At 71.3% G+C, this 57671-nt stretch carries 49 protein-coding genes (1 of these 49 running past the window's edge); 24 read left to right on the top strand and 25 right to left on the bottom strand.

Annotation, left to right across the window (positions count from 1 at the left end; genetic code table 11):
- The 4 genes from ABEE00_RS34420 to ABEE00_RS34405 form a co-directional block, all read left to right on the top strand.
- A protein-coding gene (locus ABEE00_RS34420) for a beta-ketoacyl synthase N-terminal-like domain-containing protein (RefSeq protein WP_345749736.1) crosses the window boundary here: on the top strand, nucleotides 1-972 show its 3' portion. The gene continues 3294 nt to the left of window position 1, outside the view; the window shows 972 of its 4266 coding nt (coding positions 3295-4266); the start codon falls outside the window, past its left edge; the stop codon is at nucleotides 970-972.
- Nucleotides 938-1975, top strand: coding sequence for an alpha/beta hydrolase (locus tag ABEE00_RS34415; protein WP_345749735.1), 1038 nt, complete (start codon nucleotides 938-940; stop codon nucleotides 1973-1975). Before ABEE00_RS34420 ends, ABEE00_RS34415 begins: the two co-directional genes overlap by 35 nt.
- A gap of 241 nt (nucleotides 1976-2216) precedes the next feature.
- Entirely contained in the window at nucleotides 2217-2615 is a 399-nt protein-coding gene (locus tag ABEE00_RS34410) for a DUF2267 domain-containing protein (RefSeq protein ID WP_345749734.1), read from the top strand.
- Nucleotides 2616-2719: 104 nt separating this feature from the next.
- On the top strand, nucleotides 2720-3781 hold the full coding sequence (locus ABEE00_RS34405; protein ID WP_345749733.1) for a M23 family metallopeptidase: 1062 nt from the start codon (nucleotides 2720-2722) through the stop codon (nucleotides 3779-3781).
- Nucleotides 3782-3820: 39 nt separating this feature from the next.
- On the opposite strand, the gene ABEE00_RS34400 is transcribed toward ABEE00_RS34405, so the two are convergent.
- From ABEE00_RS34400 to ABEE00_RS34390, 3 genes are all read right to left on the bottom strand, one after another.
- On the bottom strand, nucleotides 3821-5803 hold the full coding sequence (locus ABEE00_RS34400; RefSeq protein WP_345749732.1) for an FUSC family protein: 1983 nt from the start codon (nucleotides 5801-5803) through the stop codon (nucleotides 3821-3823).
- 200 nt (nucleotides 5804-6003) lie between these two features.
- A complete protein-coding gene (locus tag ABEE00_RS34395; RefSeq protein WP_345749731.1) occupies nucleotides 6004-7536 on the bottom strand; it encodes an MFS transporter in 1533 nt (510 codons plus the stop codon).
- A gap of 113 nt (nucleotides 7537-7649) precedes the next feature.
- Nucleotides 7650-8438, bottom strand: a complete 789-nt coding sequence (locus tag ABEE00_RS34390; RefSeq protein WP_345749730.1) for a FadR/GntR family transcriptional regulator — start codon at nucleotides 8436-8438, stop codon at nucleotides 7650-7652.
- Between the two features lie 154 nt (nucleotides 8439-8592).
- On the opposite strand from ABEE00_RS34390, the gene ABEE00_RS34385 reads away from it, so the two are divergent.
- The 9 genes from ABEE00_RS34385 (at nucleotide 8593) to paaK (ending at nucleotide 19888) form a co-directional block, all read left to right on the top strand.
- Complete coding sequence (locus tag ABEE00_RS34385; protein ID WP_345749729.1) at nucleotides 8593-9831, top strand: M20 family metallopeptidase; 1239 nt, start codon at nucleotides 8593-8595, stop codon at nucleotides 9829-9831.
- Nucleotides 9828-11297: an aldehyde dehydrogenase family protein gene (locus ABEE00_RS34380; RefSeq protein ID WP_345749728.1), complete on the top strand. Its 1470-nt coding sequence runs from the start codon at nucleotides 9828-9830 to the stop codon at nucleotides 11295-11297. The genes ABEE00_RS34385 and ABEE00_RS34380 overlap by 4 nt, the downstream gene beginning before the upstream one ends.
- Nucleotides 11298-11338: 41 nt before the next feature.
- Complete coding sequence (locus ABEE00_RS34375; protein WP_345749727.1) at nucleotides 11339-12160, top strand: SDR family NAD(P)-dependent oxidoreductase; 822 nt, start codon at nucleotides 11339-11341, stop codon at nucleotides 12158-12160.
- A 78-nt stretch (nucleotides 12161-12238) separates the two neighbouring features.
- Nucleotides 12239-12619: a DUF3311 domain-containing protein gene (locus ABEE00_RS34370; RefSeq protein ID WP_345749726.1), complete on the top strand. Its 381-nt coding sequence runs from the start codon at nucleotides 12239-12241 to the stop codon at nucleotides 12617-12619.
- A complete protein-coding gene (locus ABEE00_RS34365; RefSeq protein WP_345749725.1) occupies nucleotides 12616-14145 on the top strand; it encodes a sodium:solute symporter family protein in 1530 nt (509 codons plus the stop codon). Before ABEE00_RS34370 ends, ABEE00_RS34365 begins: the two co-directional genes overlap by 4 nt.
- On the top strand, nucleotides 14142-16532 hold the full coding sequence (locus tag ABEE00_RS34360) for a penicillin acylase family protein (protein WP_345749724.1): 2391 nt from the start codon (nucleotides 14142-14144) through the stop codon (nucleotides 16530-16532). The genes ABEE00_RS34365 and ABEE00_RS34360 overlap by 4 nt, the downstream gene beginning before the upstream one ends.
- The gene (locus tag ABEE00_RS34355) at nucleotides 16525-17265 is read left to right on the top strand and encodes an MgtC/SapB family protein (protein WP_345749723.1); all 741 of its coding nucleotides are present in this window, start codon (nucleotides 16525-16527) and stop codon (nucleotides 17263-17265) included. The genes ABEE00_RS34360 and ABEE00_RS34355 overlap by 8 nt, the downstream gene beginning before the upstream one ends.
- 356 nt (nucleotides 17266-17621) lie before the next feature.
- Nucleotides 17622-18437: a (2Fe-2S)-binding protein gene (locus ABEE00_RS34350; protein WP_345749722.1), complete on the top strand. Its 816-nt coding sequence runs from the start codon at nucleotides 17622-17624 to the stop codon at nucleotides 18435-18437.
- A 116-nt stretch (nucleotides 18438-18553) separates the two neighbouring features.
- Nucleotides 18554-19888 (top strand): phenylacetate--CoA ligase PaaK, encoded by a 1335-nt coding sequence (gene paaK / locus ABEE00_RS34345; RefSeq protein WP_345749721.1) that lies wholly within the window; start codon nucleotides 18554-18556, stop codon nucleotides 19886-19888.
- Between the two features lie 343 nt (nucleotides 19889-20231).
- Here paaK and ABEE00_RS34340 read toward each other — a convergent pair whose 3' ends face one another.
- On the bottom strand, nucleotides 20232-20873 hold the full coding sequence (locus ABEE00_RS34340) for a response regulator transcription factor (RefSeq protein WP_345749742.1): 642 nt from the start codon (nucleotides 20871-20873) through the stop codon (nucleotides 20232-20234).
- A complete protein-coding gene (locus ABEE00_RS34335) occupies nucleotides 20870-22633 on the bottom strand; it encodes a sensor histidine kinase (RefSeq protein ID WP_345749720.1) in 1764 nt (587 codons plus the stop codon). The genes ABEE00_RS34340 and ABEE00_RS34335 overlap by 4 nt, the downstream gene beginning before the upstream one ends.
- Nucleotides 22634-22927: 294 nt before the next feature.
- Between ABEE00_RS34335 and ABEE00_RS34330 the strand changes: the two genes are divergently transcribed.
- A complete protein-coding gene (locus ABEE00_RS34330; protein WP_345749719.1) occupies nucleotides 22928-23998 on the top strand; it encodes a PP2C family protein-serine/threonine phosphatase in 1071 nt (356 codons plus the stop codon).
- 200 nt (nucleotides 23999-24198) lie between these two features.
- Here ABEE00_RS34330 and ABEE00_RS34325 read toward each other — a convergent pair whose 3' ends face one another.
- The gene (locus ABEE00_RS34325) at nucleotides 24199-24618 is read right to left on the bottom strand and encodes a hypothetical protein (protein WP_345749718.1); all 420 of its coding nucleotides are present in this window, start codon (nucleotides 24616-24618) and stop codon (nucleotides 24199-24201) included.
- Nucleotides 24619-24983: 365 nt separating this feature from the next.
- Between ABEE00_RS34325 and ABEE00_RS34320 the strand changes: the two genes are divergently transcribed.
- Nucleotides 24984-25181: a hypothetical protein gene (locus tag ABEE00_RS34320; protein WP_345749717.1), complete on the top strand. Its 198-nt coding sequence runs from the start codon at nucleotides 24984-24986 to the stop codon at nucleotides 25179-25181.
- Between the two features lie 54 nt (nucleotides 25182-25235).
- On the opposite strand, the gene ABEE00_RS34315 is transcribed toward ABEE00_RS34320, so the two are convergent.
- The 9 genes from ABEE00_RS34315 to ABEE00_RS34275 form a co-directional block, all read right to left on the bottom strand.
- On the bottom strand, nucleotides 25236-28259 hold the full coding sequence (locus tag ABEE00_RS34315; RefSeq protein ID WP_451918740.1) for an NHLP bacteriocin export ABC transporter permease/ATPase subunit: 3024 nt from the start codon (nucleotides 28257-28259) through the stop codon (nucleotides 25236-25238).
- A 1-nt stretch (nucleotide 28260) separates the two neighbouring features.
- Nucleotides 28261-30387 carry an NHLP family bacteriocin export ABC transporter peptidase/permease/ATPase subunit gene (locus ABEE00_RS34310; RefSeq protein ID WP_345749740.1) on the bottom strand — a complete coding sequence of 709 codons (2127 nt, stop codon included), beginning with the start codon at nucleotides 30385-30387 and terminating at the stop codon, nucleotides 28261-28263.
- A 371-nt stretch (nucleotides 30388-30758) separates the two neighbouring features.
- Nucleotides 30759-31556: an HlyD family efflux transporter periplasmic adaptor subunit gene (locus ABEE00_RS34305; RefSeq protein WP_345749716.1), complete on the bottom strand. Its 798-nt coding sequence runs from the start codon at nucleotides 31554-31556 to the stop codon at nucleotides 30759-30761.
- A 240-nt stretch (nucleotides 31557-31796) separates the two neighbouring features.
- Nucleotides 31797-32000 (bottom strand): type A2 lantipeptide, encoded by a 204-nt coding sequence (locus ABEE00_RS34300; protein WP_345749715.1) that lies wholly within the window; start codon nucleotides 31998-32000, stop codon nucleotides 31797-31799.
- Between the two features lie 675 nt (nucleotides 32001-32675).
- Nucleotides 32676-33899, bottom strand: a complete 1224-nt coding sequence (locus ABEE00_RS34295; RefSeq protein WP_345749714.1) for a M20 metallopeptidase family protein — start codon at nucleotides 33897-33899, stop codon at nucleotides 32676-32678.
- A 142-nt stretch (nucleotides 33900-34041) separates the two neighbouring features.
- Nucleotides 34042-35889: a bifunctional sugar phosphate isomerase/epimerase/4-hydroxyphenylpyruvate dioxygenase family protein gene (locus ABEE00_RS34290; protein WP_345749739.1), complete on the bottom strand. Its 1848-nt coding sequence runs from the start codon at nucleotides 35887-35889 to the stop codon at nucleotides 34042-34044.
- An 84-nt stretch (nucleotides 35890-35973) separates the two neighbouring features.
- A complete protein-coding gene (locus tag ABEE00_RS34285) occupies nucleotides 35974-36921 on the bottom strand; it encodes a shikimate dehydrogenase (protein WP_345749713.1) in 948 nt (315 codons plus the stop codon).
- Complete coding sequence (locus ABEE00_RS34280) at nucleotides 36918-38273, bottom strand: MFS transporter (protein WP_345749712.1); 1356 nt, start codon at nucleotides 38271-38273, stop codon at nucleotides 36918-36920. Before ABEE00_RS34280 ends, ABEE00_RS34285 begins: the two co-directional genes overlap by 4 nt.
- 459 nt (nucleotides 38274-38732) lie before the next feature.
- Nucleotides 38733-39380: a TetR/AcrR family transcriptional regulator gene (locus tag ABEE00_RS34275; RefSeq protein ID WP_345749711.1), complete on the bottom strand. Its 648-nt coding sequence runs from the start codon at nucleotides 39378-39380 to the stop codon at nucleotides 38733-38735.
- A 185-nt stretch (nucleotides 39381-39565) separates the two neighbouring features.
- Here ABEE00_RS34275 and ABEE00_RS34270 point away from each other — a divergent pair, with 185 nt between their 5' ends.
- From ABEE00_RS34270 to ABEE00_RS34260, 3 genes are all read left to right on the top strand, one after another.
- Nucleotides 39566-40786 carry an RNA-guided endonuclease InsQ/TnpB family protein gene (locus ABEE00_RS34270; protein ID WP_345749710.1) on the top strand — a complete coding sequence of 407 codons (1221 nt, stop codon included), beginning with the start codon at nucleotides 39566-39568 and terminating at the stop codon, nucleotides 40784-40786.
- A 41-nt stretch (nucleotides 40787-40827) separates the two neighbouring features.
- Entirely contained in the window at nucleotides 40828-42486 is a 1659-nt protein-coding gene (locus ABEE00_RS34265) for an AMP-binding protein (RefSeq protein ID WP_345749709.1), read from the top strand.
- A gap of 161 nt (nucleotides 42487-42647) precedes the next feature.
- Entirely contained in the window at nucleotides 42648-42980 is a 333-nt protein-coding gene (locus tag ABEE00_RS34260; protein WP_345749708.1) for an antibiotic biosynthesis monooxygenase family protein, read from the top strand.
- 12 nt (nucleotides 42981-42992) lie between these two features.
- Here ABEE00_RS34260 and ABEE00_RS34255 read toward each other — a convergent pair whose 3' ends face one another.
- Nucleotides 42993-43865 (bottom strand): GNAT family N-acetyltransferase, encoded by an 873-nt coding sequence (locus ABEE00_RS34255; RefSeq protein WP_345749707.1) that lies wholly within the window; start codon nucleotides 43863-43865, stop codon nucleotides 42993-42995.
- A gap of 181 nt (nucleotides 43866-44046) precedes the next feature.
- Between ABEE00_RS34255 and ABEE00_RS34250 the strand changes: the two genes are divergently transcribed.
- Together ABEE00_RS34250 and ABEE00_RS34245 are read left to right on the top strand one after the other, a co-directional pair.
- A complete protein-coding gene (locus ABEE00_RS34250; protein WP_345749706.1) occupies nucleotides 44047-44490 on the top strand; it encodes an SUKH-3 domain-containing protein in 444 nt (147 codons plus the stop codon).
- Nucleotides 44491-44558: 68 nt separating this feature from the next.
- A complete protein-coding gene (locus ABEE00_RS34245; RefSeq protein WP_345749705.1) occupies nucleotides 44559-44837 on the top strand; it encodes a hypothetical protein in 279 nt (92 codons plus the stop codon).
- Nucleotides 44838-44953: 116 nt separating this feature from the next.
- On the opposite strand, the gene ABEE00_RS34240 is transcribed toward ABEE00_RS34245, so the two are convergent.
- From ABEE00_RS34240 to ABEE00_RS34215, 6 genes are all read right to left on the bottom strand, one after another.
- Nucleotides 44954-45811 carry a hypothetical protein gene (locus ABEE00_RS34240; protein ID WP_345749704.1) on the bottom strand — a complete coding sequence of 286 codons (858 nt, stop codon included), beginning with the start codon at nucleotides 45809-45811 and terminating at the stop codon, nucleotides 44954-44956.
- 266 nt (nucleotides 45812-46077) lie between these two features.
- Complete coding sequence (locus tag ABEE00_RS34235) at nucleotides 46078-46713, bottom strand: hypothetical protein (RefSeq protein ID WP_345749703.1); 636 nt, start codon at nucleotides 46711-46713, stop codon at nucleotides 46078-46080.
- A gap of 147 nt (nucleotides 46714-46860) precedes the next feature.
- Nucleotides 46861-49020, bottom strand: coding sequence for an ABC transporter permease family protein (locus tag ABEE00_RS34230; RefSeq protein WP_345749702.1), 2160 nt, complete (start codon nucleotides 49018-49020; stop codon nucleotides 46861-46863).
- Nucleotides 49017-49700 (bottom strand): ABC transporter ATP-binding protein, encoded by a 684-nt coding sequence (locus ABEE00_RS34225; RefSeq protein WP_345749701.1) that lies wholly within the window; start codon nucleotides 49698-49700, stop codon nucleotides 49017-49019. Before ABEE00_RS34225 ends, ABEE00_RS34230 begins: the two co-directional genes overlap by 4 nt.
- A gap of 154 nt (nucleotides 49701-49854) precedes the next feature.
- Entirely contained in the window at nucleotides 49855-50217 is a 363-nt protein-coding gene (locus ABEE00_RS34220; RefSeq protein WP_345749700.1) for a hypothetical protein, read from the bottom strand.
- Between the two features lie 1033 nt (nucleotides 50218-51250).
- The gene (locus tag ABEE00_RS34215; RefSeq protein ID WP_345749699.1) at nucleotides 51251-51784 is read right to left on the bottom strand and encodes a hypothetical protein; all 534 of its coding nucleotides are present in this window, start codon (nucleotides 51782-51784) and stop codon (nucleotides 51251-51253) included.
- Nucleotides 51785-51792: 8 nt separating this feature from the next.
- Between ABEE00_RS34215 and ABEE00_RS35920 the strand changes: the two genes are divergently transcribed.
- Complete coding sequence (locus ABEE00_RS35920) at nucleotides 51793-52203, top strand: recombinase family protein (protein ID WP_451918742.1); 411 nt, start codon at nucleotides 51793-51795, stop codon at nucleotides 52201-52203.
- Nucleotides 52113-52613, top strand: coding sequence for a hypothetical protein (locus ABEE00_RS34210; protein ID WP_345749698.1), 501 nt, complete (start codon nucleotides 52113-52115; stop codon nucleotides 52611-52613). Before ABEE00_RS35920 ends, ABEE00_RS34210 begins: the two co-directional genes overlap by 91 nt.
- A gap of 310 nt (nucleotides 52614-52923) precedes the next feature.
- Here ABEE00_RS34210 and ABEE00_RS34205 read toward each other — a convergent pair whose 3' ends face one another.
- The 3 genes from ABEE00_RS34205 to ABEE00_RS35915 form a co-directional block, all read right to left on the bottom strand.
- Entirely contained in the window at nucleotides 52924-54084 is a 1161-nt protein-coding gene (locus ABEE00_RS34205; protein ID WP_345749697.1) for a hypothetical protein, read from the bottom strand.
- A gap of 35 nt (nucleotides 54085-54119) precedes the next feature.
- Nucleotides 54120-54647: a hypothetical protein gene (locus tag ABEE00_RS34200; protein WP_345749696.1), complete on the bottom strand. Its 528-nt coding sequence runs from the start codon at nucleotides 54645-54647 to the stop codon at nucleotides 54120-54122.
- A gap of 202 nt (nucleotides 54648-54849) precedes the next feature.
- Entirely contained in the window at nucleotides 54850-55509 is a 660-nt protein-coding gene (locus ABEE00_RS35915) for a GIY-YIG nuclease family protein (protein WP_451918741.1), read from the bottom strand.
- Between the two features lie 448 nt (nucleotides 55510-55957).
- On the opposite strand from ABEE00_RS35915, the gene ABEE00_RS34195 reads away from it, so the two are divergent.
- Both ABEE00_RS34195 and ABEE00_RS34190 read left to right on the top strand, forming a co-directional pair.
- Nucleotides 55958-56731, top strand: a complete 774-nt coding sequence (locus ABEE00_RS34195; protein ID WP_345749695.1) for a recombinase family protein — start codon at nucleotides 55958-55960, stop codon at nucleotides 56729-56731.
- Nucleotides 56716-57165 carry a recombinase family protein gene (locus ABEE00_RS34190; protein ID WP_345749694.1) on the top strand — a complete coding sequence of 150 codons (450 nt, stop codon included), beginning with the start codon at nucleotides 56716-56718 and terminating at the stop codon, nucleotides 57163-57165. The genes ABEE00_RS34195 and ABEE00_RS34190 overlap by 16 nt, the downstream gene beginning before the upstream one ends.
- The last annotated feature ends 506 nt before the right edge of the window (nucleotides 57166-57671 follow it).

Below are 57671 nucleotides of genomic sequence, written 5' to 3'. Positions count from 1 at the left end.
TTGGAGGGGGTCGCGGAGTGGGTGGAAGGGGGCGGGGGCGGCTCCGAGGCCGACCCCGGGGTGCGCTCCGGGGTGGGTGCCGAGGTGGGGCCGGGTGTGCGGCGGCCCCTGACCGATCCCGGAGCGGACTCCGGGGCGCGTTCCGGGGCGGCGCGCTCCGGGGGCGGTCCCGTACGGGTTCTCGCTGAGGGCGGGGCGGGGGCGCCGTTGTTTCTCGCGCATCCCGCGGGAGGCGGGCCCGCGGTGTATTCCGCGTTGGCTGAGCGGCTTGGTGCCGGGCGTACGTGTTATGGGCTGGAGCGGGTGGATGAGCCCTCCTCCGTTGCCGAACGGGCCCGTGTCTGTGCTCGGTTGGTGCGGGAGACCTGCCCCGACGGGCCCTGGGTGCTGGGCGGGTGGTCGTACGGGGGGCTCCTCGCGCAGGAGGCCGCGCGGGTGCTCGTCGCCGAGGGCGGGCGGGTGAGCGCGTTGCTGCTGATCGACAGCGTGCTGCCGCTGCCCGCGCCGGAGCTGCCGCCCCGCGAGGAGGCGCGCCGGAGGTTCGCCGCCTTCGCCGCGTACGTGGAGGACACCTACGGGGTGCCGCTGCCGCTCCCGTACGGGGAGCTGGCGCTGCTCGACGACGCCGGGCAGGTCGAGTTGGTGGTCAAGGCGCTGGAACAGGCCGTCGGACCGCCTCACTCCGCGCTGGAGCACCAGCGCACCTCGTACCTGGATCTGCGCAGTGGCGAACGGCACACGCCGGGCCCGTACGCGGGCCGCACCCTGCTCGTACGGGCCACCGAGGCCGCGCCGCACACCGTGCGGGACGCGCGCTACGAGCGCGAGGACGAGGCGCTGGGCTGGGACGCGTACTGCTCCGACCTCGCCGTTGTGCCGGTTCACGGGCACCACCTCTCCCTCCTGGACCCGCCGGCGGTGGACCTGCTGGCGCGTCATGTGGGCGGGTTCCTTGCCGAAAGCGAAGAGTGAAGTGAAGGGCGGTCCGATGGGTGCTGAGCCGGGGTCCGGACGGCCCTCGCGGCGTGCGGTGTTGGGCGCGCTGGGCGGTGGGGCGGCTGTGGCGGGCGGCGCCTTTGTGGTGCCCGCCGCGTGGGGCGGCGGCGCGGGTGGTGTGGTGCCCGGTGCGGGTGGGGCGCGGGTCGTGTCGGAGCGGCGTACCGGTTCGCGCACCGTCGAGCTGCGCATCGACTCGCCTGCGGCGGGCCGCACGCTGCCGGTGCGGGTGCTGCTCCCTCCGGGGTGGCGGCGCGGTGCGGGGCGTACGTGGCCCGTGCTGCATCTGCTGCAGGGCGCGCACGACACGTACACGTCGTGGACGCGGGAGACGGACGTCGCGTCCTTCCTCCGCGACAAGGACGTGATCGCCGTGCTGCCCGAGTCCGGCAGGACCGGGATTCCCACGGCGTGGTGGCACGGCGGGCGGGGCGGCGAGGATTACGAGACCTTTCATGTGCGGGAGGTGGGGGCGGTGTTGCGGGCGCGGTTCGGCGCCTCGGCGCTGCGTGCGGTCGCGGGGGTTTCGACCGGTGGTTACGGGGCGCTCGCGCTGGCGGCGCGGCATCCTGATTCTTTCGTCGCGGCGGCTTCTTACAGCGGGATTCCGCATACCTTGCTGCCCGGCGTTCCCGGGCTTGTGTACGCGATCGTCGCGCGGGAGCTGGCTGCGCCGTCGGCGCTGTGGGGGAGCCCTGTGTTCCAGCGCTCCAACTGGCGGGCGCGTGATCCCTTTTCGCTGGTGGAGCGGCTTCGCGGGAAGGGGGTGTACGTGTCCTGCGGTTCGGGCGGCCTGCCCGAGGAACAGATCCTGGAGAGCTCCGTGTGGCCCTCCAATGCCGCCTTCGCAGAGGAATTGCGTCTGCGCCGCGTGCCCGCGCGGATCCACCTCTACCGAGGCGGCGCCCATTCCTGGCCGTATTGGGAGAGGGAATTCCACGCGTCCTGGCCGCTGCTGGCGAGAGCGTTGCGCTTGTGACCGCCGACCCCTTGCGCGTGTGGTTGCTTTCCGCTGCGGCGGGATGTGTGTGGGTGGTTGCGCCCGACTTTTGAGTGACGGCCCGCCCTACGACGCTCCGCGCCTCCGGTCGGGCCTCGCTCTGGTCTGCGGCGTCCGCGGGTTGCGTACGAGCAGTCGCTTCTCGGGCGGGGGCGGTGCCCATGAGAGGGTGCCGAGGTGGGCAGACTGGCGAGGAACGTCGTGACGAGGGAGCGACCCCGTGGATGAGACCCTGGAGGCGCTGCTCGCCGAGGTGACCGAACGCGGCGGCTACCCCACTCCGCAAGAGGCCGCCCGCGCCACGCAGGCCGTACTCGAAACCCTCGGCGCCCACCTCGCGGACACCGACCGCACCCGTCTCGCCCTGTTCCTCCCCCCGCTCGTCGCCCCGCTGCTGCTGGACGCCCCGGCCCCGGACGAGGGCGGCCCGCTCACCCCCGAGCGCCTGCTCGCCGCGCTCGCCGCACGCGACGGCGGCCGCCCCGAGACCGCGCGCCGCGACGCCGACGCCGTGCTCGGCGCGGTCGCGGCCCGCGCCGACGAGGCCCTGATCCGCCGCATCCTGGAACACCTGCCACCGGGACACGCCCCGCTGTTCGGCCGCCCCGAACCCCGCTGAGCCCCCGCGCGCCGCACCGAAGCCGCGTACGGAGGACGGGTCACGCGCCGCCCGACAGCGCGTCGTGAAGCGGTCGTGCGCCCCGCGCCCCGCACGATCTGCTCATGGGACATTTCGCTCGTTCCGGCTTCGCCGCCCTCGCCTGCGCGCTGGCGCTGACCGGCGGGCCGGCGGCCGCGGCGCAGCCGCCGCACCCGCAGCCCGTCGCGGGGCTCGGCGCCCGCGCCGACGCGCTCTACCGCGAGGCCGCGAAGGCCACGGCCCGCTACGAGAAGGCGCGGCACGACGTCAGGCGGCAGCGCGCCGCCGCGCACCGCCTCCATGCGCGGGTGCGGCAGGGTGAGCGGCGGCTCGGCGTGCTGCACCGGCAGGTCGGCGTGGTGGCCAGGAGCCAGTACCGCAACGGGGTGTGGTCGCCGGGCGCGCGGCTCCTCAACTCCCGTACCCCGTACGCCTTTCTGCGCAGGCTCGACGTGCAGCGGCAGGGCGACCACGCGTTCAGCGGCCTGCTCGACGCGGCCCGCTCCGCGCAGCGCGGCCTCGAACGCGACCGCGCACGGGCGCAGTCCACGCTCCGCGCGCTGGAGCGGAGCTCGGCCCGGAGTACGGCGGCCAAGCGCGCCGTCGAGGCGAAGCTCGCGCGGGTGCAGCGCGAACTGCGGGCGCAGCAGACGCAGTCCGTGCAGGTCCGGCGCACGCAGACCGGCTGTGCGAAGGCGGACCCGCCGCCCCCGCCGCGCGCGGGCGGGCCGCGCTGGGTGACCCCGGTGGACAAGGACGACGATGCGTACGAGCTGTCGGCCGGTTACGCCTCCTCCGGGTCCCACTGGTCCAACTGGCACACCGGGCAGGACTTCGCCGTCCCCGAGGGGACACCCGTACGGGCCGTGGGGGACGGGACCGTGTACTCGGCCGGCTGCGGCGACGGCTTCGGCAACCAGATCGTCGTCCGGCACGACAACGGCTACTACTCGCAGTACGCGCACCTCTCGCTGCTCCAGGCGGAGCCGGGAAGCCGGGTGCGGGCCGGACAGCAGATCGGGCTCTCCGGCGACACCGGCAACTCCACGGGCCCGCACCTGCACCTGGAGATCAGGGCCACCCCGCAGCTCGGCTCGGGGATCGACCCGGTGCCGTGGCTGCGGGAGCGCGGCGTGACCCTGTGACCCCCTGGGGCCCCTAAGGGCGGGGGCGCGTCCAGGGGCTCAGGCCGCCCGCGTCAGCACCCCGGTGTGGTGCAGCCGGTGCACCACGGAGTCCAGCACCCCGCTGTGCGCGAGCCGGTCGCGGCCGTTCCTGCCGTCCATGTCGGACGCGGCCTGGGCCAGTTGCCCGGCCAGCTCCTCGACCTCCCGCACGGAGGGGCGGGGGCCGCCGTGCTCCAGGCGCACCGCGCACGCGGTCGCCGCGTCCACCACGCGCTCAGCCGTGGCCAGCAGCGCCAGCCAGTCGCGGGTCTGGCCGCGCCGCGAGGGGAACTCGGCCGCGGCCTTCGCGGCCAGCGCCCGCACCTCGCCGAGCGCACGGTAGGCGGCCCGGCGCAGCGCGCGCCGCTCGTCGTCGGCCTCGCTGCCGCGCGGGGCGGTCAGCACGTGCCGCACGTAGTCCTCGGTACGCCGCAGCCCCACCGCGAAGCGGTTGCCCACGTGCGCGCCGGGCGCCACGAGCTGCGGCAGGTGGCCGACGAGCAGCACGATCGCGCAGGCGATGGCGGTGTGGGTCAGCCGGTCCGGCGCCGCCTGGGTGTCGCCGCCCGTCCACACGAAGGACAGCACCATCACGGTGATCACCGAGGTCTGGAGCGCGAAGTGCCGGGTGGCCACCGGCACGGCCGAGCCCGCCGCCCCCGCGAGCAGCGCGGGCCACCAGGGGCCGCCCACCGCCTGGCCGAGAGTGGCGAGCCCGGCGAAGACCAGCACGCCCAGCGCCGTACCGGCGAAGCGGTTGACGGTGCGCGAGAACAGCGGGCCCATGTCCGGCTTGACCAGGAACGCCGCCGTCGCGGGCAGCCAGAACCAGTGCTCGGTCCCCAGCAGCAGCGCCACCACCGCGCTCGCCGTCACGCAGACCGCGACCCGGATCCCGTACGAGCGCCCGGCGGCGCCGAACAGCGCGCGGCGGTAGCGGGCCCTGTTGCCCCGCGCGGTGCGCGGCGCGTGCGGATCGGTGTCGCCGGCGGAGCCCGCGGGTTCCGTGCGGGAGAAGGCCACGGCCGCCTTGAGCAGCGCGCGGTCGAAGGAGCTGCGCGCCGGGCTGTCGGAGGCAGGCGAGGGCAGCCGCCCCGGGCGTTCGCCGCTGCGCACCGCGTCGGCCAGCCGCCGCGGCCCGGCGATCACCCGTTCCGGGAGCGCGCGGCCCTCCCACAGCAGCGCCACGCTCGACTCGCACAGAGCGGTCGCTGACGCGAACTGCTGGGCCAGCAGCACCTCGGCGGGCGTGCCACGGCGCAGCCGGAACAGGCGGTGCAGCCGCAGCGCCTCGTCGGCGCGGTCCAGCGCGCCCGTCAGCGCGCGGCGCGCGGTCTCGGCGCGCGGTCCGCCGGCCGCCTCCAGCGCGTCGGCCAGCGCGTCGAACACCCCGGCGACCGCGGCCCGTTCGCCGTGCAGCGCGCCGCCCAGCGCGCCGCCCAACTGCCGCGGCGTACGCAGGACGAGGCGGAGCAGCAGAAGCCACCCGGCTCCGGCGAGGAAGCAGAGCGCCTTGAATCCGGGGTTGCCGGGCATCGGCATCCCGGCGCCGACGGTCGTGGTCACGATGAGCTGCATGCCCGCGCTGGACCACACCTGGCCCGAGATGCTGACGGTGCCGCCGATCATCGCGACCGCGAACAGCAGCGGGAGCGTCCACCACGCGGAGGGCACGACGCTCTCCAGCAGCGAGCCAGACAGCAGCCCGACGGCGCCCATCAGCGCGGGCAGTCCGATGTGCGCGATGCCCGTACGACGAGTCCCCGGACGGTCGTTGACTCCTGCCAGCATCGCGCCCATGCCGGCCATGACCCCCGCGCCCGCGTGCCCGGTCACCACGGCGAGCGCCAGCAGCGGCCCTGCCGCGAGCGCGCCGCGCAGCACGGCCGCCCAGGGCACCGGAGCGCGCTGCCACCTGAAGGGGTGGACCAGCCACGGCGGCACGGAGGAGCGGGCGGAGCTGAGGGAATCGGCGGTACGGCGGGCTGCGGTGCGGAGCACGGGCCTCCTCGTGGCGTTCTACGAAGGGTCCGGCGGACGGCAGTGGCCGACGGCGTGATCACCACCGTACCCGGCCACCCGTGCAAATCGGGCAAACAGCAGGTTGCCCGCCCGTGACATCCCCCGCAGCACGGGCCTCCCCGTCCTGTTACCTGCGCGTACGGTGCGTACCGACCGGCGACAGGGGGCGGCCCTACGGCTCAGTCGTGCTGCTTCAGCAGCACCCACGCCTGCACGGCGGCGAAGGCCAGCAGCGCGGCGCCCACCGCGCCCGTGATCTGGATGCCCCCGGTGTAGGCGCCGCGCGCCGCGTCCGCCAGCGTGTGGCCCGCCTCTCCGCCGACGCGGGACGCGGTGGCCAGCGCGTTGCCGATGGTCTCCTTGGCGGACTCCATCGCGGGTCCCGGGATGCCGGGCACGTCGTCGAGGTGCGCCCGGTACGCGGAGGACAGCACCGAACCCAGCACCGCGATACCCAGCGCGCCGCCCAGCTCGATGGCCGTCTCGGAGACGGCCGAGGCGGCGCCCGCGCGCTCCGGCGGGACCGTGGAGAGCACGATGCTGTTGGTGAGCGTCATCGTCGTCCCCACGCCGAGGCTGACGAAGCAGAACGCCACGGTCACCACCGTCGCGCCGTCCCCCAGCCGCAGCGCGCAGAGCATCGAGTACCCGAGCGCCGCTATCGCCAGGCCGCCGCAGATCAGGCGCTGCACGCCGACCCGCTGCGCCGCGGCAGCCGCGAGGAAGCCCGCGGTGATGTCCATCGCGGCGCCGGGCAGCAGGAGCAGCCCGCCGGTCAGCGGCGAGAGGCCCTCGGAGAGCTGGAGGTACTGCGGGATGAAGAACAGCGCGCCGGCCATCACGAACACCACCAGCATGTTGGTGCCGATCGCGGCCGAGAAGCGGCGGATGCGGAACAGCGAGATGTCGATCAGCGGGTCGGCGAGCGCGCGCTGCCGCCGCACGAAGACCGCGCCGAAGGCGAGCCCGGCCACCACGAAGGGCAGCGCGATCAGCTTGTCGCCGTGTGCGAAGGACTTGATCCCGTACACGACCGGGATGACCGCGAGGAGCGAGAGCGCGGCGCTCGGCAGGTCGAAGCGGCCGGGCGAGGGGTCGCGGGTCTCCGGCACCAGCAGCGGCAGTGCCAGCAGCGCGAGGGCCACCAGCGGCAGGTTGATCAGGAAGACCGAGCCCCACCAGAAGTGCTCCAGCAGCACGCCGCCGACCACCGGGCCGAGCGCGGAGCCGGCGGCGAATGCCGAGCCCCAGGCGGCGATCGCGGTCAGCCGCTGCCGCTCCTCGCGGAACATGTTGCGCAGCAGCGACAGCGTCGACGGCATCAGGGTCGCCCCGGCCACGCCGAGCAGCGCGCGCGAGGCGATGAGGGCCGCGGCGCTCGGCGCGTACGCGGCGAGCAGCGAGGCGGCGCCGAAGCCCGCGCAGCCGATCATCAGAAGCTTGCGGCGGCCGATGCGGTCGCCGAGCGTGCCCATGGTGACCAGCAGCCCCGCGAGCACGAAGGAGTAGATGTCCACCAGCCACAGGAGCTGGGTGCTGGAGGGGGAGAGGTCCTCGCTCAACTGCGGGACGGCGAAGCCCAGCACGGTCAGGTCGATGGCGATGAGCAGCACCGGCAGGGTCAGGATGACCAGACCGGCCCACTCGCGCAGTCCGGCCCTCGGCGGAACGGCCTCCCGCGGCGCGTCGGTTCCGGCCGGGTTCTCCTGCATGGTGTTCCGCTCCCTTTCCGCATCCTGTCCTGGGCGATTCGGACAACCCTATACAGCGGTGTGTACGGGCGTACAAATGCTTTTGCGGGGAGCGGAGGGGGCGGCGTCGTGTTTCAGCCGCGCTGCTCGGGAAGTGCCGCGTCCAGGAGGGTCCGTGACCGCTCGGGGACGTGCGGCGCGTAGTACGCGTGCAGCGCGCGGCGTGCCAGATCGGCCGCCTCCGCCGCGTCGCCCTCGCGGATCGCCGCCAGCACCTCGCGGTGATGGGCGATGGAGCGTGCCGTCCACTCCGCTGCGTGCTCCGCGTCCGCGATCTTGCGCTCGATCACCTCGACCACGGCCTCGTGCACCGCGCGGGTGCACAGGCTCAGCAGCGCGTTGCCGCTCGCCTCGGCCACGGCGCGGTGGAACAGCGCGTCGGCCTCGCTGAACGCGTGCACGCCTGCGGGCCCCGCGTGCGTCTGCCCGGCCAGCTCCTCCATGTGCGCGACCTGCGCCTCCATGCGCTCCAGGTCCGCTTCGGTGCGCAGCCGCGCCGCGAGCCTGTTGCTCTCCGCCTCCAACACCATGCGGAACTGGACCAGTTCGCCCAGCGACGAGTGGTGGGAGCGGGTGAGCCTGCCCAGCGCCTGGCTCAGGTTGTCGGGGGAGACGCCCAGCACCTCGGCGCCCAGCGGATCACCGGGGCGCGAGCGCACCAGGCCTGCCGACTGGAGCACCCGCAGCGCCTCGCGGATCGTGGAGCGGCCGACGGCGAACTGGCGTACCAGCTCCCGTTCGGCCGGCAGCCGGGTGCCGGACGGGAGCTCGCCGCTGAGGATGCGGTCCTCGATCTGCTCGGCCACCCGCTGGTACGCGCGTACCGGCTGGACCGGCCGGAACGGCGCGCCGCCGTCGGACATGTCCCCTCCCTGGTCTTTCCCCGGCTGTTCCCTGGTGTCCTCGCGTACCCCTTGACCGGCCCGCGGGCCCGCGAGCACAGTACGGAAGATCGACTGGTCTGACCAGTCGCCTGGCCGGTCAACCGGCGTGGGCGGCGGGCGAGTTGGAGGTTCCATGCAGCCAGGACCCGGTGCCGTGCGCACCCACGACGGACGGGCGGCGGAGGACGGAGCCGTCGCGTTCACCCGGGCGCTGGTGCGGCTGCGCACCGTCGCCGACGAGGGCGCCGAGGGCACGGCCGAGGTGGAGCGGCCGGCCGCCGAGCTGGTGGCCGCGCTGTTCGCGGAGTTCGGCTGGCCGCACGAGGTGGTGGAGTCGGCGCCCGGCAGGCACAGCGTGATCGCCGTGGTGGAGGGCGGGGGCGGTCCAGGGTCGACCCTGATGTTCGAGGGGCACACCGACGTGGTCACCGAGGGCGACCCGGAGGACTGGACGGTCGACCCCTACGGGGCGGTCGTGCGGGACGGGAAGCTGTGGGGGCGCGGCGCCGCCGACATGAAGTCCGGTGTGGCAGCGATGATTTACGGGGTGCGGGCGCTGGAGCGGGAAGGGCCCTTCCCCGGCCGGGTGGTGCTCGGGGTCCTCGCGGACGAGGAGGGCATGATGCTCGGGGCCAAGGCGTTCGCCGCCTCGCCGCTCGCCCGCGAGGTGGACGCCGTGATCGTGTGCGAGCCCGAGGGGTACGAGGTGTGCACCTCCGCGCGCGGCGGCATCCGGCTGCGGCTCGACCTGCGCGGCGCGATGGCGCACGGCGCGATGCCGCAGGAGGGCAGGAGCCCCGTGGCGGCGGGGGCGCGGATCGTGGACGCGCTCGCCGGGGTGCAGGAGTGGGCCGAGCGCCACTACGGGGAGCACCCGCACGCCGGGAGGGTCACCGTCACGCCCACGGTGCTGCACGCGGGCGATCCGGCCCAGCTCAACGTGATCCCCGCGCACGGTCTCGTGGGGGTCGACCTCCGTACGATCCCGGGCACCGACCACGGCGAACTCGTCGGCCGCGTGCGGGAGGCGGCGACCGCGGCGGCCGGCCCCTACGGGGTCTCGGTCGCCCTCACCGTCGTCGACGACCGCCCCGCGATCGAGCTGCCCGAGGACCATCCGGTGGTGTCCGCGCTGGTGGCGGGCCATGCGCGGGTGCACGGTGCGGCGCCCCGCTTCGGCGCGGTCCCGGGCACGACCGACGGCACGATCCTCACCCGCGACGCTGGACTGCCCACGGTGGTCTACGGCCCCGGCGGCAAGTGGATCGCCCACCAGAAGGACGAGTACGTGGAGGTGCGGGAGATCACCGAGTACGTGCGGGTGTACGCGGCGGCGGCGCGGGAGTTCCTGACGGAAGGAGCGGGCCGATGAGCAGTGGGCCGGTGAGTGCTGTCCCGGAGTTCCCCCAGGGTCTTCCCGTAGGGGACGGGTGGGTTCCCGCGCCCGAGGAGGCGGCCGTCAGGTTCCCGTACGACGGGAGCGTGATCGGGAGCGCGCCGGTCGGCGACGAGGCGGTCGCGGCGCGGGCCGTGGAGCACGCCGCCGGCCTGCGGCGCGAGGTGGCCCGGCTTCCCTCGCGTACGAGGCGGCGCGTGCTGGCCGAGGTGGCGGGGGAGTTGGAGCGGCGCGCCTCCGCGCTGGAGGACCTGCTCGTCCTGGAGACCGGCAAGCCGCGCGCCGACTGCCGTACCGAGGTGCTGCGCTCCGTCGCCACCTGGCAGGCCACCGCCGACGAGGTGAGCAGGACGCACGGCGAGACCGTTCCGCTCGACGCGCTGCCGTCGGGCGACGGGATGACCGGGTGGTGGACACGGCGCGCGATCGGCGTCGTCACCGGCATCGCGGGCTTCAACTACCCGGTCATGCTGGCCTCCCACAAGATCGCCCCGGCGCTGGCCGCCGGCTGCCCCGTCATCGTGAAGCCCGCGCCCCAGACCCCGCTGGCCACCCTGTGGCTGGTGCACCTGGTGCGCGAGCGACTGACGGAGGCGGGCGTTCCGCCGGGCGCCGTCCAACTGGTCACCGGGGACGCCGCGGTGGGCCGGACCCTCACCACCCACCCCGAGGTCGCCGCCGTGTCCTTCACCGGCTCGGCCGAGGTCGGCCACCGCATCGCGGGGGACGCCGCGCCCCGCAAGACCGTGCTCGAACTGGGCTCCAACGCCGCGCTGGTGGTCGCGGCCGACGCCGACCTGGACGCGGCGGCCGACGCGGTGCTGCGCGGCGGCTACTACGCCTCGGGCCAGGCGTGCATCGCGGTGCAGCGCGTCATCGCCGTACGGGACGTCGCTGAGGAACTGGAGAAGCGCATCGCCGGCCGGCTGTCCGAACTCGCCGTCGGCGACCCCCGCGAGGAGGCCACCCGCGTCGCCCCGCTCATCGACGAGGCTGCGACGGAACGGGTGCTGGACTGGATCCGGCGCGCGACGGACGCCGGGGCGCGGGTGGTCGCGGGCGGCGAACGCGCAGGTGAGGGCGGTCGGAGCATCGCGCCCACGCTGCTCGCCGAGGTGCCGGACGGGCAGCCCGCCTGGGACGAGGAGATCTTCGGCCCTGTGGTGTGCCTGCGCACCGTGCCCGATCTGGAGACGGCGTACGAGACCGTGAACGCCAGCCGCTACGGGCTGCACGCGGCGGTCTTCACACGCGGCCTCGGCGCCGCCTTCGAGGCGCTCGACACGCTCGACGTGGGCGGCGTCGTGGTCAACGAAGTGCCCGGATACCGTTGCGACATCGCACCGTACGGCGGTGTGAAGGACTCAGGAACCGGCCGCGAGGGACCCCGGTTCGCGATCGAGGAGCTGACCGTGACCCGGATGGCGGTGATCCGTCCATGAGCGCGCGCGAGAGGTCCGCACCCCCTGCCGGAGAGCCGCCCGTGCCCCGACTGCCGGACTACTCCCGCCTGTTCCGGCTCGACGGGCGCCGGGTCGCCGTCGTCGGCGGCGGGGGCGGCATCGGCCGCGAGGCGGTGCGCGCCCTCGCCGCGCAGGGCGCCGAGGTCACCGTCGCCGACCGGGACGCGGCGGGAGCGGAGGAGACCGCGCGGCTCGCGGCGGAGGACGTTCAGCGGGAGCCCGCGCCGGGCGGACCGCCGGGTACGGCGACCCCGTACGCGCTCGACGTGCTGGACCCCGAGGCGCTGCGCACGGCCGCCGACGCGTGGGGCGCGCTGGACGGGCTCGTGGTCACGGTCGGAGTGAACGTCCGCAAACGGATCGCGGATTACTCGATGGAGGAGTTCGACCGCGTCATCGCGCTCAACCTGCGCGCCCACTTCTCCCTCATTCAGGCGGTGGCCCCCGGCATGGCCGAGCGGGGCGGCGGCAGCGTCGTGAGCTTCGCGTCCATGCGCGCCTTCCAGGTCGAGCCGGGGCAGGGCGCGTACGCCGCGTCCAAGGCGGGGCTCGTGCAGCTCCTGCGTACCGCGGCCGCCGAATGGGGCCCGCGGGGCGTGCGGTTCAACGCCGTGGCGCCCGGCGTGGTGCGCACGCCGCTGACCGACCAGATCGCGGCGGACCCCGAGTGGTACGACGCCTACGCGCGGGCCTCGGCGCTCCAGCGCTGGGCGCGGCCCGCCGAAGTCGCGGGTGCGGTGGCCTACTTGGTCTCCGACGCCTCCACGTACGTGACGGGCAGCGTGCTGACCGTCGACGGCGGCTGGACGGCGGTGGACGGGCGCTACGAGCCGTCCTTCTGAGCCCGGCCCGCCCCGCCCCGCCCCGAATGATCCCCTTCCCCGCCAGAGAGCACCCCAGAGAGCACCCGCCGAGGAGCCATGCCCGAACCGCCCCCGCAGCACGAGCAGTCCGCGCAGTCCGCAGCGTCAGGTGAGCCCGGCGGCCCATCGGGGCCGGGCGCCTCGCCCGCGCCGAGCCCGCGCCCCCGCCGCCACGCGCTGTGGCTGCTCCTGGTGCCCGCCGCGCTGTACTGCGCCGCGCCGCTGGTCGCCAACCGCATCGAGCCGCGGGTGCTGGGCGTGCCCTTCCTGCTCGCCTGGATCATCGCGGCGACCGTGCTCAGCCCGCTGGTGATCTGGCTCGCCGCCCGCCTCGACCCGGCGTACCGGGAAGGCGCGGACGAGCCGCTGCCCGGAGTGGACGCCCCGACCGCTGACGCTGACTCGCGCGATGCCGACCCCCGGGGAGGCGCCCGATGAGCGGCTCCGCCGCGATCGCCACCGGCATCTTCGCCGTGGCCATGGTGCTCACCCTCCTCACCGGCGTGCTCAGCGCGCGCGGCCGGGACAAGGGGCTCGCCGAGTGGTCGGTGTCCAGCCGCGGTCTCGGCGTGCTGTTCATCTGGCTGCTGATGGCGGGCGAGAGCTACACCAGCTTCTCCTTCCTCGGTACCGCGGGCTGGACCTACAGCTACGGCGTCCCGATCCTCTACCTCGTCGCCTACCTCACGGTCGGCTTCGCGGTGGCGTACGTGATCGGTCCGGCGCTGTGGACGTACGCCAGCCGCAACGGGCTCATCTCCATCGCGGACATGGCCGAACACCGCTTCCGCTCCCGCCCCCTGGGCATCGTGGTCGCGGTCGTGGCCACCGTGTTCCTGATCCCCTACATCCAGGTGCAGATCCAGGGCATGGGCGTGGTCGTCAACGCGATGAGCTACGGCAGCATCGGGCTGAAGACGGCTGCCGTGGTCTCGTTCGTGGTCGCCGAGGCGTTCATCCTGGTGTCGGGGCTACGGGGATCGGCCTGGGTGAGCGTGCTCAAGGACGTGCTCGTGATCGGCGTCGTCGTGTTCCTCGCGGTGTACATCCCGATGCACTTCCTGGGCGGGCTCGGCGACTTCATGCAGCGCATGGTCGCGGAGAAACCGGAGTGGCTGACCTTCCCCGGGCACGCCTCGGAGGGCAGGAACGGCGCGTGGTTCGCGAGCACGCTGCTGCTCAACGCCGTGACCATCACCATCTTCCCGACCACCGTCGCCGGTTATCTGAGCGCGAAGAACGCCAACGCGCTGCGCCGCAACGCGCTGCTGCTGCCCTGGTACCAGCTCCTGCTCTTCATCCCGATGATGATCGGCGCCACCGCGCTGTTCGTGCTGCCCGCACTCGGCAACCCCGACCTGGCCCTGTTCAGCCTGGTCACCAAGTCGCTCCCGGCGCCCGTGGTGGCGATCGTCGGGGTCGCGGGCGCGCTGTCGGCGATCGTGCCGATGAGCGTGTTCATGCTGTCGATCGGCACGCTGTGGGGCCGCACCGTGCTGGGCGGCGGCAACGGCTCCGACCCCCGCTTCCGCAAGCCGGCCGCCGAAGCGGCCGAAGCGGGCGGCGCGCGCGACCTGCGCAACAAGCGGCTGTCCCAGCTCGTCTGCTTCCTCGCCGGGCTCATCGCCCTGGCGGGCAGCCTCTTCCACCCCGACACGCTGGTGCAGCTCTCCCTGCTCTCGTACCAGGGCCTCGCCCAGCTCGTACCGGTGGTGCTGCTCGCCCTCTACTGGCGGCGGATGACCGCGGCGGCCGCCGTCGCGGGCCTGGCCGTCGGCCTCGCCGTCACCGTCCTGCTGTGGACCACCGGCAACGACCCGTGGCACGGCATCAACGGCGGCATCCTCGCGCTGGCCGCGAACCTGCTGGTCACGGCGGCCGTAACGGTCCTGCGCGGAGGCCGCACCGGACAGCGGGAGCAGGAGCACAGCGGAGCCGGGGACTTGGCGGGGGAGCGGGCATGACGGCAGCGGACGACTCCACCGGCACCACGGCGTACGACTCCACCGACTCCACGGCGTACGAGGTCGAGGGCCTGTCGGAGCCCGTCGAGATCCTCGTCGACCGCTGGGGCGTGCCGCATCTGTACGCGGAGTCCGAGGACGACCTCTTCCGCGCGCAGGGCTTCAACGCGGCGCGCGACCGGCTCTTCCAGATCGACCTGTGGCGGCGCCGCGGACTCGGCCTGCTCTCCGAGGTGTTCGGCCCGGAATGCGCCGAACACGACCGCGCCGCGCGGCTGTTCCTCTACCGCGGCGGCATGGAGGAGGAGTGGGAGGCGTACGGACCCGGCACCGAGCGCGTCGCCCGCGCCTTCACCGAGGGCGTCAACGCGTACGTGCGGCTGTGCCGCGAGCGTCCCGAGCTGCTCCCGCCGGAATTCGGGCTGCTGGGGTACGGGCCCTCGCTCTGGAACCCCTCCGACGTGGCCCGCATCCGCAGCCACGGCTTGCAGTACAACCTCCAGGACGAGGTCGACAGGGCGCTCACGCTCCGGGACTTCGGCCCCGAGCTGGGCCCCGAGGTCGAGGAGCTGCGCAAGGTGCGCGACCCCGAGGGGCACCGGCTGCGGGTCCCCGAGGGCCTGGACCTCTCGGTGATCCCCGACGACGTGCTGGACGTCTACCGCAAGGCCACCGTCCCGCCCTGGGCGCCGGGCAGCGCGCCGCGCCCCGGCATCGACGGCAGCAACAACTGGGTCCTCGCCCCGTCCCGTACGGCGACCGGGCGCCCCCTCCTCGCCAACGACCCGCACCGGCCGGTCACCCTGCCCTCGCTGCGCTACATGGCGCACCTCTCCGCGCCCGGCATCGACGTGATCGGCGCCGGCGAACCCGCGCTGCCCGGCGTCTCCATCGGCCACAACGGCCGCCTCGCCTTCGGCCTCACGATCTTCCCGATCGACCAGGAGGACCTGTACGTCTACGAGACCAACCCGGACAATCCGCGCGAGTACCGGTACCAGGACCACTGGGAGCCCATGACCCTGGTGCGCGAGACCATCCCAGTGCTCGGCGGCGAGGACGTGGAGGCCGAGCTGTGGTTCACCCGGCACGGACCGGTGATCCGCGAACGCCCCGAGCGGCACGCGGCGTTCGCGGTGCGCGCCGCCTGGCTGGAGCCCGGCATGGCGCCCTACCTGGGCAGCATGGACTACATGCGCGCCGAGGACCCGGACGCCTTCACCGCCGCGCTGTCGCGCTGGGGCGCGCCCGGCGAGAACCAGGTGTACGCCGCACCGGATGGCACCGTGGGCTGGCGCCCCGCCGGACGTGTTCCTGCCCGGGACGACTGGGACGGCACGTTCCCTGTGCCGGGGGACGGCCGGTACGAGTGGCGCGGCCACCACCCGGTGGACCTGCTGCCCTCCGTACGCGATCCGGCCGAGGGCTGGTTCGCCACCGCCAACCAGCACAATCTGCCCGCCGATTATCCGCATGCCGAACGCCCCGTCACTCACGACTGGTATGCGCCCACGCGCCACCAGCGCATCTCCGAGGCGCTCGCCGCGCGCGAGGACTGGACGGTACGGGACTGCGTACGGCTCCAGAACGACGGCGTGAGCCTTCCGGCGCGGAGGATCCTGGCCGTGCTGCGGGATGCCGCCTCCGGCGAGGGGGCCGATTCCGCGCGCCGTGTGCGAGATGCGCTCGCCCTGCTGGCGGGGTGGGACGGGGTTCTGGACACCGGGTCCGCCGCCGGTGCCCTCTTCGAGGTCTGGTACCGGCGGCATCTGCGGCCCGCGTTGCTGCGCCGCGCGCTGCGGGGGCTGGTGCCGGAGGAGCGGGTGGAGGCCGCGCTTGCGCGTGTACTGCCCGCCGCCGACGCGCCGGCCGATCCCCGCGTCGACCTGCGGCTGCTTCCGGACGCGCCGGCCTCGCTGCTCCTGGACACCCTCGCGGACGCGGATGCCGAACTCGCCGGGCTGCTCGGGCCCGACCGTTCCCGCTGGTCCTGGGGTTCGCTGCACCATGCGCGGCTCACCCACCCCGTCGCCGCGCTGCTGCCGCCGGGCGCTGTGGTGCCGGAGTGGGCGGGTGTCGGGCCCGCGCCGCGGGGCGGGAGCGGGGACACGGTGAGCGCGACCGCCTACGCCGCGGACTTCCGGCAGTTCGCCGGGGCCAGCTTCCGGCTGGTGATCGACGTCGGCGCCTGGGACGAGTCGCTGGCCATCAACTCCCCGGGCCAGTCGGGCGACCCGCGCAGCCCGCACTACCGCGACCTGTTCGGCACGTGGGCGGAGGACGGCGCGTTCCCGCTGCTCTACAGCAGGGATCGGGTGCGGGAGGCGGTAGCGTCGCGAATCGTGCTGCGACCGCCTTACGTGTGGAAGGGAGCCGATCGTGCGTGAGCTCGCCGCTCCGATCTGGGAGATCTCGTCCGACCAGAGCCTGCGTCAGCTGGGTGAACTGGGCCTGGCGCTGGTCCTGTCCACCCTCGTCGGCTGGGAGCGCGGATCGCAGCAGAAGAGCGCGGGGCTGCGCACCCATGCGCTGGTCGGCGTCGCGTCGGCGCTGATGATGATGGTGTCGCAGCACGGGTTCACCAACGTGCTGGGCCTGGAGAACGCCAGCTTCGACCCCTCGCGGGTCGCCGCGCAGATCGTCTCCGGCATCGGCTTCATCGGCGGCGGCCTGATCTTCGTACGCAGGGATTCGGTACGGGGGCTGACGACGGCCGCCACGATCTGGCTCACCTGCGCGATCGGCATGGCGGTGGGCGGCGGCCTCGCGCTGCTGGCCACGGCGGCGACGGCCGTGCACTTCCTGGTCGTGCGCGGCTATCCGTTCCTCTCGGCCCGCCTCTCGCGCGGGCCCGCCACGAGCGAGCCGACCATCCGCCTCACCTACCGGACCGGGCTGAGCCTGCTGCCGCGGCTGATGGAGGAGTGCACGACGCAGGGCTTCCGCATCCTCCAGGTGAGCGTGGAGGACCGCGAGCCGGACCAGGAGGCCGGTGTGGCGCGCGTAATCCTCCGCCTCTCCGGGAGGGAGGACAGGACTCAGCGCCTGACGGCAGCGCTGTTCCGGACGGAGGGGGTCCAGAGTGTCGATTTGTCGGCGGATGTCGAGCTGGGAGATTGAGCCTGCCGGCTTTGTGCGCGGTGGGGTGCTTAGCGTCTTGACCGCCGGTCGGCCGCGCTTTTGGTTGCTTTCCACTGCGGCGGGATGTGGGTGGGTGGTTCCGACTGCCTTGTGAGTGACGGCCCGCCCTACGACGCTCCGCGCCTCCGGTCGAGCCTTGCTCCGCACGAGGCGTGGTCGGCTACCGAAGTGTGGGTTGCGGAGCGCTGTGGGTTGCTCGCCGCCCCCCCCGTACGAGCTGTGGGCAGTCGTTCCGCAGGGGCGGAACGGGTGGGCACAGCGGACGTAAGACCCCGCTCCCGCGCCACCCCCAGCGGGACGGGGTCCCGCCCGCGCGCCGGGATACGGTGACCCGTATGGCACGTACGGCGAGCGACACCGGCACCGACCTGCTGCGCGTGGCCGCGCAACACGCGCCGAACGCCGCGATGATGACCGGCCTCGCGGACCCGCCCACCGGCCCGCTGCCCTTCATCGCCACCGCGGACGGCGCAAGGCTCCGCGACCCCGCGTGGATGCGGGACCAAGTACGCGCCTCCGCCCAACGCTGGCGCACCGACAGCCCCCGCGTCGCCGCCACCCTCTGGTGGTACACCGCCAGCACGGTGCTCCTAGCCCCGCCCCTGCTCACCGACTTCCTCGCCGGCCGCGCCGTCCACCCGGGCCCGGAGGGCCTGGAGCTCCGCTTCGCCGAGGCGGGACGGCTGGTGGCGGCCCGCACCACCACCCCCTGCGACGGCCCGCTCACCGGACCCCTGCGCGAGCTGATTGCGACCTGCGCCGACGGCCTCGCGGCCGCGGCCGGCATGCGCCCGCGCCCCCTGTGGTCGATCGCCGCCGACTCGCTGGCCGGCCTGCTCGTACGGGCCGGGCGCGAGACCGGAGGGCTGGAGGAGAGCACCGGCCACGCCCGCTCCCTCGCCGCGGAGATCGGCGCCCCGCTCCCGGAGCCGCGCTGGGTCGACGTACGGGTGCCGGACGGCAGCGACGGCCTCTTCCCGCCCCCGCCGCCGGACGCGCCCGAGGTGGAGCGGTTCGTACGACGCGGCTCGTGCTGCCTCATCTACGAGGCCCCGGGCGAGGCCAAGTGCGCGGCCTGCCCCCGCCGTACCCCGGACGACCGCGCGCTCCAACTGGAGCTCGCCGCCTCCCGCATGGCCGCCCTCGGCTGAGCCGCGCGCACACGCGCCGCAGCACGCACACCGCGCGCGACCATTGACACCCCGTACACCCTCCTGAATAACTTGATCGCGCCAAAACCGAATGATCGGTCGGGAAGCAGAGGCTGGTGGGAGCTGTGGCGCGTACGTCGGGAGAGCCGTTGCCGGACGGGCTCAGGGACGCCGGGGAGCGGCTGACGCACGAGGAGCTGCGCGCCCGCCAGCTCAAGCTCCTCCAGAGCACCCTGCACACGGCGTACACGCACATCCCCGCGTACCGCGCCAAGTTCGACGCGCACGGCGTGCGCCCCGAGGACTGCGAGACGCTGGAGGACCTGGCCCGCTTCCCCTTCACGAGCAAGGACGATCTGCGCGACGCCTACCCCTTCGGGATGTTCGCCGTCCCCATGGACCGCATCCGCAGGCTGCACGCCTCCAGCGGCACCACGGGCCGCCCCACGGTGGTCGGCTACACCGAGGAGGACCTGGACATGTGGGCCGACGTCGTGGCCCGCTCGATCCGCGCCGCCGGCGGCAGGCCGGGCGACAAGGTGCACATCGCGTACGGATACGGCCTGTTCACCGGCGGGCTCGGCGCGCACTACGGGGCCGAGCGCGCGGGCTGCACGGTGATCCCGGTGTCCGGCGGCATGACGGCACGTCAGGTGCAGATCATCCAGGACTTCGAGCCCGAGATCATCATGGTCACGCCCTCGTACATGCTGACCCTGATCGACGAGTTCGAGCGCCGCGGCATCGACCCGCGTACGACCTCCCTGCGCATCGGCATCTTCGGCGCCGAACCCTGGACGGAGGGGATGCGCCGCGAGATGGAGGAGCGGCTCGGCATCCACGCCGTGGACATCTACGGGCTGTCGGAGGTGATCGGCCCCGGCGTGGCGCAGGAGTGCGTGGAGACCAAGGACGGGCTCCAGATCTGGGAGGACCACTTCTATCCGGAGGTGGTGGACCCCTTCACCGGGGAGGTCCAGGAGGAGGGCGGCGAGGGCGAGTTGGTGTTCACCACGCTCACCAAGCAGGCCATGCCGGTGATCCGCTACCGCACGCGCGATCTGACGCGGCTGCTGCCGGGGACGGCGCGGCCCGCTTTCCGGCGGATGCAGAAGATCACCGGGCGCTGCGACGACATGATCATCCTGCGCGGCGTGAACCTCTTTCCCAGCCAGATCGAGGAGATCCTGCTGCGCATCCCGGCCCTCGCCCCGCACTTCCAGCTCAGGCTGACGCGGTGCGGGCGCATGGATCACATGACCGTGCGGGTAGAAGCACGTGCGGACGCCGCGACCGCGGAGCGCGAGTCCGCTGCGGCCGCCGTCGCGCGGCAGGTCAAGGACGGCATCGGGCTCAGCGTCGAGGTCGAGGTGGTGGACCCGGAGACGCTGGAGCGCTCGGTCGGGAAGATCCGCCGCATCGCGGACGAACGGAACAAACCGGCACGGTAGTCGGGGTGAGTCCCGGGCAGATCTCAGGGTTGACCCCGATGTTCCGCGCCCCTCGCCCCTCTACAGTCGACTGCACCGGCACCGCTCCGCGGCGGCCTCGACGGGGGTCACGGGGGATACGGGGGAGCGCCTCCGCGGGGCGGTCCGGTAACGGGGGCAGAGGGGGAGCAGGGGGAATGAAGGGGAAATCGGGGGTACGGGGGGCGAGTTGAGGCGGTGCTCGATTGCGCGGCGGACCGTGACGGTCCCCGGAGCGGCAGGGGCGGGGGAGCCCGAATCTCCCCGGCCCGCGGCACTCCGGCAGGTCCCGGACGCACGGGGGCGGTCGGACGCCCGCGGGCGTTCAGGAGCGCAGATAGGTGAGCACCGCCATCACCCGCCGGTTCTCGGTGAGGTCGTCGCCGGCCAGGCCGAGCTTGGTGAAGATGTTCCGCACATGGGTCTCCACGGTCTTGCCGCCGATGAAGAGCCGCCGGCCGATGGCCTCGTTGGACCGGCCCTCCGCCATGAGCGCCAGCACATCCCATTCGCGCTGGGTGAGGCTCTTCAGCGGATCGCCGTCGCGCCGACGCCCCATCAGCCGCTCGACGACCTCCGGGTCCACGACGGTCTCGCCGGAGGCCACCCGCTTGAGGGCCTCGCCGAGTTCGCCGATGTCGGCCACCCGGTCCTTGAGCAGATAGCCGAAGCCCTTCGGCTCTCCGGCCAGCGCCCGCACCGCCGCGGTGGTCTCGACGTACTGCGAGAAGAGCAGCACCCCCGTGCCCGGGTGCCGCTCGCGCACCGCGACGGCCGCCGTGATGCCCTCGTCGGTGTGCGTCGGCGGCATCCGGATGTCCAGCAGCACGGCGTCGGGCCGGTGCTCGGCGACCAGCGCGGGCAGCGGCCCGGTGTCCCCGCAGTGCGCGGGCACCTCGAAGCCCTCGTCGGTGAGGATCCGTACGATCCCCTCCCGCAGTACGGCCGAGTCCTCGGCAACGATCACCCGCACGGCAGCTCCGCCCTGATCCGCGTCCCGCCGCCCGCGGGACTCTCCAGCTCCAGTATCCCGTCCACGGCGGCCAGCCGGTCAGCGAGCCCGCGCAGCCCGCTGCCCAGCGCGGTGTCGGCGCCGCCGACGCCGTCGTCCACGGTCTCCACGATCAGCCTGCCGCCGTCCCTGCGCGCCGAGACGCTGACGGCCTGCGCCTTCGCGTGCTTGGCCGCGTTCGACAGCGCCTCGCACACGGTGAAGTACGCGGTCGACTCCACCACCGGGTCGTATCGCCCCGGCTCCACCGACACCACCACAGGCAGCGCCGCCTGCTCGGCCAGCTCGGTGAGCGCGGGGCCCAGGCCCTCGCGGGTCAGCACCGCGGGGTGGATGCCGTGCGCGATGCCGCGCAGCTCCTCCAGCGCGGCCCGCAGGCTGTGCTCGACCTCCTCGACGGAGCGCCGCAGCCCCTCGTCGGGGTGGTCGCGCACGCCCCGTTCCACCCGGCGCAGCGTCATCAGCGCGAAGACCAGCCGGGCCTGCGCGCCGTCGTGCAGGTCCCGCTCCAGGCGCTGGCGTTCGCTGTCGGCCGCGCGCACGATGCGCGAGGTGACCTCCTTCGCCTCGCTGCGCAGCCAGACGTTCTCCAGTCCGAGCCGCAGCGCGGCGGCCACCGAGCCGAGCAGGTCGGGGTCCTCGGCGAGCGCCGGTTCGTGGCGGAGCAGCGCCAGCGGGGTGCCGCGCGAGGAGTCGACCCGGGTCACGCCCTCGCCGCCGTCGTCCACGACCCGCCCCTCGTGGTCGAGGTAGGCGCCGCGCTCCTCGCGCCACAGTCCGAGCCGCAGCCCCGGATCGCCCAGCACCCGGGACAGCACCTCGCGGAGCCTGCCGGGGGCCGGGTCGGCGCCGACCTCTATCACCAGACCGCTCACCTCGGCGCGCTGGAGCTGCATGCGCAGCAGCCCGGCGAGGAAGGCCAGCGGCACCGACACCTGGGAGAGGTCGGCGAGGAGCAGGCCCGCGCGCTCGACCGCGGGGCTCATGCCGGGCAGCGAGTAGACCAGCAGGTCCCACACCAGGAAGGCGATGGCCAGCACGATCGTGGTCCAGGCGGGCAGCAGCGCCCTGCGGTGCGCGACCGAGGCGCGCTTCCAGCGCAGCACGATCATGGTGACGGCCGCGATGGACACGAGCACGCCGATGCCCCGGTAGACCCCGTCGACATAGGGGAAGAGGTCCGAAGTGCCGGGGATGTGGAGCGGGTTGGGGCCGCAACTGCGGCAGTCCAGATAGGTCGCCTCGGTGTTGACCGCCGGGTCGAAGACCATCGCCCGGATCAGCCCGCCGACCGCGACCAGCCCGTACGCGAAGTACGCGAGCCGCCGCGCCGGCCGTGACGTCAGCCGCCCCTCGGGGAACGCCAGCACGATATGGGCGAGGATCGCCATGTTGAGCGCTTCCCACCAGGCGCCCAGCGCGAAGAGCGCGGGGATGTGGGTGCCCTGGAGATTGCCGAGGAACCACGTGATCCCCTCGGCCAGCATCAGCGGCCCGGTCAGGTTCGACGGCCTGCGCCACCAGGCCACCAGCCCGGCGCCCGCGTACGCCCAGCCCACGGCGAGGTCCCGCGCGACGTCGCCGGCCGAACCGCCCACTCTCGTATACGCCCAGCTCCCCGCGAGCCCGGCCACCACGGCGCACACGGCGGCGGCGATCGCCGGGCCGGTGCGGACGGTGCGGGGCGCGGGAGCGGAGGTGCCCTCCCAGCTCACGGGCCACACCGTAAGCCATCACCCCGAGTGAGGGGAGCGGAGGTTCAGGTTCCGGTGGGCTTTCGGCCGTTCCGGGCGTGGGGTGAAGTGTCCGGTAAGTGCGTTTGTGCTGTGGTGTTCGGTGTGCGTTGTCTCTTCCGTCCGCTTCGTGTGATCCGTTCCCGCGCCCGTTCCTCCGGCCGTTCTTGTCGCCGTTCTTACGCCGGCTCCTCCGGTCGTTCCTCCGGGCGTTTCTCCGGGCGGGCCGGGGAGCGGGCGGCGGGGCCGCGGGCCCGGGGGATTCCCGCGGCGCTCGTGGCGTTCGTGCTGCTGCTGTACGTCGCGGGCGTGCTCGTCGTCTCGCTGACCGTGGGGCAGTACGTGTGGTTCGGCAGCGCGCTGATCCTGGTCCCCGTCGTGGCGGCCGGGCTGCTGGCCACCCCGTGGACGCTGGCGATGGGGGTGCTGTGCACCGCGTCGCTGCTGGGGCTGTACGGGTTCATCGAGCCCTCAGACGAACCGCTCGGCGACTGGCTGACCATCGGCTCCGTCGCCGTGGTCTCGGTGATCTGCGTGGCGCTCGCCCGGGTGCGGGCCGAGCGGAACGAGACCCTGGCGCGCGCCCGGGTCTCTCTCGAGGTGCTCCAGCGCGCGCTGCTGCCCGAGCTGCCGGTGGTCGCGCCGGGCGCGCGCCTCGACGGCTTCTACGCGGCGGCCGAGGCGGAGGCGCGGCTCGGGGGAGACCTGTACGAGGTGGTGGAGTCCCCGTACGGGATCCGGGTGCTGATCGGGGACGTGCAGGGGAAGGGCCTCGACGCGGTGGGGACCGGCGCGTCCGTACTGGCCGCCTTCCGCGAGGCGGGCTACTACCAGCCCGCGCTGGAGGGGGTCGCCGAGCGGCTGGAGAACGCCGTGACCCGGCACCACCGGCGCGCCGACCGCCCCGACCAGCAGCGTTTCGTGACGGCTCTGCTGCTGGAGCTGAACGGGGCGCGGGCGCCGGGGGAGGGCGAGATGCGGATGGTGAGCTGCGGGCACGTGCCGCCGCTGCTGTTCGGCGGGCCGGGCGACGGCCCCGTCCGCGAGGCCCTGATGGAGGAGCCCGGGCTGCCCCTGGGGCTCGCCTCCCTCACCAGGGAGCGCCGGAGGGCGGAGGGCGTCGCGCTGGAGGGCCGCCGCGTGCTGCTGTGCACGGACGGGGTGACGGAGGCGCGGGATGCGGCGGGCCGCTTCTATCCCTTGGCCGAGCGGTTGTCGCGCTGGTCCCGTGAGCCCGCCCCTGAGCTCCTCCGCGCCCTGCGGGCGGACCTGGAACGGCACGTGGGGGCGGACCTGGGCGACGACGCGGTGGTGCTTGTCGTCACCGTGGAGCCGGGTGGAGCTTAGACCGCCGACGGCTCTGTGTGCGTGGTTGCTTTCCGCCGCGGCGGGATGTGGGTGTCCCCCCCCGTACGAGCTGTGGGCATTCGTTCCGTCGGGGCGGAACGGGTGGGCACAGCGGACCGCAGCCCCTGCACCCACCCAGCCACGCGCCCGACCGGGCCCGGGGCGGAGCCCCGGAAAGGGGGCGAATTCCTCGTGAATTCTCAGAGGCGGCGAATCCTCGCCGCCAGGCCGTGGCCGATTCCCAGGTAAATGATCGCCGGCAGCCCGTAGTTGAGCAGCACCCGCAACCCCTCCGTGTCCATCGTGAAGATGTCCTGCGACCAGCCCGCCAGCCAGTCGGCGACGCTCTCCACGAAGGTGACGAAGATGTTGGACTGGTTCGCCTCCAGCAGATAGAGGAGTATCCACAGCCCCAGAAAGCCCGCCGCGATGTCCGCGATCGTGTGGATGACGAGCGCGGCGCGGTCCGCGCCCTCGCCCTCCCTGCGGGGGCGGCGCTGCTCCGCGTACGGCGGCGGCGGTGGTGCCGGTTCGGCGGGGTAGGGCCCCTGGTGACCGCCGTGCGGGCCGCCCCTGTACGGGTCGGGCGCGGGATGAGGCGGCTCATGGAAATTGCTCACGGTGATCCCCGATCTCGATGGCTGCACGGGCTTCCGGACATGCCGGAAGGAACGGAACTGAACGGAACTGAAGCGCGGAAACGGCCGGTTCAGGGAATTCCCGCCGCTTCCGCCGCACGGGCAATTCCACCGCCCGCACCACCCTCAGCGCCCCGCCCCCGTTCCGCGTTACCCCCATTCCCCGGCCCGCTGATATGTGCCGCAATGACGGAATTCCGGCGGAGAGCGAAGGACGGAACCGGAATGCGGGAGCGGGACGGGACCTTCGTCCCGCGCGGGGGTGGCCAACGGCCCTGGAGGACGCGCGAATTGATCACCGAGGATGAGGGCGCCCGGTGGGTGACGGGGTGGGAGAGGAGAGCCGCATGCGAGGTCCGAGCAGCGCCACCGCGGCCGTGCGCATGTGGGCCGTCGCCGCGCTCGTCACGGCGGGCGTGCTGCTCGCCGCCGGAGGCCTGGCGACCGCCGCCGCCCCCGCCCCGGAACACGGCGGAAAGGGCGCGACCGTACGGATCGTCGACGACGGCACGGGGGAGAACGGCGTGGTCACCGTGTCACGGTGAGCGGGCCACACCCTCGTACCGCTCGGCACCCGGCGCGCGGCACAGGCGAGAGCCTCACCGCATCTGCCGCCGCAGCAGCTCGTGCAGCTGCCCTCCCGTGTCGGCCAGGAGCTCGGCCGGCGGGCCCTGCTGGACCACCCTGCCCTCGGACATGACCACGACGCGGTCCGCGTCCATGACCGTGGAGAGCCGGTGCGCGATCACGATGCGCGTGGCCCGCAGCTTGCGGGTGCTGTCGATGACGATGCGCTGGGTCTCGTTGTCCAGCGCGCTGGTCGCCTCGTCGAAGAAGAGCAGGCGGGGACGGCGGATGAGGGCCTGGGCGATCATCAGGCGCTGGCGCTGGCCGCCGGAGATCGTGCCGCCGCCGTCCGAGAGCATCGTGTGCATGCCCATCGGCATCCGCTTGATGTCCTCGGCGAGGCCCGCCATCGCGGCCGCCTCCCACGCCTCCTCCTGCGAGAACATCTCCGCGCCGCAGATGCTGTCCAGGATCGAACCGGTGAAGGGCTGCGCGTTCTGGAGCACCACGCCGCACTGCCGCCGCACCGCCGCCTGGTCCAGCGCCGCCAGGTCCTGGCCGTCGTACAGCACGCTCCCCGAGGCCGGGCTGTCGAAGCCGATCAGCAGCCTGAGCAGGGTGGACTTGCCGCAGCCGCTCGCCCCGACGACCGCGAGGAACTCGCCGGGCGCGACGCGGAAGGAGACGTCGTCCAGGACCAGCGGGCCGTCGTCGGAGTAGCGGAAGGAGAGCTGCCGCGCCTCGATCGCGCCGGACAGCTCGCCGGGCTGGGTGCTGCCGCCGCGTACCTCGGGGCGCTCGTCCAGTACGGGCTTGAGCTGCTCGAACATCGGCAGCGCCGAATAGGCCGAGATCAGCGCGTTGGTGAGCTGGGTGGCCGAGGTCAGCATCATGGTCACCGAGGTGTTGAACGTGAGGAAGGCGCTCGGCGAGAGGCTGCCCCGCGCGGGCCCGGCGATCAGCATGAACATCGTGAGCGAACAGAGCGGCAGGTAGACCGCGTTCAGCACCGTGGTCAGGTTCTTGATCCTGCCCACCCGCTGCTGGAGCTCCCTGCTGCGCGCGAACTCCCTCGCCCACGCCGCGTAAGCGAAGCTCTCCGCCGCCGCCACCCGCAGCTTCGGCAGGCCGCGCAGGGTCTGGAAGGCGCGGTTGTTGAGCTTGTGGGTGAGCTCGATGAGCTGCCGCTGCCAGCGGAGCTGCCACAGGCCCATGCCGAGGAACACCGAGGCGATCACGACCAGCAGCGCGAGGCCCATCAGCGCCAGCGGGACGGAGAAGAAGAGGAGCAGGAAGAGGTTCATCGCGCCGACCGTGCACGCTTGGATCGCGATCGGGCCCACCCCGGACAGCAGCCGGCGCATGGTGCTCACGCCCATGGCGGCGCCGGCCAGTTCGCCGGTGGAGCGCTCGGTGAAGAACCGCGTGGGCAGCCCCAGCAGCCGGTCCCACACCGCGGGTTGGAGCGTCGCCTCGACCCGGCCCTCCATGCGCAGCACCGAGAGGTTCTGCAGCAGCATGAACACGGCCGCCACGATGCTGCTCACCACCAGCGCCATCGGGATCTGCACGATGAGATCCGTCTGCGCCTGCGGTACGAAGGTGCCCAGCACCTGTCCCGTGGCGACCGGCACCAGCGCGCCGAGGCCCACCGCGACCAGTCCGCCCAGCAGCAGGTTCCGCATCTCCATGCGGGTGCCGCGCAGGCTGAAGCGCAGCAACTGCCATGGTGTGAGCGGCTTGTCGGGCAGCGGCCTGTAGAACATCACGCCGCGCGCCTCGAACTGCCCGGCGTTCTTGCGGCCGATACGTGTACGCCGTTCCCCGGCGCCGCCGAACAGGGCCGCCGTGCCGTCGGGGTCCGCGCCGGATCCCGGGAAGCCCGCGGGCTCGACCGCCTCGTAGCGGCCGCGCCGCCACAGCAGCGCCACCGGTTCGCCGGTCTCCGCGCGCTGGCCGACCAGCGGCCCGCTGTTCTCCCGCCACCAGTCCCCGGTCAGCTTCACCACGCGGGTGCGTACGCGGGAGGCGACGGCGATCCGCTCCACCGGGTTCATCCGGTCGTTGCCCGTTCCGGTCTCCTGGGGTGCGCTCAGGGTGATCCCGGAGGCTTCACCGACCATGCGGCACACCGCGAGGGTCGCGTCGTCCTCCGCGCCCGGGGTGCTGCCCGGCGACTTGCCGGTCGAGCCGATGGAGGCGAGCAGCGCCTGGTCGGCCTGCGCGCGCACCGCCTCGCCCGCCTCGATGCCCGCGGCCGTACGGTCCTCGTGCGCGCGCTCCAGGCGCTCGATCCAGCGGTCCAGCGCGGTCAGCAGCCGGTACTGCTGATTCACCATGCGCTGCCACATGGCGCCGTCCACCAGCAGGTCGCGGGCGGTCTCGGCTCCGTAAGCGGCGCCGTACTGCACGCTGCCAGGGGACACCGGCATCCACAGGATGTCCTCGTCCGCGCCCTCCGGATGCTGGGCAGCGTCGCCCAGCTGACCGTCCAGCGGTGCCTCGAACAGGACCCGTGTGCCGCGCCCGACGCCGTGCGCGAAGGCGTCCTCCAGCAGGCTCAGGGCACCGTCGGGGCTGCCCCCGCCCCAGGTGTCGCCGGCGCCGTACCCGTACGGGTCCCCGTAGGGGTCTGCTGACTGGCCGCCGTACGGATCCCCGTACTGGCTCCCGTACGGGTCCGACGGCTCGGGCCGGTACAGCTCGCGCAGTTGGATGCGGCGCAGCGCGCACTCCTGCAACGGCCGCCCCACCAGCGTGTGCTGCGGGCCCTGCACCGGGCCGATCAGCAGGGTGCCGGGGCCGAGCCTGCCGAGGAAGTGCCAGTGGCCCTGGGCCGCGGCGTCCACCGCGAACAGGTCCATCGCACCGCCCGCGACCAGCCACAACACCTGCGGGCCCTCGAGGCCGAGGCTGCGCACGCCGGTGCAGTCGACCTGTTCGCCGAGCCCGCCCAGGGCGCCGACGACCAGGTCCTCGCCGCCTGGCGCCGGGTTCTGCGGCGGCTCGGAGGGCTCGGGCTGCTCCGGCTGCCCCGGGTGCTGAACGGCCTCCACCTCAGTGCTCCTTGACCAGTTCGGCATAGGCGCCGCCCGCGGCCACGAGGTCCTCGTGGCGGCCGCGTTCCACGATCGTTCCGTGGTCCAGCACCACGATCTCGTCGCTGTCGCGCACGGTGCTCAGCCGGTGCGCGATCACGACGCAGGCGCAGCCGCGGCGGCGCAGGTTGTCGATGATGACCTGCTCGGTCTCCGCGTCCAGCGCGCTGGTCACCTCGTCCAGGACCAGGATGCTGGGCCGCCGTACCAACGCCCTGGCGATCTCCAGACGTTGCCGCTGCCCGCCGGAGAAGTTGCGGCCGTCCTGCTCGACGCGGCTGTGGATGCCGCCGGCCCGCCGCGCGATCACGTCGTGGATCGCGGCGTCCTGGAGCGCGGCCGTCACCGCCTCGTCCGGGATCGAGGGGTCCCACAGCGCCACGTTGTCCCGCACCGTGCCCTCGAAGAGGAAGACGTCCTGGTCCACGAAGGAGACGGAGGAGGCCAGCGCGCTGCGCGAGAGATCCTCCAGGCGCTGCCCGTCGATCCTGATCGCGCCCTCCCACGGGCTGTAGAGGCCCGAGATGAGCCGCGACACCGTGGACTTGCCGCTGCCGGAGCCGCCGACCAGCGCCACCTGCTGTCCGGGCCCCAGCGCCAGCGAGAAGTCCGTGAGCAGCGGCTTGTCCAGGGGGCTGTAGCCGAAGGTGACGTTCTCCAGGGCGACGTGGCCCTTGAGCCGCCGGGTGCTGGCCTCCGGTTCGTCACGCGTGTAGAGCGAGTCGGCCGGGAAGTTCTCCACGTCCTTGAGCCGGGCCACATCGGCGGCGAAGTCCTGGATGCGGCCCGCCACTCCGTTCAGCCGGGTGATGGGCGCGGTGAAGCTGGTGACCAGCGACTGGAAGGCGACCAGCAGACCGATGGAGATGTGCCCCTCCACGGCCCGGGTGCCGCCGATCATCAGGATCATCGCGCTGTTCAGCGCCGCGAGGGTGGGCGCCACCACGGCCAGCCAGGCGGTCGGCACGCCGAGCCGCTGCTGCTCGTCCAGCGTCGTGGCGTGCTGCCCGGCCCAGCGGCGGAAGAACCCGTTCTCGCCGCCGGTCGCCTTCATGGTCTCGATCAACTGCAGACCGGAGTACGAGGTGTTGGTCAGCCGCGCGGTGTCGGCCCGCAGCTTCTGCGTACGCGTCGCCCGCAGCCTGATCACGATCCGCATCGCCAGCACGTTGAGCAGCGCGATCGAGATGCCCACGACCGTGAGCTGCGGGTCGTACGTCCACAGCAGCAGCGCGTAGAGCACCACCACCACGGCGTCCACGCCCGCCGCGGCGAGGTCCCTGGCCAGGGTCTCGGCGACGGTGTCGTTGGACTGGAGGCGCTGCACCAGATCGGCCGGATTGCGCTGCGCGAAGAAGGTGACGGGCAGCCGGAGCAGGTGCCGGAAGAATCTCGCGCTGCCGAGGGTGGACGAGATGATCCGCCCGCGCAGCAGGTTGGCCTGCTGCAACGCGGTCAGCGCCGCGGTGAGCACCACCATCGTGCCCATCGAGGCGAACAGCACGCCCAGCAGCGAGGTCTGGTTCCCGAGCAGGAACATGTCGATGTACGTACGGCTCAGCGCGGGTACAGCGGCGCCGACGCCCACCAGCAGCAGGCTCGCCACCAGCGCGGCCAGCATGGTGCCGCTGGTACCCCGCAGGCGCGCGGGCATGGCACCCAGAATCCCCGGCTTGCGGCCGCCCTTCCGGAAGCCCTCGGAGGGCTCGAAGGTGAGCACCACACCGGTGAAGCTCGTGTCGAACTCCTCCATCGGCACGAACCTGCGGCCCTTGTCCGGGTCGTTGATGTGCACGCCCTTGCGCCCGAAGCGGCGGCCCATCCCGTCGTACACGACGTAGTGGTTGAACTCCCAGAACAGGATCGCGGGCGAGCGCACCCCGGCCAGCGCGGCGGGCTCCATCTGCATGCCCTTGGCCTGGAGCCCGTAACTCCTGGCCGCCTTCAGCAGGTTGCTGGCCCGCGAGCCGTCGCGGGAGACGCCGCAGGCGATCCGCAGCTCCTCCAGCGGCACGTGCTTGCCGTAGTGCGCGAGCACCATCGCCAGCGAGGCCGCGCCGCACTCGACGGCCTCCATCTGGAGCACCGTGGGCGTGCGGACCGTCTTCGTCTTCCCCTGCGCCGGGGTGGGACGCGTCCGGTTGGCGCGATTGCGCTGCGTACGCTGCCGCCCGTGCCGGGCCGGCGGCCGGTGCTTCCCGCGCCCGCCGGGCTGCGCGGGCGGCAGATGCTGCGCGGCGGGCGCCTGCTGCACGGGACCGGCCTCTTGTACGGGGCCTGCTTCGGGGGCCTGCTGTACGGGGCTTGCCTCGGGCGCCTGGTGTACGGGGCCGGCCTGCGGCTCCTGCGGTGGCTGCTCCTGCGCCGGTGCGTTCTGCTGCGTGTTCTGCTGCGGATGTCCCTGGTGCACGGCGCTCTGTTGTGCGGGGCCTTGCTGGGTGGGGTCCTGCTGCGCGGTCACGGGAGCAGCCAATCGATCGGGCGCTGCGGCGGCAGGTGCAGGGCGGCGTCGGCCGGTGTCATGGACTCGGGGCCCTTCGGCGGTCCCTGCTTCGTGGACCAGGCGTAACCCGAGCCCTTGCGCTCCAGCTCCACCACCACGGGGACCGGCGAGCCCTGCGCGGACAGCCGCCCCGCGAGCTGCTGGTCGCCGAGGAACCCGGCGATCTGCTGCCGCGACTGGGGACCGGAGCCGACCGACTTCACCTTGCCCTTGAGCACGCCGTACTGCTGCGCCGGTACGGACTGGACGCTGAGGTCGACGGGGGAGCCCGCGGTCACCGTCGAGGCGCTCTTGGCCGGCACGTACGCGAGGGCCACCAGGGGTTCGCCGGGGTGCGAGATCCGCTCCACGGTGGCCACGTCCCTGCCGGTGGTGACGACCGAGCCGATCTTCGCGACGAGCGTGGTGACGCGCCCCGTGGCCACGGCCCGCACGGCGCGGTAACCGCGCTCGGTGCGCAGGCGCAGCACCGGGGTGCCGGCCCGCACCATCTGGCCCTCCTTCGCGAGGACCTGGGTGACCTGCCCGGACACCGGGCTCTGCAGCATGTAGCTGCCCTGCGCGTGGGTGAGGACGGCGGGGGCGCTCAGCTTGGAGGACACCGTGCCCGTGACGGCCCAGAAGCAGGCCGCCGCCATCGCCAGGACCGTGACGGCCAGTATCAGCCGGCCCTGCGGCCGCGCGTAGCGCACCGGCAGGTCCAGCTCCTCCGGCGACTGCAACTTGGCAAGCGCCTTTTGCCGGAACTGCACGGAACTATTCCCTCAACTGCATTCGTCAGCATTCTCCTCGGCGCCCCGGTGCGTGCTCGGCACGTGTTCACCGGCGACGGCGCGCCAGGACGCTAACACAGCGCACCGGAAGCGCAGTTCGGCGCAGTTCGGCGGCCCTTGTGCGCGCATTGCGCAAAAGCGCCCGTAGGCCCCGGAACGGAAAGTGTTCCGGGGCCGGGGAACGTGCCGCACGCGGTGCGGCACCGTTGCGCGAAGACCTCAGAGGCCGGAGACCAGGCCGGTGACGCCGGAGGTGTCGACGCCGGTGGTCTTGGTCACGGTGCCGGTGACCTCGGAAACCGGGGCAACCGAGTCGACGGTGCCGAGGGCGCCGTTCACGGCGCCGCCGACCAGGCCGCCGGACACGTTGTCCAGCTCGGCGTCCGAAATCTCAGCGGTCTCAACCTGGGGGGTGAAGTCCATGACTGGCCTTCCCTTCCTGTGTGTTCCTCAATGGCAATGGCCGGGTATGCCGAATAGGCATACCCCACCGGGAGTGAGCGGACGTCAGTTCCCGGAAATCCGGGTGCCGTTCTACAACTTCCGCGACGCGCCAGATCAAAGCATGGGGACGGGCAGTGCGGCCAACCGGTCGGCTTCGGATAGGTACGACATTCCGGCACGTGAGTTCGCAGTCGTGCGCCCTCGTGCACGGCATGGTGCCGACGCCTTCACAGGATCGCCTTCCGTCATTTCCCTTTCCCGGTCGACGGGTTGACCGCAAAGGGGACACTCCGGCGCCAAAGAGACCGCTCAGCCGCACGGGGTTACCGACGGTCCGACGGTTGCGGCCCCGTTGTGCAGATTCTTTGAAGAGGCGTGTTTTCCGGGGCACTTATTGCGTGCATGAAACGGAGCTGTCACCCCAGGTAACTCCTGGGCGGTAATAACGCCACTAACCCGCGAATGCCCGTTTTCGGCGATACGCAACCCGCGGACGCCGCAGTCCGGGCGAAGGCCCGGCCGGAGGCGCGGAGCGTTGTAGGCCGGGCCGTAACTCACAAGACGGGCGCAACCACCCACCCGAATCCCGCCGCAGCGAAAAGCAGCCAAAAGCAATCCGGGCCGGCGGTCACAGCGCAAACCGCGCAGAGGCGCTCAGCGATGCCGCAGGCGCGAAGCGGCAAGCTCGGCCAGAAGAAGCGCTCCGTCACCCAGCACCGCGTCGTCGAACACGGCCCGCGGCGAGTGGTTGAAGGGCGCCGTCACGGGGTCGGCGCCGGGCGGTGTCGCGCCCAGGAACAGATACGCGCCGGGAACCTCCCGCAGGACGAACGAGAAGTCCTCGGCCCCGGACATGGGCCGCGGCGCCTCCAGCACACGCCGCGCTCCGAACACCTCGCGCGCCACCTCCAGCGCGTACGCCGCCTCGGAGGGGTCGTTCGCCGTCACCGGATACCCCTCCTCGTACGCGACCTCGCAACTCAGCCCGTGTGCCTCCGCGATGCCCCGTACTGTCCGCGAGGCCGCCTCGCGCACGGCGGACCGCCGCTCCTCGCTCAGCGTCCGCACCGTCGCCTCGAAGTGGGCCGTGTCGGGGATGACATTGGCGGCCGTGCCCGCGCGCAGCAGCCCGACCGAGATCACCACCGGCTCGTACGCGTCGAACTCGCGCGTGACCATCGTCTGGAGCGCCGTCACCATCGCGCAGGCCGCCGGCACCGGATCCTGCGCGGCGTGCGGCGAAGAGCCGTGCCCGCCCTGCCCGTTCACGGTCACGCGCAGCGTGTCGGAGGCGGCGAGCAGCGCTCCAGGACGGGTCGCCGCGAGGCCGAGCGGCAGCGTGTTGGCCGCGACGTGCAGCCCGTACGCGGCGTCGGCCCGCCGCCCCGCGGCGTCCAGCACGCCCTCCTCGATCATCAACCGGGCGCCGCCGCCCTCCTCCTCGCCGGGCTGGAACATGAACACCACGTCCCCCGCGAGCTCCGCGCGCCGCGCGGCGAGCAGCTTCGCCGCGCCGACCAGGCCCGCGGTGTGCAGGTCGTGACCGCAGGCGTGCATGGCGCCCGGCACCTCGGATGCGTACGGCTCGCCGCTCTCCTCCTGCACGGGGAGCGCGTCCATGTCGCCGCGCAGCAGCACCACGGGGCCCTGTCCATCGCACGCGCCGCCGCGCAGCACGGCGGTCACCGAGGAGAGCCGCTCGCCGGTGCTGATCTCCAGGCCGAGGCCGTCGAGCGCGGCGAGCACCTTGGCCTGGGTGCGGGGGAGGTGGAGCCCGGTCTCCGGTTCGCGGTGGAGATCACGGCGGAGGGCGACGAGTTCTTCCTGCAAGCCCTGCGGGGCCTCCTGCGCGGACCCGGCGTTCTGCTCGTGCTGCATGGCGGTGCTCCTCGTGCGTGGGGGCGAGGGCCCGGCCTGGCCACCGGGCCGGGGCCAGCTCATCACAGCCCGTCAGATGCGCCGTGCACAGGGGGACACAACGGGCACAGGGCACACCCCGTACCACCTCACCGCCCCCGCCTCACCGTCCCAGCGTTCCGCCCCGCTCCGCGGTGTGCTGCGCCGCCAGCCTGATGGGCGCGTTGGCCGCGCCGTACCCCTCGTAACCCCCGCCGCGCTGCACGAACTCGAAGAAGATCCGGCCCATCGCGGCCGTGTAGCAGTGCCAGAACTCGCCGTGCTCGTCCCGGTCGTAGAGGATGCCCAGCTCCCGCAGCGTCTCCAGCGCGTCGGGAGAGAGGTCCCAGCGGGCGCCCAGGTCGTCGTAGTAGTTGTCGGGGATGGGCAGCAGCTCGGCGCCGTTCTCCCGCACCGCGCGCGCGGTCGCGACGATGTCCTCGGTGGCCAGCGCGATGTGCCGGGGCCGCACCTCCTCGTCGCCCGGTACGGGAGCGACGTTGAGCGCGAGGCGCAGCGAGCCGTCGGCGCTGCTCACCGCGCGGCTCCTGAACAGCCCGTAGGGGTCGGCCAGATCGTGGCTCCCGTCGGGCCGCAGCCCCAGCACGCTGGGGTAGAACAGCGAGGCCTCGTCGAAGCGGTGCCAGGGCTGGGTGAGGGCCACGTGGTCGATGCGGGTGACTCCGGCGCCCGCGGCTCCGGTCGCGTTCGGGGCTGCCCCCAGGGGGGCGGTGGCCTCGAAGTCGCCGGTCCACGACGGGTGTTCCGCGCCGCTGCCGCCCTCGCCGCTTCGTTCCGTACGGCAGAAGAACAGCTCCGTCCCGTCCGGCGCCGCCACCACCTCCAGCGGCGCGTCGCGCGGCGTGTACCGGCGCGGCAGCGCGGGGGCCAGTAGCTGCTCCGCCCGGCGCACCGCGGCTCCCGGGCCCGGGGTCTCCAGGCCCAGCGCGGTGAGCGCGGGACCCGAACGCCGGTCCGCGCCCGCCGCGTTGAGCACGATCCGCGCCCCGCCCTGCTCCCACAGCTCCACCGGCTTCCCGTAGTGGCGTCCCGTACGGGTGAAGCCCAGGGCGGCGAGGAGAGCGCGCACCGGTTCGGTGTCCGCCGCGGCCAGTTCGGCGAAGGCCAGCCCGGAGGGGACGACGGGCGCGGACAGGTCGGCCAGTCCCGCCGCCTCCTCCAGACCGATCAGTGAGCGCATCGCGTCCACCGCCGTACGGCCCGCGTCCGCCTGCCGGAAGACGTCGTTGAACACCTCCAGCGACAGCGGCCCCTCGTACCCGGCCGCCACCGTGTGCCGCACCAGCGAGGCCAGGTCGAAGCCGCCCTGACCTGGGAAGCAGCGGTAGTGGCGGCTCCACTGGAGCACGTCCATCGCCATCCGCGGCGCGTCCGCGAGCTGGAGGAAGAAGATCTTCTCGCCGGGGATGTCCGCGATCCCCTCGGGGTCGGAGCCGCGCGAGAGGATGTGGAAGCTGTCCAGACACGTCCCCAGCGCCGGGTGATCGGCCCGCTCCACGATCCGCCACGCGTGCTCGTACGTGCTGACGTGCCGGCCCCAGGCCAGCGCCTCGTACGCGAGCCGCACGCCGTGCGCCTGGGCCCGCTCGGCGAGCCTGCGGAGCTGGCCGGCGGCGAGCGCGTCGTCGTCCACCGCGTGCGGCGAGACGCTGGAGCACACCAGCATCAGGTCGGCGCCGAGCCGTTCCATGACCGCGAACTTCTGCTCAGCGCGCCGCAGCACGTGCGCGAACCGCTCCTCGGGCAGCGCCTCCGCGTCCCGGAACGGCTGGTACAGATCGATGCCCAGCCCCAGGTCGGCGGCGCGCGCCCGCACCTCCTCGGGGCTCAGCGGGCTGGCCAGCAGGTCGTTCTCGAAGATCTCCACCCCGTCGAAGCCGGCCGCCGCGACGGCCTCCAGCTTCTCCGAGAGCGAGCCGCTGAGCGAGACGGTGGCGATGGACTTGCGCAGCACGGGGTTACTCCTCGCGTGGGTCGGTGTGCGGGTTCGGTACGCGGTTCCCGTACGGGTCGCGTACGCGGACCCCGTACGGGTTCAGTGCGTGGGCTCGGGCGCCGAGGCCGAAGGGGCCGCGGGGGCCACCAGCTCCTCCAGGTCGGCCAGCATCCGTACGGCGTCCGGCTCCCTCCCCGTGAACAGCCGGAACGCGTCGGCCGCCTGGAACACCGCCATCCCACCGCCGTCCAGCGTCCGGCAGCCCGCGGCCCGCGCCGTACGCAGCAGCTCGGTGTCCAGCGGCCGGTAGACGACCTCCGCCACCCACAGCTCGGGCCGCAGCAGCCGCGCGGGCAGCGGAAGCCCGGGATGCGCGGCCATCCCGGTGGGCGTGGCGTGCACGAGGCCGTCCGCGCGCTCCAGCCGTACGGGCAGGTCAGTGGGGGTTACACCGACCGCGCGGCCCGCGCCGAAGCGGGAGTTGAGCGCTTCCGCCAGCGCCTCGGCGCGCGCGGCGTCGGTGTCGGCCACGGTCAGCCGGTCGGTGCCGACGGTGAGCAGCGCGTGCGCGACGGCCGCGCCCGCGCCGCCCGCGCCGAGCTGCACGACGTGGTCCGTCGGCGCGTCCGGGAGCCCCCGCGTGAACGCCTGCGCGAAGCCGGTGACATCGGTGTTGTGCCCGACGGCCCGGCCGCCGCCGAACACGACCGTGTTCACCGCGCCCAGCTCGGCCGCCTCGGGTGCGAGCGCGTCGAGGTACGGGATCACCGACTGCTTGCACGGGTGGGTGATGTTGAGCCCGTCGAAGCCCAATGTGCGGGCGGCGGTGAGGAGTTCGCCGATGCGTTCGGGTCCTGCGCCGGGACCGCCCGATGCGTCGGGCCCGTCCAGTGTGTCCAGGTCGATGCCGCGGTAGAGCAGCCGCAGCCCGTGCCGGTCGGCCTCGCGCTCGTGCAGCGCGGGGCTGAGCGAGGGGCCGATGCCGGAGCCGATCAAGCCGGTCAGGTACGAGGCGGTGCGCGGACGCGGGGTGGTGCGAGGGGTCATGAGGTGGCTGCCACCTGCTTCTCAGCTCCGTTCCTGTCGTCGTACGGGGTGGTGTCCCTGCTCCCGAGCCGGTCGGTGGGCACGCGGTACGTCTCCCGCGCCGTGGCCACGGCGATCGCGCACACCGCGCAGACGGCGGCGGTGAAGGCGGCCACCCCGGTCCAGTTGTCGCCCTTCGGCCCGGCGATCTGCTCCGCGAAGGTCACCGCGAACCCGGATACCGCGAAGCCGATCTGCGTACCGACCGCCATGCCCGACAGCCGCACCCGGGTGCTGAACATCTCGCCGTAGAAGGCGGGCCAGATGCCGTTCGCCGCGCTGTAGACGACGCCGAAGAAGACGACCCCGGTGAGCAGGACGAGCGGGTACGAGCCGGTGGTCAGCGCCCACAGGTACACGAAGATCATGACGCCGGAGCCGAGCGCGCCGGTGAGGAACACCGGCTTCCGCCCGATCCTGTCGGCCAGCCGCGCCCACAGTGGGATCGCGAACAGCGCCACCACGTTGGCCAGCGCGCCCACCCACAGCATCGGCGACTCGCCGAGCCCGACCGAGTCGCCGGTCGCGAACGACAGCGCCCACACGGTGAACACGGTCTGCACGGTGGCGATCAGCGAGGCCGCGATCACCCGCAGGACGTCGGCCCAGTGGTGCCGCACGAGGTCGGCGAGCGGCATCCGCGCGACCTCGTTCTCCGCCGCGGCCTCGGTGAACGCCGGGGTCTCCTCCAGCTTCCGCCTGATCACGTAACCCGCCACCGACACCAGCACGCTGACCAGGAACGGCAGCCGCCAGCCCCAGGTGTAGAGCGCCTCGTCGGGCAGCGCGGCGACCGGGATGAAGACCAGGGTGGCCAGAATCTGGCCGGCCTGCGTGCCGTTGAGCGTGAAGCTCGTGTAGTAGCCGCGCCGGTGTTCGGGGGCGTGCTCCAGCGTCATCGAGTTCGCGCTGGCCTGCTCGCCGGCGGCCGACAGCCCCTGCAGCACGCGCATGAGCACGAGCAGTACGGGCGCTGCCGTACCGATCTGCGCGTACGTGGGCAGGCAGCCGATCACGAACGTCGACAGCCCCATCAGCATCAGCGTGAACACCATGATCCGGCGGCGCCCGAGCCGGTCCCCGATGTGCCCGAGCACCAGCGCGCCGAGCGGGCGCGCCGCGTAGGCCACGCCGAAGGTCGCGAGCGAGACGAGGGTGCCGGTCGCCGGATCGTCCGGATCGAAGAAGACCTTGGGGAAGACGAGCGCCGCGGCGCTCCCGTAGATGAAGAAGTCGTAGTACTCCAGCGCACTACCGATCCACGCGGCAACGGCGGCCCTGCGGGGGCGGCCTGCGGCTCCGGCTCCGGGCATGGGGAGCTCCTCTGCGGCTCTGAAGAGGGAGGGTTAACTAACGTACTAGTTAGTGAGTTACCGTGAGCGCTGCGCGGTGCGGGTGTCAATGGGTCTGCGGGCGTCGCGTTTCGACCGCCGGTCGGCGCCGCTTCTCGTTGCTTCCCGCTGCGGCGGGATTCGGGTGTGTGGTTCCGACTGCCTTGTGCGTTACGGGGCTGCCTCCGACGCTCCGCGCCTGCGGCATCCCCTTGCCTCCGCGCGAGGCATGGTCGCTACCGAAGTGCGCCTCACGGAACGCTGTGGGTGCTACTCGCTTCCCCTTTGAGCTGTGGGCAATCGTTCCGCAGGGGCGAGGGGGGTACCTCTCTGCTCGGAGCGGAGCCGGAGAGCTTGGGGGAGGGTGGGCACAGCGGACCGCAAGCCCCCAGCGTCAGCGCCCCCGCTCCCAACGGGGCCCGGGGCGCAGCCCCGAGAGCCTCAGCGCGTCAGGTACGCCAGCACCATGTCGCCCAACATGCGGCGGTACTCCTCGCGGCGTTCAACAGCAGTCAGGTCGCGCCCGAACAGCGCGCCGAAGGTGTGCCGATTCGCCACCCGAAAGAAGCAGAACGAAGAGATCATCGCGTGGAGATCCACCGCATCCACCTCAGCGGTGAACACCCCCTCCTCGCGCCCTTCGCGCAGAATCCGCCCGATCACCTCGATCGCCGGCGACCCCAGCTCCCGCAGCGTCTCCGACGCGACGATGTGCTCCGCCTCGTGGATGTTCTCGATGCTGACGAGCCGGATGAAGTCCGGATGCTCCTCGTGGTGGTCGAAGGTCAGCTCGGCCAGCCGCCGGATCGCCGCGGCGGGGTCCAACCCGCCGACGTCCAGCCGCTGCTCCTGCTCACGGATGACCGCATACGCCTGCTCCAGCACGGCGGTGAACAGCCGCTCCTTGCCGCCGAAGTAGTAATAGATCATCCGCTTCGTGGTGTGGATGCGGTCCGCGATCTCGTCGATCCGCGCCCCGGTGTACCCCAGCCGCGCGAACTCCTCGGTCGCGACCCGCAGGATCTCGGCCCGCGTACGCACCGCGTCCCGCTGCCGCCCGCGCGTACGTTCCGTCGGCGCGTCGGACATGCGGCTGGGCTCCTCATGAGCGGGTGGTCTGCGGCCGGGCGGGGGCCAGCAGGCGAACGGGTCAGTGGCCGCCAGCCAGTCTACGGGCCCGGCCCGCCACGGTTCCGGCGGTCACGTACGGAGTGATCTCCGGGCCTGCCTGCGCCGACCGCCAATTGTCAGTCCTCCCCGTTACGTTGGCGGGTATGACTGTGGGAGAGGCGGAGGAGAGTGCCGGGTGTGCCCGGTACACCTTCCGCCTGCGTGTCTCGGCGACGGCCCGGCGCGCTTTGGAGGCCGAATGGGGCCGGTGCCGGTGGGTGTGGAACGAGTGCGTCGCGAAGTCGCAGCAGGTCCACCAAGCCGCGAAGGCGACGGGCGTGACGCTGGCCTGCGGGCCGGCCCAACTCGACAAGATGCTGACCGGGGCCCGGAGGGTGACGCCGTGGCTGGCGGAGGGCGCCTCGGTGCCTCAGCAGCAGGTGATCCGCGACTTCGGGAAATCGCGGGCGAAGGCGCTCAAGGACATCAAGGACCGGCTGCCGCAGCGGTGTCGAGCCGGGATGCCGCGGTGGAAGAAGCGGCGGGAGGCGAGGCCGAGTCTGAACTACACCCGGCGGGGCTTCCGTTTGAAGGACGGACGCTTGCACTTGGCGGGTGGCATCGTGCTGAGGGTGGTGTGGTCACGGGAGCTTCCCCAACCCCCGTCGTCGGTGCGGGTGTATGAGGACGTCACAGGTGCCTGGTACTGCTCGTTCGTCGTCCTCGGCGTGAGCGAATCGTTGCCCGAGACAGGTCGGGTGCTCGGGGTCGACTGGGGCGTACGGGAGTTGGCGACCACCACCAGTGACACACACGATCTTCCCCATCCCGGGTACGGGCGGAAGGCCAAGGAGAAGCTGACCCGCTACGACCGCATGATGGCCCGGCGGAAACCGTCGAAGGGCCAGGTCGCGTCGAAGGGCTACCGAGAGGCCAAGAAACAGCGGGCGAAGGCGCACCGGAAGGTGGCCCGACAGCGGCAGGACACCGCCCGCAAGTGGGCGAAGAAGGTCGTGACCGACCACGACGCGATGGCCGTGGAGGACTTCCGGCCCAAGTTCCTGGCCAAGTCGACGATGGCGTGCAGGGCCGCGGACGCGGCGATCGGTGCCACCAAGCAGGCGCTGGTGGAGATGGCGCGCAAGCATGGCCGCATCGTGCACCTGGTCAACCCCGCGCACACCACCATGGACTGTGCGCAGTGCGGAGCGAGAACCAAGCACGCACTACCTCTCTCGGAACGTACCTACACCTGCACCGCGTGCGGAGCCGTCTCGCTCAGAGACAAGAACTCCGCCCACGTGATGCTGGTCCGGGCCGGTCTGGCCCCGGTTGGTGCTGAGGGCGTAAGACCGGCCGAGGCGCCGCCTCGGGAGGCTGCCTGAGCCAGGAATTCCCCGGCTTCGCCCGGGGAAGCAGTCAAAGCGTGACGACCGCACTGACGACGACACCGACGCCGAGCTACGCCTCGGGAACCTCCGCCGTGCCGCTGCTCGGCGACACCATCGGCGACAATCTCGACCGCGTCGCCGCCGCGCATCCGGAGCGCGACGCGCTGGTCGACCGCGGTGGCACGGAGGGTGTGCGCCGCTGGACGTACGCGGAGTTCCGCGCCGAGGCCGACGTGCTGGCGCTCGGCCTGCTGCGGCTCGGCATCGGCAAGGGCGAACGGGTCGCGATCTGGGCGCCCAACTGCGCGGAGTGGACGCTGACCCAGTACGCGACGGCCAAAATCGGCGCCGTCCTGGTCAATGTGAACCCCGCATACCGCGCCCACGAGCTCGAATACGTACTGAACCAGTCGGGAACCCGCCTCCTCATCGCCGCGCGCAGCTTCAAGACCTCCGACTACGCGGGGATGATCGAGGAGGTGCGGCCCCGCTGCCCGGCGCTCGAGCACGTCGTGCTGCTGGACAGCGACGCGTGGACCGGGCTGCTGGAGCACGGGAACGGCGCCGACCCGGGCGAACTGACCGAACGGCAGCGGGCGTTGAGCCCGGACGACCCGGTGAACATCCAGTACACCTCGGGCACCACCGGCTTCCCCAAGGGCGCGACACTCTCGCACCACAACATCCTCAACAACGGCTTCTTCGTGGGCGAGTTGTGCGGCTACACCGAGCGCGACCGCGTGTGCATCCCGGTGCCCTTCTACCACTGCTTCGGCATGGTCATGGGCAACCTCGCCTGCACAAGCCACGGCGCGGCGATGGTGATCCCCGCGCCCGCCTTCGACCCGGCGGCGACGCTGTCGGCCGCGGCGGAGGAGCGGTGTACGTCGCTGTACGGGGTGCCCACGATGTTCATCGCGATGCTGAACGCGCCGGGGTTCGACGAGCACGACCTCTCCTCGCTGCGTACCGGGATCATGGCCGGATCCACCTGCCCGGAAGAGGTGATGCGGCAGGTCATCGACCGGATGGGCATGACCGAGGTGTCCATCTGCTACGGAATGACCGAGACCTCCCCGGTGTCCACCCAGACCCGCACCGACGACTCGCTGGAGCGCCGCGTGAGCACGGTCGGACGGGTCGGCCCGCACCTGGAGGTGAAGGTGGCCGACCCCGCGACAGGGCTCACCGTCCCGCGCGGCGAGCCCGGCGAACTCTGCACCCGCGGCTACTCCGTGATGCTCGGCTACTGGGAGGAGCCCGAGCGCACCGCCGAGGCCGTCGACGCGGCGCGCTGGATGCACACGGGCGACCTCGCGGTGATGGACGAGGACGGGTACCTCAGCGTCACCGGGCGGATCAAGGACATGGTCATCCGCGGCGGCGAGAACCTCTACCCGCGCGAGATCGAGGAGTTCCTCTACACCCACCCGGACATCCTGGACGCCCAGGTCATCGGCGTACCGGACGAGAAGTACGGGGAGGAGCTGATGGCCTGGGTGCGGCTGCGGGAGGGAGCCCCTGCTCTGGACGCGGCCGCGCTGCGCGCCTTCTGCGAGGGCCGCCTCGCGCACTTCAAGATCCCGCGCTATGTGCATGTGGTCGAGGAGTTCCCGATGACCGTCACCGGCAAGGTGCGGAAGGTGGAGATGCGCGAGCAGGCCGTACGGCTGCTGGGGCTCGACGGCGCCTGAGCCGCGGTGCGGGGGCCGGGTCGGGCCGGGTGTGTGTGCGGGGCCCGGTTACGTACCCGCTACGCCTCCTGCGGCAGTCGCGCCCGGCGCCCGTGCCCAGCCGCGTACGGGCGCGGGCTCCGGGCGTTCCCGCAGCGGGAGGGCCGCAGCAGCATGGGCCCATGCCGAACACCACCACCATCGACGGCGACCATCCGCTGGTCACCCTCATCAACGTGTTCACGGTCGCGCCCGCACGGCAGGCCGAACTGATCGCCGAGCTGCGGGACTTCACCGAGACGGTGGTGCGCCACCACCCCGGTTTCGTCTCGGCGAACTTTCACGCCAGCCACGACGGCGAACGGGTCGTGAACTACGCCCAGTGGGAGAGCGAGGAGCAGTTCCACGCGATGCTCGCCGACCCCGAGGCCAGGAAGGGCCTGGAGCGTACGGCCGCGATCGCGGAGAACGTCGACCCGCGGCTGTTCACGGTGGAGTCGGTGCACGTGGTCTGAGCTGCGGGTTTCCTAGCCCAGCTCCAGACTCGTCACCCCGTACGTGCGCCCGGGCCCCGTCTCAGGGGCCTGGCCCGCGTACATGCGGACCGTGTGCGAGACGGGTACGAGCCCGCGGCGCTCCGCGAGTGCGACGGCCTCCTCCTGCACCTCGGGGATGTCCAGCGTGACTTGTCCGTCCGGCGGCAGGTGGCCGATGAGCGCGTCGAACAGGGCCTCCGCTTCCAGCGGCCCGTCGGCGAACAGCGGCCCGATCCGCATGCCGTCGCGCGCGGGCCGGATCACCCCGTACCCGCTGACCTGCCCGTCCCGCAGCGCGGCGTACCCGATGTGCCCGCGGGCCGCGAGCCACCGCCCGACGAAGTGGCGCCTGTCGGCAGGGAAACAGCGGCGGTCGTACGTGGCGACCGCGTCGGCCGGCGCGGCGTCGGCGGGCTCGATGCGCGGGGCCCCGTCGAGGGCTCCGCTGCCCGGTGCGGGGCGCGTGGGGCGGCCCGCGTACCGCAGATTCCGGTACGCCGCCGTGAACCCGGCCCTCTCGTACGTCTCCTGCTGCGCCGGCACGCCGTCCAGCCCGATCGTGCGCTCCCCGGCATGCGGCACCGCGGCCCGCCAGGTGGCGAGCCCGAGCCCGCCGCGACGCATCCCCGAGCGGACCATGTAGTACCCGAGAAACGCGTACTCGGCGGAGTAGTTGACCACAGAAACAGCAGACACGATGCGCCCGCCGACCCGCCCCACGAAGAACCCGCCGGGATCGGTGGGATGGAAGCACGCCGCGTCGCCGCCCCCCGGATTCCACCCTTCCTCCGCGGCCCACTCCACGACCTCCCCCCACTCCTCCAGCCCAGCACCACCGACACTCAGCCCAGCCACGGTCACCATGCCTGCTCCCCTCCACACGACGTGGGCGCGACGCTAACCGATGGGCCACGCGGGGGCGGGCGCTCCGGGGAAGATGACCTGCAACGCATGGTGCGGCGGCGGCACTTGAGCCACTTCCCACCCCGTACGATCGATCGTCCGCGCGTTTGGTCAACTGGTCAGCAAGGCGGTGGCGTGCACCATGAATGGGCAATCGGCGCAGCGGTGGTCCGCGGAGACGGAGGGCGTCCTGCGGCGTGCCGGCTGGTATCCCGGGCGGTCCGTGTCCACTCACGAGTGGGAGACCGCGCTTCAGCAGAGCGGATTCGAGATCAACGAGGCGGCGCGGCGCTTCCTCGCCGAGTTCGGCGGGATCGAGAGCACCGAGCGCGGGCCGGGTCAGACGATGGCCCGTGTGGGCTTCAAGCTTGATCCGACGGTCGCCCAGTGGGACAGGGAGGACATCTTCGACTTCCTCAACGAGGAGGCCGGAACAGATCTCTATCCCGTCGGCGAGGTGGACAGGGGCAACGACCACCTCGCCGTCGCGGCCAACGGAGCCGTCTACGCGGGTATGGACAGCGTCGTACTCCTCGCCGAATCCGCCGAAGAAGCCCTCGAGAAGCTCGCGTTGGGCATCCGCTAGCTTTCCGGACGGTACGCCGCGAAAGCGGGCAACCATGCCGTAACCAACACGACTGGGGGAGGGGGCACGTGAAGATCGCTCGCACTGCTCGCGCTGCCGGCCTCCTCGGCCGCCTTCTCGCTGAGCGCCTGTCAGGCGAGTCCGCGTACTCCGCGCTCAGCCTGGAGAAGGGCGACGGCGACAACATGCACCGCGAGAAGCAGCTCACCGTCGGGCTCGCCGACCGCAACCTCCACGGCACCGGCGCCACCGCCAAGCTCCGCGCCCCCGGCCCCGAGGGCCTCGCCAGCAGCGACAACTCCACGGTCTCGTACTGGAACAACACGATCGAAGACGTACTGACCTGATCCGCCCGCACAACACCGACAGCACCGCACATACGCAGGGGTGCCGCGCCAATCCGCGCGGCACTCCTGTGCTGCTCATCGTTCGGTTCGTCTCTCGGTCGTCGCCGAGTGCGGCGCTACTTCACCACCGACTGGTACTCCCGCACGGTGACGTCCTGGGTGCTTCCGAACTCGCCGTCCGGCAGCTTCCCGCCGGTCCCGTCGGAGCCCTCCCAGGAGATCTTCCAGGTCACGTTGGCCTTGAGCGGGTACTTCTGGCCGTCCTGCGTGGCCCGCTGATAGGTCACGCCGCAGGGCGGTTCGCCCTCGTGCCCCTTGGGCCGGGGCTTCCCGATCGAGCCGTCTTTGTTGATCCGGCACTCGCCCGAGGAGGGGTGCACCTCCGCGTCCTGCGTACCGGGGTCCAGCCGCAGTGCTACGGGGCGCGCCGTGGTCTCCGCCCACAGCCCCGTACCGGGCAGCGTGGCCCGCACCTTCACCGGCTTGAACTTGGCCTTGTCCAGCCACATCCAGGTCGGCAGATTGACGGCCTTCCGCCCCTTCGGGTCCATCTCGACCTCGGTGTCGGGCACCTTGATCTTGTCGTACGAGTACCCGGCCATCACCTCGGGCGAGACGGTCTTCTCGACCTGGGGAACGTCCTTGCCGTCCTGCCAGAACATGGTGCGCCAGCAGTCGAACATGTGGCCCTTGTCGTGCCCCTTATTGGGCACCCCGCGCCAGAACATGCCGTCCTTGCCGACGTTGAAATCCTTGTAGCCAGGAGCGGAAGAGGTCTTCCCCTTGTCGTCGTAATTCGTGATGGTCTTGCCGTCTTTGTAGTGGTCGACCATCTGCTGCGCCGTGTAGTAATCGTACGTACCCACGCGCGCGTAATCGTCCGCCTCCTGGACGGGCCCCGGGGCCCCTTCCTTCGGCTTTCCGGCTGCCTTGTCCGCCTTCTCCGTCGCGTCTTTCAATTGCTCCGGAGTCATCGCCGGTTCATACCAGCACGGAGGCGGTTCCCAGTTCGGGTCGACAGAGGAGAGATTCCCGGAACCCTTCCCCGATCCGCCGCCCCCGTCCTGCTTCAGCTGGATCTTGGTGCCGACGGTGGCCGAGATTTCTCCCTTGTTCTGATCGCCGCCGGCAGAGGAGTCCGGCGGCGAGGGCGGAGGCACCCGGTTCGCCAGGGCAGGCCCCGCGGACAGCATGACAACGCTCAGCGCCAAACCCGTACCGACGGCCCACCTGCGGCCTATCACGCCTTTGACTGGCATTCCTTCGACTCCCCCGTCACGTCAGCGGTCTTCGCCTTCCAACGCTTACCGGTCGCAGGCGACCGCTCCATGAGCACGCTCCACTCCACGTAGCTCTTCAGGTTCGGCTTGCTGCGAATGGTCTTTCCGGACTTCACTTCCTTGCTGAAGACCTTCGACTGGTCCTCGCAGAAAGTCACAGCGACCATGTCACGACCCGGCTTGGCTTCGGTGCCCAGGTCGTAGTAGCGGTCCTTTCCGGTGGACGTGTAACCGCCGTCCACGTTCGACTTGATCACCCACCGGGCGTAGGACTTGGCCTGTCCTGTCGAGTAGTGGTCGTGAGCCGGGTCGTCCACATTCTGCTTCGCGACCCCGTGCCAAATCGACGTCACGTACTTCTCGGCATTGGCGACTGCCTGAGCCGACTTGCTCTCACCCGGCTTGTCCCACTGGTAGTCGACCTCGAAGTCGTCGGGCAGTTTCAGCCCGGGCTCCTTGTCCGACCCCTGCGACGCCCCCTCGGACGGCGACGCCGACTGCGCGCCCGCGATCTTGTCGTTCTTCCCGGATGATTCGCCGCCCCCGCATGCGGTCGCCAAGAGCACGCCACCGATCACGAGCGAGGCGGCGGACACACAACGACGATTCACAAGAAACAACTCCCCGTATGACACGGACACCACTACCCAACGGACGCTACCAGCACCCCAACCGCCCGTTGAGTTCGAGTAATTCACAGACAAATGCCGGAAATGATCCATTGGTCGGCGGGGGAGGGGCACCTATTCCCCCGTCGGCCGCCACCGCCCCGCAGCCCGCGCCGCGGTCCGCGCGCCCCACCACCAGGAGGCGACGGCCAACGCAAGGGCCCCCGCCAGGACAGCGAGCACGAAGGAAGTCGGCAGCTCCGCCCCCGCCTTCAGCTCCAGCGGCGTACCCAGCCACACCGCCGCCGCCGTGCCCACGAGCGCGGCCAGCACCAGCGGCGCGAGGACGGCCCACGCGGCCGTGGCGTAGAAGATCCGCCGCTCACCCACCAGCACGCTGAGCGGTGCCAGACGGCGGCCGAGGCGCAGGAAGTCGCCGAGGTTGTTGAGTACGGAGGCCAGGGCCAGCAGTCCGATGCCGATGCCGCCGAGCGCGCGTACCCAGGCGGTGGCCTGGAGGTCCCAGCCGGCGCCGGCCACCCAGCCCATGCCTATCGGGTCGACTTCCGGGTGGGGGAGATGCCGGAATGCCGTCCGCTTGATGGCGGAGACGGGCAGGTCGCCCCCGCCCTCACGTACGAGGAAGAGCTCGTCGGCGTCCTTCGCGGCCTCCGGCGCGCCCTTGTGCAGGGTCACCCGTTCCGCTCCGCCAGGGGACATGGCGACCAGCTCCTGCAGCCGGGGGTCGGAGATCCGGACCTTCGCGTCACGGCACGACACCTTGAGTTCCCGCAACGCGGAGCACCGCCCTGTCAGTCGGGCGCCCTCGAAGCCCGACGTCACCGCGAGCGCGTGCACGTCCGGAGGCAACGCACGGATGAAGGCACCCACTTGAGCAGGCCGGTCCGGGATGCCGGTCTTCAGCGCGCTGTCGCCGATGCGCTGGTAGACGGCCTGAGCCTCGCGTACGGGATCGCCGAGGCGGCTCATGTGGAGCTGAACCTGGGACACCAGCCCGATGGAGATCACCACCGTGGCCACGAGCCGGGTGATCACGCCGGGGCTCGCGCTCGCCCAGCGTCCCGCCACCAGCGCGCCGCTGAGCCCGCGCCGGTTGCCGAGGCGCACGAGCCGCTGCCCGAGCCACCGCACCAGTACGGCGATGACGGCGGGCACCGTGGCCAGCGTGCCGACCGTGCCCAGGACGTAGACCGGAAGCCAGTCGCCGCCCCCGCCCTGGGCGGCCACGTCGCTGCCGTACACCGCCACGACGAGGAAGACCGGGCACAGCCAGGCCACGCGCCCGGCCCGGAAACGCCTGCCCGCCCCGGGGCGGGTGGAGGACTCCGCGGGCGCGGCCCGGTGCAGCGACAGCACGGCCGCCAGCACCACCAGAGCGGAGCCGAGCACCGTACCCACCAGCGCCCCCGCCCAACGTCGCAGGTCAGCGGCGGGAAGCAGGAAGTCCACCACGGGCAGGCGCACGTCGGTGCGCAGGGCCGCCAGCGTCACGGCCCCCGCCACGGCCGCGCCGAGGGCCACGGGGGCGACCGCCTCGCCGAGCGAGACCAGCGCCCGTGCGCGGGAGCCGGCCCCCAGCGCACGCAGCAGCGCCACGCGCCGGTCCCGGCCCGCCGACCCGGAACGGGCGGCTATCACCGTCAGTACCAGTGCGGGCAATACCAGCAGTCCCGCGGCGCACATCAGGAACCAGGAGTCGGGCCGTACGAAGTCGCTGTCGCCGAAGTTGGCCCGCTCCGGCCCGCCGAAGCCCGAGGCCGCGAGCCACTCGCCGGACGACATGACGCCGTGCCGCGGCCGTACGTAGGCGAGCCGCTCGTCCGGCACCTCCAGGCCCTCGGCGGCGATGGCGCCGGCCGGCGTGCCGTAGCGGTCCTCGGCGCCTTCCTTCTCCAAGTCCCTGCGCAGGGCGGGGGAGAGCAGTGCCTCGCCACGCTCGGGCCAGGCCGACACGCCGGGAGGCGGTGCCGCATCGGCCGCCTTCGGCTCCACGTACACGACCGACTTCTGGAGGCCGTCCACGGTGTCGTACGCGGGACGCACCAGCACCGGGGCGTCGCCGCCGTCGGGGTCCACGTACTGCGGGGCCCGCGCCGAACCTCGCTGCTCGCGGCCGTCGTGCACCGCCCAGCCCGCGGTGATCGCCGTCGCGCTGAGCGCGAGGGCCAGCGTCGCCAGGAGCAGCGCCGCGAAGCGGAGCCGGTTGCCCTCGGCGCCACGGCGGGCGGCGCGGCCCACTCTCAGCAGCTGCCACCACATGCGTATATCGCTCAACGCGCCGCCGCCTCCCTCAGCCGCCCCTTCTCCAGGCGGAGTCGGCGGTCCGCGCGAGCGGCCAGCGCCAGGTCGTGCGTGACGACGACGAGCCCGCAGCCCCAGCGCCGCCGTACGGAGAACAGCAGCTCGGCGACCTCGTCCCGGGTCTCCTCGTCCAGCGCGCCGGTCGGCTCGTCGGCGAGCAGCAGCGCGGGCCGGTTGATCAACGCGCGGGCCACGGCGGTGCGTTGTCGCTCGCCGCCCGACAGTTCGGCTGTGGGCGTCTCCCCGTACGGCACACCCAGCTCGGCGAGCAGCTCCTCGGCGCGCGCGTGCGCCTCGGCCCGCGGAACTCCGGAGAGCAGCGCGGCGAGCGCGGTGTTCTCCAACGGGGTCAGCTCCGGCAGCAGTTCACCGAACTGGAAGACCACGCCGACGGTGTCCCTGCGGTGCTTGCTGAGCGCCCGCTCGGACAGCCCGCTCAGCTCGACGCCGGCCACCTCGATCTCTCCGGCCTCCGGCTTGACCAGCCCCATCAGGCAGGACAGCAGTGTCGACTTCCCACTCCCGCTGGGCCCGGTCACGGCGACGGCTTCGCCGGCCCGCACGGTGAGGTCCAGGCCGTCCAACAGCCGCCTGCCGCCTATCTCATGGCCGAGGCCCCGTACGGCCAGCACCGGCTCGTCCGGCTCTTTCACTTCTGCGCTTCCCCCTTCGGGTGCGTACGCCGGTGGCTCCACGCAGTGCGGAACGACCGCCTCGTGGAGCCACCGGCGTCGCGGCGCGGTGTGCTACCGCGCCTCTTGTGTCGCTGCTCTTGTTGCTGCTGCGCGCCCGCTGGTCGACGGACCGTCAGTTGGCGGTCCAGTTGCTGCAGCTGTCGGGCTTCCACTGCTCCTGGCGGCACGCCCGCATCTTGATGATCTTGCTGCCCTTGCCGCTCTTGGCCGTGGTGCCGGAACCGCTCTTGTTCCACAGCGCGCGGATCTTGCCCGCACTGGCGCTGCGCTCGTACTTCCCGTAGGCCGCTCTCTTGTCCGCCTTGGTGTCCTTCACGTAGGCGTACTGGTGGCCTTCCTTCTTGTACGTGTAGATCTTCGACCCCGTGGTGCTCGCGCTCTTGGCGACCGCCGGAGTGGTGCCGAGCAGCGAGAGCGCCACCAGGGCTCCCCCGACACCGGCGAACGTCTTGCGGCGTATGGATGTCTTGCTCAAGGTGCTTCCTTCTCTTCTGGGCGCCGCCGTGGGCCACCCCTGCTCAGAAGGAGGGAGCGCGAACGCATGCGGCACTCAGGACACTTCCCCCCTCTCCGGAAAATGGACACAAGCGGTCAACCATGCGCGTTTTCCGGACGGACAGAGCAAAGAATAAGCAAACCCCCGCCCTCAAGATCAAATCGTGGGCGTGGGCTGTGACCTGCGGGTTCGCAGGGCGTCGCCCAGGCTGTGGTCGCGCTCCGTGTTCCGTGCTCCGTGTTCTGGATGGGTGGGCTCCTCGCGGGCGTGCTGCGCGACGGCGTACGTGCCACGCGAGGCGCGGTCTCTCGGTGCCGTCCGTCTGGAGCCGTTGCAATCAACATCCGGTCCGTCCGGTGCCGGAGTCCTCGTGCGAGGGGGAGGCGCTGTCCACCGGCCCGGTTCAGATCGCGGCGCAGCTGCGGCAGAGGGAGGCGCGCCGTGGGGGTGATGAGTGGCGGACGGTGGTGACGGTGGAGATCCCGGAGGCGTTCTTCGACATCTTGGACGCGGTGACCTTGACGTTCCGCAATGCCCTCAGAATGCTCTTCTGCCGAAGAAGCCCGACACCTGGGACTCCGAAGACCGCCTGCCTTATTTCATCGCCCCGGCGCCGTACTGCCAAACAGAGCACGGCCCCCGGGTGGCGAACAGGTGCTGGAGCAGGCGGAGTTCACCCGGGGCGCCCCCCACTCTCGTCGAGCATGCCACTACTGCTCCCGGCTTGCCCCATCTGGTCGTCCTCACGTGGGGCCGTAATGGCCTCCAACGTCTCGCCGAGACCGAACATCGCCTGAGCGAGGCAACTCAACACGAGATCGACCCTCGCTTCTTCGCCATCATCGCCGACCTGATAGGCGCTCGACTGAGCTTCTCAATGAGCAAGGTGAGTTTTCTTGGCGCAGCAGAAAGACGGTCTGGGGGCAGCCGTTTGGAACGCCGACGCAACGACTTGCTCTCCACTCCGCTTCCCGGGCCAGTACCATGACACCGAAGTTGGCCTGCACTACAACTATTTCCGCCACTGCGATACCGAAGCGCGCGCTATGGAAGTCCTGACCCACTTGGAATATCCCCTGCACCCAACCCCCATACCTGCGTCGCCGCTCCGCGTACGCGAGTGGACCTCCTGATTGCTTGCTTGAACACGAGACCCCGGAGCGCTGGGCACATGTTCTCTACTTCCAGGGCCAGGCTCCATATGGGAGAGCCGCACGATCGCCTGGGAGACCGGCGAGTGCTTGCCGATCAGATCGGTCACCGCCCCACCGCCGGTGGCCAGTCCCTCGGGGCCGGGCAGGAGCGAGGGGGTCTGCAGGAACTGCAGGAAGGCCTCGCCGTCCCACAGTAGCGCTTCGTACTCGGCCAGTTGCCGCTGCTGGCGGCGCCAGCGCAGGTAGACGCGGCGGAACTCGCACACGCACTGCCCGATGAAGAAGGTCGTCAGGCAGCACGGCCCGTGCCGTCCCGCGTGCGTGGGACTCCAGCCGCCGCCGACCAGGGAGTTGCGGCGGAAGGCGGGCAGGGCGCGCAGCAGGATCTCCACCAGCCGCCATCTCCCGCGACCTCCACTCCCGCGGCATCCGGACCGTCAAGGGCAAGTCGTGGACAGTCAGCGGCATACGTGACCTTCTCAGCTCTCACCAGGTGGCCGGGATCAGGATGTTCCGGGGTGAGAAGGCAGGCCCGGGGACTTGGCCCGCCATCATCGACCGCGGCCAGTGGGACGAGGTCCAGCAGATACGGACCTACCGAGCCTCCCAGACCAAGGAGAAAACCCACACCCGCCGCTTCTATCTTCTGCGCGGTGTGGTCATGTGCACGTGCGGAGTCCGCATGGGCGAGAGCAAGGCGAACGACAACTACATCTACCGGTGGAGCCGCAACGGCCGCCAAGACGAGAGAAGTACGGACGGACGATATCCGCCGAGCAGACGGAGAGGTTCGCCAAGGATGTGGATCTGACGGTTCTGGACAAGCTGGACGTGCCCGGCCGGACACCGGCCTCAACTGCTCGTCCACAGGCTGACATTGACGCAGAGAAGGAAGACACTGAACAGCTCGCCGAGCTCAACGTGATGTGGACCGCCCGCGATGCCTCTACGCCGGAATACCGGAAGATGCGACGCGACATTGAGGTGCGCATCAAGGAACGGCAGCGGAGGACGACTGTCCGGCCGGTCGTTGAAGTGCTGCATGGAGTCGCAGGACCGGACGCGCGCGGGAACTGGGGACGACTCGAAGAGCGACAGGACTACGCCCGCATCAACGCGATCTATCGGTTCCTGTTCGCTGCTGTGATCCCCCCCCCAGACAGACGAGGACGTGAATTGGACTACGAGCGCATCGAGATTGATCCCAATCCGCTGACCTAAGGACTGCCCCGCGGCCACTGACCATAGGGAAATCCTTGGGCAACTTCAGATCACTTAAAAAGTTGAATAACATCTGGCGTGAACGAGAATACTCCAACGAATATCGCGACTCCACCGACCGCCCTGAGGGTCCCCACCGTAGCCATGCCAGGATTTGCGAGCCTCGTCAGAACATGGTATAGCCGCGTTGCGCATCTCCTGAAATTCGTCAGCAAAAGTACACCCACTACGATAGCCAGTGCGTCCGCAATTCTAATGAGATTAATTCCGATGCCGCCGGACTCCGAAGAACTCGCCGCAACAAAATCAATCATTTCTTACTCCTCCAAATCTCGGTAGCGCCAGCGTGACCGAACCCGGTATTTATCTCATTCCCAAGGCCAATCCCGACCCCGCTACGTACACTCTGAACCGCGTCTCCCTTAGAGTTGTAGGTGTCGATGGCGTTCTCATGATTCGCGAATGCCCCGACACCCAGGTGAAGAGATCCCCCTTTGTTCCACCCTGTACCAGAAAGCTGATCAATATCATCCGCGTTACTTCTGATCGTACCGATACCGCCAGACGCGCCCCACGTCCAACCGGCTGAATCAACTCCCGCACTTCGCACGAAACCTAGACTCTGCGTTCCATCGGGGTTCTGTGTCCGCACGAGTCCAAGCTCGACATTGCCTCCCACGACCAGACCGCCAGAGACGTTGACCACGACACCTTCAGTCTTATCCAATCCGGCCAGCTTGAAAGCTGCATCCAGCGCCGTCGTATCTGGTTTCCAGCCGTTCTTGGTGAACAATTTCACGCCTGTATTGACCCCCTTGATGAGAGTGCGCTTCCAACTATTCTCCTCCCACTGTTCCTTCCGCTTCCTGGCCTCTCTCACTGCTTCTGATCGGGCCGACTTGAGGTTGGCATCCACGTCACCTGATGCCTTGCTGTTGAACCCGCCAGAAACTCCTCGGCCGTCAGCATCTTTTGTTACTTGAAATAGTGCAACTTTGAACTCTTGATCACGCTTTGCAGCCTTCTTTACGGACTCTGATATTGTATGCGCCCAGGAATCCTCTAGTTTTTCTCTTTTGGCGCTGTTACGAGATAGGTCTTCCCGCTCATCCGGGTCCTCGATTCTATCCAGTTCAAGCACGCAATGCCCGTTTTCGGTGACGCGCATCTTTCCTTTTTCCCGAGCTTCACGACAGGCGCGCTCGACCTCCTTTTTCAGCTCATGTAGATCCGAGTACGCTTGCTCCAGAATCTTTCCCACGGCGTTGGCCTGCTGCTGCGCCCCTAGATACTCCTCATGTGTAGTCTCGAATGAGATCTTGGCGTACTTGGCAGCCACGCCTTTCCAATTTTTACTGTCTGCGGTCCCCATGACGCGAGTCTTGTAATCAGCCGCCAGTTCCCCGAACCTTTTCCCCATCCCCTTCCAGGCGGTTGAGGCGTCGAGAAGACTAGAGAGATTGGCGTCCATCAAGTCACGATAATTGAGACTCATATATTCCCCCTCTAAAGCTTGTCGATTCCGCTACGGGTATCGCTTCGTGATCCTTGCCCGGGCACAGCATTAAACTTTTTCGCTGTCCCGTGGTCGTTGCTCTGGAACGCCCTGCTTGTACTCATCAACCCATTTATATCCTGAGTGAGACGTTCGCTGAGCTTCCTTAGCTTTCGGGCCCAGTCTGCTGCCGCATGGCTGAGCCCTTCCTTTACTTCCCACCCCTTCATCTGCCCGAGACCTGAAGTTCCACCAGTCAGCAATGCTGAATTTGTTCCTTGGGGAGGCAAGTATGGGGTCGGCAGATCCTTCTTCCCTGCGTGGTTACCAGTAACAGCCTCATTTTCGTCATCTGCTTTCGCGCCTCCTTTCCGCGTCTCTGGGAGGAGGTACCTTTCAATGTGCTCTGCGGCCTTCCTCTTTTCAGCAGGAACCGACGCCAAGTCACTCCCGGACGGCGTTGCTCCTGCACCCCGGCCGTCGGGGGCGCGCCCGGCAGAGTCGGCCTTGAGCCTGTCCCATTCGTTGGAGAAGTTCATGTAGCTCTCCCGGTGTTGATGCCTGCTCAGGGAACGGTGTAGTGGGCGGAGTTGAGAGACTGGCCCCCACCCTCTCCTACACAAGAGTAGTAGCAGGTCGGATGAAGTACCTGGTCCTTAGCGCAGGCTTAAGGGGCACCTTGGGGACCGAGGAGCCGGTCCAGCCGTGCCGCACTTCTCGGGCCTATCCGGGTGGGGAACTTCACTGCCTGCCGCCTGACCGCCTGTGACCTTCGGTCAGCTCCGAGCCGCTGGCCATGGCCGGCCGGACGATCGCCAAGGCCTTCCGGGCCGCCGGCTTCGACGTCGCCCCGGTGCGTACTACCGCATATCCCGGTCGGCCTACCGCGTACCAACGTGACCAGGTGGTGAGGGCTGCCCTCGATGATGTCGGCGATTGGCATGACCTCCGGGCCACCGGCCCGAGCGAAGGCGTCGCGCAGTGACTTCGCGAGCCGTCGGGCCTCAGCGATCTGCGGGTGCGTGGGGAGAACGTCCCTGCCCGCCAGGTCGTTGTGTGGGAACTCGCGGGGGCCCAGGCCGATGGCGACGGTGGCGACGAGCGCCAGGGGACGATCCTCGCCGAAGTCGAACACACGCCGTCCTTCCGGTACGCGGCGAAACGCTGGTGCAGCGCCCGTTCGAGGTTCCTCCCGCCCCGCGTCTGCCACATGACGTGAAGCGGGACAGGCGACCCGACGTGAAGGTCGCGAAGACGCTCCGCCAGGTCGTTCGTAGTCCCGATCTTGACCGGACGGGCATCGAGGGAACCGACGAGTAGACCCACGAGTCGCCCTCGCCCGTCTTCTCTGCCTGCCAGCTTCTCCGGTTGTCGAGTGCCACCTTCTCCGCCATCGCGCATGACGACCTGCGGCGTCATCATTCCGTTCGAGCCACGCAGGACCGTTGTTCGGGACGGGGGCGAAGGGCGAGGTCGCCCTGGGGATTCTGGGCAGATGCCTCCGGCGGCGCCTGCCGGCGGGGGCCACCGTGCGCCAGAGGAGGGAGGAGCGGGGGGGGGGAGTAGCATCTGATAGATATCGGCGGCAAGTTTGGCGTGGCGCGGGGCGCGCGGCTGTTGGGCGCATCAAGGCTTGAGAGCAAGGTGGCCCGGGTCAGGCCTCGGTAGGCACTTCGCCGGGCAGGGGTTGAGGGGCCTACCAGGTACCCGTGCTCGGTTCTCTGCCGCCGCAGCACCGCTCCGTGGACTGATTGCCGCACAGCGACAGTCCGTGGAGCGCAACGTCCGGCCCCGGGGGCATGGGGAGACGGGGTCGGCGAGGACACCCAGGGCACGAAAGAAGGACAGCGTGACCACCTCCCCAGCTCCTCTCTCGTTCGCGTTCGCCGGACGCGTCTCCACCGAGGATCAGCAGGACCCGAAGACCTCCCGCAACTGGCAACTCACCCGCGCCCAGGCGTTGATCGAGTCGCATGGGCGGATCGTGACCGAGTACTTCGACGTCGGCCAGTCCCGCTCGATCCCCTGGTCCCGTCGGCCACGGGCCTCCGCGTTGCTGGCCGCGCTCAAGCAGCCGGACCGCGGTTTTGATGCGGTGGTCATCGGTGAGCCACAGCGGGCCTTCTACGGCAACCAGTTCGGCCTGACCTTCCCCGTCTTCGCGCATTACGGAGTGCAGATGTGGGTTCCCGAGGTCAGGGGCCCCATCGACCCGGACTCCGAGGCTCACGACTTGGTGATGTCGGTCTTCGGCGGCATGTCGAAGGGTGAGCGCAACCGCATCAAGATGCGCACCCGTACGGCGATGAGCGCCCAAGCCAAGCTCGAAGGGCGCTACTTGGGCGGACGCCCGCCTTACGGCTACCGGTTGGTGGACGCCGGCCCTCATCCGCACCCCGGCAAGGCAGCCGAGGGGCGGCGCCTGCGGCGCCTGGATCCCGACCCGGCCACCGCTCCCGTCGTGCAGCGCATCTACACCGAATACCTGACCGGCTTCGGGATCTTCGCCATCGCCCAGCGCCTCACCGGTGACCACATCCCCTCTCCTTCGGCCGCGGACCCGCAGCGCAATCCGCACCGCTGCGGCATCGCGTGGCCAAGGGCGCGGTGCGCACCATCCTGATCAACCCGCGCTATACGGGCTACGAGGTGTGGAACAAGCAGCGAAAGCAGGAGTCGCTGCTCGATGTGGACAACGTCGCCCTCGGCCACCAGACCAAGCTCATCTGGAACGGGAAGGACAGCTGGGTCTTCTCCGATCGGCCCACGCACCCACCGCTGGTCAGCAAGGACATCTTCAAGCAGGTCCAGCAGCGGCTCGCCTCCCGTGGCCCGGCCAGCCAGGGGCGGACTCGGGCGCGTGTCCAGCACCCGTACGTCTTCAAGGGAATGGTGCTCCACCACGAGTGCCGACGGCGGATGCAGGGCAACTGGCTCCACGACGAGGCGTACTACCGCTGCCGGTTCCCCCAGGAGTACGCCGTGGCCAACAAGGTCGATCACCCGCTGAATGTCTGCCTGCGGGAGTCGTCTCTCATCGGCCCGGTGGACGAGTGACTGGCCTCGGCCTTCGCTCCGAACGGGATCGAGGACGCCCTCGCAGCTCTGGAGGAAGCGCAGCCCGATCGTTCGCCGGAACGTGAGGCGGCCCAGCAGGAGGTTGCGGAGTGCGACCGGAAGCTCGCGCAGCATCGCGCGGCCCTGGAGGCGGGAGCCGACCCGGCTCTCGTCACCCGGTGGATTCGCGAGACTCAGGTGCAGCGCACGGCCGCCGAGGCCCGCTTAAATCCGCTGTCGAAACACGGGGCGAAGCCATTCCGGCTGAGTCGAGAAGAGATCAGGGCCCTCGTCGAGTCCGTCGGCGGGATGCTGGTGGCGTTGCGTCGCGCCGATCCCGCGGACAAGTGCGAGGTCTACCGGCAGTTGGGGCTGCGACTCACCTATAAACACAACCAACGGGTGGTGTGGGCCGCAGCTCGGCCCACACCACCCCTTGGGGGAGTGGTCGTGTCGGGAGGGGGGCTTGGAACCCCACGCCCGGGCAAGGGCACGAGCACCTCCAG

Origin of the sequence: Streptomyces odontomachicola (genome assembly GCF_039605595.1) — a bacterium.
In the GTDB taxonomy this organism is placed as follows: Bacteria; Actinomycetota; Actinomycetes; order Streptomycetales; family Streptomycetaceae; genus Streptomyces.
Note: the sequence above shows the minus strand (reverse complement) of the source record. Positions and strands in the feature narration are given on the sequence as shown.

What these genes read in the sequence shown, in the direction of transcription:
- ABEE00_RS34415 (WP_345749735.1), top strand. Translation starts at nt 938, where the DNA reads ATGTGGGCGGGTTCCTTGCCGAAAGCGAAGAGTGAAGTGAAGGGCGGT.
- ABEE00_RS34405 (WP_345749733.1), top strand. Translation starts at nt 2,720, where the DNA reads ATGGGACATTTCGCTCGTTCCGGCTTCGCCGCCCTCGCCTGCGCGCTG.
- ABEE00_RS34395 (WP_345749731.1), bottom strand. Translation starts at nt 7,536, where the DNA reads ATGCAGGAGAACCCGGCCGGAACCGACGCGCCGCGGGAGGCCGTTCCG.
- ABEE00_RS34390 (WP_345749730.1), bottom strand. Translation starts at nt 8,438, where the DNA reads ATGTCCGACGGCGGCGCGCCGTTCCGGCCGGTCCAGCCGGTACGCGCG.
- ABEE00_RS34385 (WP_345749729.1), top strand. Translation starts at nt 8,593, where the DNA reads ATGCAGCCAGGACCCGGTGCCGTGCGCACCCACGACGGACGGGCGGCG.
- ABEE00_RS34380 (WP_345749728.1), top strand. Translation starts at nt 9,828, where the DNA reads ATGAGCAGTGGGCCGGTGAGTGCTGTCCCGGAGTTCCCCCAGGGTCTT.
- ABEE00_RS34370 (WP_345749726.1), top strand. Translation starts at nt 12,239, where the DNA reads ATGCCCGAACCGCCCCCGCAGCACGAGCAGTCCGCGCAGTCCGCAGCG.
- ABEE00_RS34365 (WP_345749725.1), top strand. Translation starts at nt 12,616, where the DNA reads ATGAGCGGCTCCGCCGCGATCGCCACCGGCATCTTCGCCGTGGCCATG.
- ABEE00_RS34360 (WP_345749724.1), top strand. Translation starts at nt 14,142, where the DNA reads ATGACGGCAGCGGACGACTCCACCGGCACCACGGCGTACGACTCCACC.
- ABEE00_RS34350 (WP_345749722.1), top strand. Translation starts at nt 17,622, where the DNA reads ATGGCACGTACGGCGAGCGACACCGGCACCGACCTGCTGCGCGTGGCC.
- ABEE00_RS34320 (WP_345749717.1), top strand. Translation starts at nt 24,984, where the DNA reads ATGCGAGGTCCGAGCAGCGCCACCGCGGCCGTGCGCATGTGGGCCGTC.
- ABEE00_RS34300 (WP_345749715.1), bottom strand. Translation starts at nt 32,000, where the DNA reads ATGGACTTCACCCCCCAGGTTGAGACCGCTGAGATTTCGGACGCCGAG.
- ABEE00_RS34295 (WP_345749714.1), bottom strand. Translation starts at nt 33,899, where the DNA reads ATGCAGCACGAGCAGAACGCCGGGTCCGCGCAGGAGGCCCCGCAGGGC.
- ABEE00_RS34285 (WP_345749713.1), bottom strand. Translation starts at nt 36,921, where the DNA reads ATGACCCCTCGCACCACCCCGCGTCCGCGCACCGCCTCGTACCTGACC.
- ABEE00_RS34280 (WP_345749712.1), bottom strand. Translation starts at nt 38,273, where the DNA reads ATGCCCGGAGCCGGAGCCGCAGGCCGCCCCCGCAGGGCCGCCGTTGCC.
- ABEE00_RS34275 (WP_345749711.1), bottom strand. Translation starts at nt 39,380, where the DNA reads ATGTCCGACGCGCCGACGGAACGTACGCGCGGGCGGCAGCGGGACGCG.
- ABEE00_RS34270 (WP_345749710.1), top strand. Translation starts at nt 39,566, where the DNA reads ATGACTGTGGGAGAGGCGGAGGAGAGTGCCGGGTGTGCCCGGTACACC.
- ABEE00_RS34260 (WP_345749708.1), top strand. Translation starts at nt 42,648, where the DNA reads ATGCCGAACACCACCACCATCGACGGCGACCATCCGCTGGTCACCCTC.
- ABEE00_RS34255 (WP_345749707.1), bottom strand. Translation starts at nt 43,865, where the DNA reads ATGGTGACCGTGGCTGGGCTGAGTGTCGGTGGTGCTGGGCTGGAGGAG.
- ABEE00_RS34250 (WP_345749706.1), top strand. Translation starts at nt 44,047, where the DNA reads ATGAATGGGCAATCGGCGCAGCGGTGGTCCGCGGAGACGGAGGGCGTC.
- ABEE00_RS34240 (WP_345749704.1), bottom strand. Translation starts at nt 45,811, where the DNA reads ATGACTCCGGAGCAATTGAAAGACGCGACGGAGAAGGCGGACAAGGCA.
- ABEE00_RS34205 (WP_345749697.1), bottom strand. Translation starts at nt 54,084, where the DNA reads ATGGACGCCAATCTCTCTAGTCTTCTCGACGCCTCAACCGCCTGGAAG.
- ABEE00_RS34200 (WP_345749696.1), bottom strand. Translation starts at nt 54,647, where the DNA reads ATGAACTTCTCCAACGAATGGGACAGGCTCAAGGCCGACTCTGCCGGG.
- ABEE00_RS35915 (WP_451918741.1), bottom strand. Translation starts at nt 55,509, where the DNA reads ATGCGCGATGGCGGAGAAGGTGGCACTCGACAACCGGAGAAGCTGGCA.